This window comes from Streptomyces beigongshangae, assembly GCF_019710745.1.
In the GTDB taxonomy this organism is placed as follows: domain Bacteria; phylum Actinomycetota; class Actinomycetes; order Streptomycetales; family Streptomycetaceae; genus Streptomyces; species Streptomyces beigongshangae.
Genome location: NZ_JAHKJW010000017.1, coordinates 115,343 through 168,196 on the forward strand (window position 1 = coordinate 115,343; position 52,854 = coordinate 168,196).

General features: G+C 72.3%; 42 protein-coding genes and 1 tRNA gene. 30 read left to right on the plus strand and 13 right to left on the minus strand.

What is annotated here, in order from left to right:
- The first annotated feature begins 112 nt into the window (after window positions 1-112).
- From KM933_RS39340 to KM933_RS15715, 3 genes are all read left to right on the plus strand, one after another.
- Window positions 113-295 (plus strand): hypothetical protein, encoded by a 183-nt coding sequence (locus KM933_RS39340; RefSeq protein ID WP_260333595.1) that lies wholly within the window; start codon window positions 113-115, stop codon window positions 293-295.
- 3 nt (window positions 296-298) lie between these two features.
- On the plus strand, window positions 299-532 hold the full coding sequence (locus KM933_RS15710; RefSeq protein WP_173894630.1) for a hypothetical protein: 234 nt from the start codon (window positions 299-301) through the stop codon (window positions 530-532).
- A gap of 100 nt (window positions 533-632) precedes the next feature.
- A tRNA-Ala gene (locus KM933_RS15715) sits at window positions 633-705 on the plus strand.
- Window positions 706-848: 143 nt separating this feature from the next.
- On the opposite strand, the gene KM933_RS15720 is transcribed toward KM933_RS15715, so the two are convergent.
- Together KM933_RS15720 and KM933_RS15725 are read right to left on the minus strand one after the other, a co-directional pair.
- On the minus strand, window positions 849-2,462 hold the full coding sequence (locus tag KM933_RS15720) for an NADH-quinone oxidoreductase subunit NuoF family protein (protein WP_221352543.1): 1,614 nt from the start codon (window positions 2,460-2,462) through the stop codon (window positions 849-851).
- Entirely contained in the window at window positions 2,462-3,904 is a 1,443-nt protein-coding gene (locus KM933_RS15725) for a ferric reductase-like transmembrane domain-containing protein (protein ID WP_221352545.1), read from the minus strand. Before KM933_RS15725 ends, KM933_RS15720 begins: the two co-directional genes overlap by 1 nt.
- Window positions 3,905-4,330: 426 nt before the next feature.
- On the opposite strand from KM933_RS15725, the gene leuS reads away from it, so the two are divergent.
- From leuS to holA, 9 genes are all read left to right on the plus strand, one after another.
- Window positions 4,331-7,228 carry a leucine--tRNA ligase gene (gene leuS / locus KM933_RS15730; protein ID WP_221352547.1) on the plus strand — a complete coding sequence of 966 codons (2,898 nt, stop codon included), beginning with the start codon at window positions 4,331-4,333 and terminating at the stop codon, window positions 7,226-7,228.
- 209 nt (window positions 7,229-7,437) lie between these two features.
- Window positions 7,438-8,181: a hypothetical protein gene (locus KM933_RS15735; RefSeq protein WP_221352549.1), complete on the plus strand. Its 744-nt coding sequence runs from the start codon at window positions 7,438-7,440 to the stop codon at window positions 8,179-8,181.
- A 72-nt stretch (window positions 8,182-8,253) separates the two neighbouring features.
- Window positions 8,254-9,099 carry a DegV family protein gene (locus KM933_RS15740; RefSeq protein ID WP_221352551.1) on the plus strand — a complete coding sequence of 282 codons (846 nt, stop codon included), beginning with the start codon at window positions 8,254-8,256 and terminating at the stop codon, window positions 9,097-9,099.
- Window positions 9,100-9,433: 334 nt separating this feature from the next.
- Entirely contained in the window at window positions 9,434-10,363 is a 930-nt protein-coding gene (locus tag KM933_RS15745) for a ComEA family DNA-binding protein (protein WP_308013416.1), read from the plus strand.
- Window positions 10,360-12,954, plus strand: coding sequence for a ComEC/Rec2 family competence protein (locus KM933_RS15750; protein ID WP_221352555.1), 2,595 nt, complete (start codon window positions 10,360-10,362; stop codon window positions 12,952-12,954). Before KM933_RS15745 ends, KM933_RS15750 begins: the two co-directional genes overlap by 4 nt.
- A 4-nt stretch (window positions 12,955-12,958) precedes the next feature.
- Entirely contained in the window at window positions 12,959-13,786 is an 828-nt protein-coding gene (locus tag KM933_RS15755) for an arylamine N-acetyltransferase family protein (protein WP_221352557.1), read from the plus strand.
- Between the two features lie 219 nt (window positions 13,787-14,005).
- Window positions 14,006-14,884, plus strand: coding sequence for a YceI family protein (locus KM933_RS15760; protein WP_221352559.1), 879 nt, complete (start codon window positions 14,006-14,008; stop codon window positions 14,882-14,884).
- A gap of 68 nt (window positions 14,885-14,952) precedes the next feature.
- Entirely contained in the window at window positions 14,953-15,198 is a 246-nt protein-coding gene (locus tag KM933_RS15765) for a hypothetical protein (protein ID WP_221352561.1), read from the plus strand.
- 84 nt (window positions 15,199-15,282) lie between these two features.
- Window positions 15,283-16,269 (plus strand): DNA polymerase III subunit delta, encoded by a 987-nt coding sequence (gene holA, locus KM933_RS15770; protein ID WP_221352563.1) that lies wholly within the window; start codon window positions 15,283-15,285, stop codon window positions 16,267-16,269.
- A 336-nt stretch (window positions 16,270-16,605) separates the two neighbouring features.
- Here the strand turns inward: holA and rpsT are convergent, their stop codons facing one another.
- The gene (gene rpsT / locus KM933_RS15775; RefSeq protein ID WP_217458317.1) at window positions 16,606-16,872 is read right to left on the minus strand and encodes a 30S ribosomal protein S20; all 267 of its coding nucleotides are present in this window, start codon (window positions 16,870-16,872) and stop codon (window positions 16,606-16,608) included.
- Between the two features lie 279 nt (window positions 16,873-17,151).
- Between rpsT and lepA the strand changes: the two genes are divergently transcribed.
- Window positions 17,152-19,026, plus strand: coding sequence for a translation elongation factor 4 (lepA, locus tag KM933_RS15780; RefSeq protein ID WP_221352565.1), 1,875 nt, complete (start codon window positions 17,152-17,154; stop codon window positions 19,024-19,026).
- Window positions 19,027-19,276: 250 nt separating this feature from the next.
- Window positions 19,277-21,163 (plus strand): AMP-dependent synthetase/ligase, encoded by a 1,887-nt coding sequence (locus KM933_RS15785; RefSeq protein WP_221352567.1) that lies wholly within the window; start codon window positions 19,277-19,279, stop codon window positions 21,161-21,163.
- 33 nt (window positions 21,164-21,196) lie between these two features.
- Here KM933_RS15785 and KM933_RS15790 read toward each other — a convergent pair whose 3' ends face one another.
- On the minus strand, window positions 21,197-21,781 hold the full coding sequence (locus tag KM933_RS15790) for a response regulator (protein WP_221352569.1): 585 nt from the start codon (window positions 21,779-21,781) through the stop codon (window positions 21,197-21,199).
- Between the two features lie 18 nt (window positions 21,782-21,799).
- On the minus strand, window positions 21,800-26,008 hold the full coding sequence (locus KM933_RS15795) for a HAMP domain-containing protein (protein ID WP_430727322.1): 4,209 nt from the start codon (window positions 26,006-26,008) through the stop codon (window positions 21,800-21,802).
- Window positions 26,009-26,273: 265 nt separating this feature from the next.
- Between KM933_RS15795 and KM933_RS15800 the strand changes: the two genes are divergently transcribed.
- Together KM933_RS15800 and hemW are read left to right on the plus strand one after the other, a co-directional pair.
- Window positions 26,274-28,415, plus strand: a complete 2,142-nt coding sequence (locus KM933_RS15800) for a SpoIIE family protein phosphatase (RefSeq protein WP_260333599.1) — start codon at window positions 26,274-26,276, stop codon at window positions 28,413-28,415.
- A gap of 89 nt (window positions 28,416-28,504) precedes the next feature.
- Window positions 28,505-29,737: a radical SAM family heme chaperone HemW gene (gene hemW, locus KM933_RS15805; protein ID WP_221352573.1), complete on the plus strand. Its 1,233-nt coding sequence runs from the start codon at window positions 28,505-28,507 to the stop codon at window positions 29,735-29,737.
- Between the two features lie 58 nt (window positions 29,738-29,795).
- Here hemW and KM933_RS15810 read toward each other — a convergent pair whose 3' ends face one another.
- Window positions 29,796-30,599 carry a DUF3097 domain-containing protein gene (locus tag KM933_RS15810; protein WP_221352575.1) on the minus strand — a complete coding sequence of 268 codons (804 nt, stop codon included), beginning with the start codon at window positions 30,597-30,599 and terminating at the stop codon, window positions 29,796-29,798.
- A gap of 133 nt (window positions 30,600-30,732) precedes the next feature.
- Window positions 30,733-31,515: an MBL fold metallo-hydrolase gene (locus KM933_RS15815; RefSeq protein WP_221352578.1), complete on the minus strand. Its 783-nt coding sequence runs from the start codon at window positions 31,513-31,515 to the stop codon at window positions 30,733-30,735.
- Window positions 31,516-31,752: 237 nt separating this feature from the next.
- Between KM933_RS15815 and hrcA the strand changes: the two genes are divergently transcribed.
- The 14 genes from hrcA (at window position 31,753) to KM933_RS15885 (ending at window position 47,114) form a co-directional block, all read left to right on the plus strand.
- Window positions 31,753-32,769, plus strand: a complete 1,017-nt coding sequence (gene hrcA, locus KM933_RS15820; protein WP_221352632.1) for a heat-inducible transcriptional repressor HrcA — start codon at window positions 31,753-31,755, stop codon at window positions 32,767-32,769.
- A complete protein-coding gene (gene dnaJ / locus KM933_RS15825; protein WP_221352580.1) occupies window positions 32,770-33,909 on the plus strand; it encodes a molecular chaperone DnaJ in 1,140 nt (379 codons plus the stop codon). It begins immediately after the preceding gene.
- A 120-nt stretch (window positions 33,910-34,029) separates the two neighbouring features.
- Window positions 34,030-35,115, plus strand: a complete 1,086-nt coding sequence (locus KM933_RS15830; RefSeq protein ID WP_221352581.1) for a nitronate monooxygenase — start codon at window positions 34,030-34,032, stop codon at window positions 35,113-35,115.
- Window positions 35,112-35,858, plus strand: coding sequence for a 16S rRNA (uracil(1498)-N(3))-methyltransferase (locus KM933_RS15835; protein ID WP_221352583.1), 747 nt, complete (start codon window positions 35,112-35,114; stop codon window positions 35,856-35,858). Before KM933_RS15830 ends, KM933_RS15835 begins: the two co-directional genes overlap by 4 nt.
- A 201-nt stretch (window positions 35,859-36,059) precedes the next feature.
- Complete coding sequence (locus KM933_RS15840) at window positions 36,060-36,608, plus strand: hypothetical protein (RefSeq protein ID WP_260333600.1); 549 nt, start codon at window positions 36,060-36,062, stop codon at window positions 36,606-36,608.
- A gap of 103 nt (window positions 36,609-36,711) precedes the next feature.
- On the plus strand, window positions 36,712-39,969 hold the full coding sequence (locus KM933_RS15845) for a S41 family peptidase (RefSeq protein ID WP_221352588.1): 3,258 nt from the start codon (window positions 36,712-36,714) through the stop codon (window positions 39,967-39,969).
- A gap of 151 nt (window positions 39,970-40,120) precedes the next feature.
- The gene (locus KM933_RS15850) at window positions 40,121-40,474 is read left to right on the plus strand and encodes a histidine triad nucleotide-binding protein (RefSeq protein ID WP_221352590.1); all 354 of its coding nucleotides are present in this window, start codon (window positions 40,121-40,123) and stop codon (window positions 40,472-40,474) included.
- Window positions 40,475-40,480: 6 nt separating this feature from the next.
- Entirely contained in the window at window positions 40,481-41,395 is a 915-nt protein-coding gene (locus KM933_RS15855; RefSeq protein WP_221352592.1) for a ribonuclease Z, read from the plus strand.
- 20 nt (window positions 41,396-41,415) lie between these two features.
- Window positions 41,416-42,417, plus strand: a complete 1,002-nt coding sequence (locus KM933_RS15860; protein WP_221352594.1) for an adenosine deaminase — start codon at window positions 41,416-41,418, stop codon at window positions 42,415-42,417.
- Between the two features lie 122 nt (window positions 42,418-42,539).
- Entirely contained in the window at window positions 42,540-43,649 is a 1,110-nt protein-coding gene (locus KM933_RS15865; RefSeq protein ID WP_221352596.1) for a carbohydrate kinase family protein, read from the plus strand.
- 203 nt (window positions 43,650-43,852) lie between these two features.
- Entirely contained in the window at window positions 43,853-44,911 is a 1,059-nt protein-coding gene (locus KM933_RS15870) for a PhoH family protein (protein ID WP_221352598.1), read from the plus strand.
- 12 nt (window positions 44,912-44,923) lie between these two features.
- Window positions 44,924-45,421, plus strand: coding sequence for an rRNA maturation RNase YbeY (gene ybeY, locus KM933_RS15875; protein WP_221352600.1), 498 nt, complete (start codon window positions 44,924-44,926; stop codon window positions 45,419-45,421).
- The gene (locus tag KM933_RS15880; RefSeq protein WP_221352602.1) at window positions 45,418-46,728 is read left to right on the plus strand and encodes a hemolysin family protein; all 1,311 of its coding nucleotides are present in this window, start codon (window positions 45,418-45,420) and stop codon (window positions 46,726-46,728) included. The genes ybeY and KM933_RS15880 overlap by 4 nt, the downstream gene beginning before the upstream one ends.
- Entirely contained in the window at window positions 46,725-47,114 is a 390-nt protein-coding gene (locus KM933_RS15885; RefSeq protein WP_221352604.1) for an MmcQ/YjbR family DNA-binding protein, read from the plus strand. The genes KM933_RS15880 and KM933_RS15885 overlap by 4 nt, the downstream gene beginning before the upstream one ends.
- A gap of 19 nt (window positions 47,115-47,133) precedes the next feature.
- Here KM933_RS15885 and KM933_RS15890 read toward each other — a convergent pair whose 3' ends face one another.
- The 6 genes from KM933_RS15890 to KM933_RS15915 form a co-directional block, all read right to left on the minus strand.
- Window positions 47,134-47,946: an inositol monophosphatase family protein gene (locus tag KM933_RS15890; RefSeq protein ID WP_221352606.1), complete on the minus strand. Its 813-nt coding sequence runs from the start codon at window positions 47,944-47,946 to the stop codon at window positions 47,134-47,136.
- On the minus strand, window positions 47,943-49,307 hold the full coding sequence (locus tag KM933_RS15895) for a hypothetical protein (protein ID WP_221352608.1): 1,365 nt from the start codon (window positions 49,305-49,307) through the stop codon (window positions 47,943-47,945). Before KM933_RS15895 ends, KM933_RS15890 begins: the two co-directional genes overlap by 4 nt.
- A gap of 65 nt (window positions 49,308-49,372) precedes the next feature.
- Complete coding sequence (locus KM933_RS15900; protein ID WP_221352610.1) at window positions 49,373-50,122, minus strand: HAD family hydrolase; 750 nt, start codon at window positions 50,120-50,122, stop codon at window positions 49,373-49,375.
- Entirely contained in the window at window positions 50,079-51,575 is a 1,497-nt protein-coding gene (locus KM933_RS15905) for a mannitol dehydrogenase family protein (protein WP_221352612.1), read from the minus strand. Before KM933_RS15905 ends, KM933_RS15900 begins: the two co-directional genes overlap by 44 nt.
- Before the next feature lie 265 nt (window positions 51,576-51,840).
- Window positions 51,841-52,215 carry a hypothetical protein gene (locus tag KM933_RS15910; RefSeq protein WP_308013417.1) on the minus strand — a complete coding sequence of 125 codons (375 nt, stop codon included), beginning with the start codon at window positions 52,213-52,215 and terminating at the stop codon, window positions 51,841-51,843.
- On the minus strand, window positions 52,212-52,854 hold a 643-nt coding region (locus tag KM933_RS15915; RefSeq protein ID WP_221352614.1), incomplete at its 5' end, for a cytochrome c oxidase subunit I. The genes KM933_RS15915 and KM933_RS15910, both read right to left, overlap by 4 nt.

Below are 52,854 nucleotides of genomic sequence, written 5' to 3' on the forward strand. Positions count from 1 at the left end.
CGCCACGGGGTCCGTGTCCACACTGGTACGAAGGCGTCGCTGACCGTATTGCTCCGACCGTGGCAGAATCAAACGGCCGGAAGGGGGCGCGACCCGACGGGAGGGAGTGGCGATGCCTGCGAGCATCCTCGGGGAGGTCGGCGACCTTCCCGGATCCGCGGTGACACGGGGCCCGTTCACCCGTCCCGATCACCTCGACCACCCTTCCCGCGGTTCGGCCCACGTCACCCAAGTCCTCGGGGACAGCGGAGGAGTTTCCTACGTGTGCACGGCCTGCGGCCACAGCTGGAGCTGATCGATGGGTGCACACAGGCGCAAGTGCGATTGGTGCGGCAGTGGTACGCCCATCGTCCGCGACATGGAGCCGGTCAACCACGAGTACCAGTACTGGTGCGAGGAATGCGCACGGGCGCTGATCATAAAAGGCGACCCCATCGAGACCTACCGCGAGCTGGAGGGGGAGCCGATCTACGGCCGGCTCCTCGACGAGCACTGCACGCTGAAGCGCTTCTACTCGTTCGCCACGGCCTGAGCGCGGTGCCGTCGGCGGCGACCGGAAACGATTTGGTGGAGCGCCGGGGGGACCGGTAATGTTGGCGTCGCCGCCGGGGAGACCCGGTGGGACACCGCAAGGGGCTATAGCTCAGTTGGTAGAGCGCCTGCATGGCATGCAGGAGGTCAGGAGTTCAATTCTCCTTAGCTCCACAGCAGTCGAAAGAGCGGGCCATCCGGTCAGGATGGCCCGCTCTTTACTTGTACCTCCTGTGTACCTCCTGAGCCCTCGTCGACGCCCCGACGCCCCGACGTCCTGGCGGCCCGGAAGCCCGGGCCGCCGGGGCGCCGGCGGATCAGCGTCCGCGTCCCAGCGCGCGACGGCCGCCCTCGCGCACGGCGGGCAGGTTCTGCCGGGGGGCCGCCGCGCGGGTGTCCTCCTCCAGGCGCAGGGCGAGCGCGGGACAGCGGCGTACGGCCCGCAGCGCCTTCGCCTCCGCGTACCGGGGCACCGGCGCCTGGGCGACGGTCGGGAAGCCGTCCCCGCCCAGTTGGAAGACCTCCGGGAGGATGTCCGCGCACAGACCGTGCCCGCGGCACAGCGTCCAGTCCACGTAGATCTTCTGACGGCTGGCACCCTGCTCCTGCTCGGGCCGGCCGCCGGGGATGCCGGTCGGCTGCTGACCGCCCTCGAAGAGCGGCAGCACACCCTCCACGGGCCGTCCGCAGCCGTTGCCCAGGACGTGCGCGGCCAGGTCGTCCGTGAACGCCTTGATGGTCGACTCCAGGAACATCGCGGAGCCGTCCGGGTGCGAGCACGCGCCGCGCCGCTTCACGGCGTTGGCGACCTGCTTGAGCGCCTCCAGGGCGGCCGGGCCGCCGCCGTTGAGGATGTCCTCCATGCCGCGGGCCGCGGCCGGCAGTCCCAGGTAGCAGGGACCGCACTGCCCGGCGCTCTCCTCGGCCAGCCACTGGGCCACCCGCAGCGACTCGCCCAGCGGGCAGGTGTTCATGCTGATCGGCAGGATCGCGCCGGCGCCGAGCGCACCACCCACCGCGTCCAGGGAGTTGCGCGAGACGATCGCCTCGTTGACCGTCGCGGAGTCCAGCCACTTGCCGTGGTAGCCGCCGGTCAGCACGCCCTGCGGCACCGGCGGAGCACCGGCCAGCTGCAGGATGTAGCGCAGCGGCACACCGGTCGGGGCCTCGATCACCATGGGGCGGGCGACCGCACCGGAGACGGTGAGCATGACCGTGCCGGGCTCGTCGTACAGACCGGTGTTGCCGTAGCGTTCGGCGCCGATGCGGGCACCGATCGCCAGCTGGGCGAACGTCTCCGCGTTCGAGAGCAGGGTGGGGGCGCCGCCGACACCGTTCTGCGACGCGCTGGTCTTGCGGCCGGGCGGGATCGCGGGGCCGCCGTCGATGGAGCGGACCAGAGAGGCGGCCGCCCCGGTCACCATCCGCACGGGGTTGCGCTGCACCCGGGCGCGGATGGTCGCTCCGCGCCGGTTGGTCAGGCCGCGCTCGGCGAGCGCCGCCTCCATCGACCGCTGGGTGGACTCGCGGGTCACGCCGATGACCAGGGTGCGGGCGCCCAGGGCCTCCGCGACCAGCAGGGCGCCGTCCAGGATCAGGTGCGGGGCACGGTTGATCATCACCGTGTCCTTGCGGCAGGCGGGCTCGTCCTCGCTGCCGTTGACGACGACCACGGGCCGTACGCCCCGGCGGATCGCCGCCTCGGCGACCGACCGCAGCTTCTTGTGGAACGGGAAGCCCGCGCCGCCGCGGCCCTTCAGGTTGATCCGTTCGGAGAGCTGCGCGAGCTGCTCGCCGCCCATGGGCTCGAGAGGTCCGTGCACCTTCAGGTGCATGGGCAGGTCGAGTCTCTCGACGAGGTCGAAGCCGGAGGTGAGCTGGGGAAGACCCACCACGCGGACTTCGGGGACGTCGGGAAGGGCCTCGTTCACTAAAAGCCTCCGGAAGGGGCGTTCCAGGGTTCGCCGTTGCGCGGTGCCTCGTAGGAACCGGGCAGCGTTTCAGTGGCGGGACCGCTGTTGTACGTGTCGTTCGGGTTGTACGTACCGAAGGGGTCGTTCGTCTCACCGGTGTTGTACACATCACTTCCGCCGTACGGGGCGCCCGCGGGGGGAGGGGTGTCGTACGAGACGGCCTGGAAGGTTCCGGTGTCGGAGACGGGCTGGAAGGTCCCGGTGTCGTAGTTCGGCGTCTGCGCGGGGCGCGGCGGGGCCTCGTAGAGCGGCGGCGACGGGGACGGCCAGCGGGGGCCGCCGTCGACGCGCGGCACCGCCTCCGTGGGCTGCATGTCCAGCGGGACCTGCATGGGCCGGGTCGGGTCGACGTCCAGCGGGTCCTGCGCGCGCGGGCTGGCCGTGGCCCGGTAGGCGGCCGCGAAGCCGCCGGTGTCGGTGAGCGACCCGGTGTCGGTGAAGGAGCCCGTACCCGTGAGGGATCCCGTACCCGTGAGGGATCCCGTACCCGCGAAGGAGCCCGTACCGGCGAGGGACCCCGTACCGGCGAGGGACCCCGTACCGGCGAGGGATCCCGTACCGGCGAAGGAGCCCGTGTCCTGCCGGTCGGAGCCTCGTGCGAGGTCGGGGAAGCCGGGCCGGCCGCCGCCCTTGCCGCCACCCCTGCCGCCGCCCTGCGTGGCTTCGGCGGCGCGGCGCCCGGGCGGCTCCTCGCGGAACGACCTGGTGGTGCCGCCGTTGTCGAGCAGGGCCAGGACGCGCCTGGAGAACTTGCGCTTGAACGACAGCGGAGCCGTCCGCAGGCCCAGGGCGGCGATGACGGCGACCAGGGCGAGGCTGTAGAGGATCACGAAGACCGGCTTCGCCTCGCGGCCCGCGAAGAGGCCGTGGATCAGGGCCGAGCACCAGGCGGGGTAGGCCAGCATGTGCACCGCGCGCCAGCGGGCGGCGACCTGCACGGGGGACGCGAACGCGCTGCGCAGGGCGCCGGTGAGGGCGGTGAAGACCATCAGGAGGCCGGCCAGGGTGCCGAACCCGATGAGTCCGGCCGTGCCGCTGACGCCGAGGCCGAAGGGGACGACGGCCGCGATCGCCGAGGTGTGGTCGAGCGCGAGCTTGACCGAGACGTGCAGCAGCAGGAAGCCGACCGAACTCACCGCGGTCGTCCGGTGCACGGCCTGGGCGATCAGGCGCTGACGGGTGTTGAGGAAGACCCGGTCGGTGGCGACGAGCCCCCAGAGCACCGAGAGGGTGAGGGCGACCAGCGACAGGACGCCCGCACCGAAGTTGAGGAAGTCCCTGAGTCCGTCACCTCCGAACACGACGACGAGGGGTATGAGCAGCAGGACGGCAGCCATCGCCCCGCCCTGGACCGAGCGGCTCGGCCGGGTGAGCGTGCTGTTGTTGCGGCGAGAGTTCATGGGGGCAACTCCGAACAGTTCGGGAAAGCGGTCCCGCTGCCGCACTCTAGGTCCAGCCATACCGAGGAGTACGAGGTTTGAGTTATATCGCTGTTATCAAAGGGCGGTGCGGGAACTGTGATGTCCCTTAGCGGCCCTTACGCGAAGTAACCTTCGGCCTCCGTCCGGCTTTCGCCGACCGAGTGCGGGAGCGAGCGGGAGCGGCACTCAGTGCCGGAGCGTAGCCGAAAGCGCGTCGCGGGCCGCTCGGCCGCTGCGGTATCGTGGCGCTATGCGTGCCGTACGCCTTCTGCTTAGCGAGCCGCGCTGATCACTCCCGGTCGCCGGAGAACCGCGACCGGTATCAGCGCGGCGTCCCCTCCTGTGCGAGGGGTTTTTTCATTTCCCGAGCCGCTGGCAGAGACGATCGATGGAGCTTTGAGGATCATGAGCGAGACGAACACCGCTGCCGCCTCCGAGGTGGCCGCGCCGCACCGCTACACCGCCGCCATGGCCGAGCAGATCGAGGCACGCTGGCAGGACGCCTGGGACGCCGACGGCACCTATGCGGCGCCCAACCCGACGGGTGACCTGGCCGGGGACCCCGAGCTGGCCGCCCGGCCCAAGAAGTTCATCATGGACATGTTCCCGTACCCGTCCGGTGCGGGCCTGCACGTCGGCCACCCGCTGGGCTACATCGCCACCGATGTGTACGCCCGCTACCAGCGCATGACCGGCCACAACGTCCTGCACACCCTGGGCTTCGACGCCTTCGGCCTGCCCGCCGAGCAGTACGCCGTGCAGACCGGCACGCACCCGCGGGTGTCCACCGAGGCCAACATCGCCAACATGAAGTCCCAGCTGCGCCGTCTGGGCCTGGGCCACGACAGGCGCCGGTCCTTCGCGACGATCGACCCGGACTACTACAAGTGGACCCAGTGGATCTTCCTGCAGATCTTCGACTCCTGGTACGACCAGGAGGCCGGCCGGGCCCGCCCGATCGCCGAGCTGGTGGCGCTGTTCGAGAGCGGTGAGCGCCCGGTGCCCGGCGGGCGCCCCTGGAGTGAGCTGTCCCACACCGAGCGCGCCGACGTCCTGGGCGACTTCCGCCTGGCGTACGCCTCCGAGGCGCCCGTCAACTGGTGCCCTGGCCTGGGCACCGTCCTGGCGAACGAGGAGGTGACCGCGGACGGCCGCTCCGAGCGCGGCAACTTCCCCGTCTTCAAGGCCAAGCTGCGCCAGTGGAACATGCGGATCACCGCGTACGCGGACCGCCTGCTGGACGACCTGGACGGCCTGGACTGGCCCGAGGCCATCAAGCTGCAGCAGCGCAACTGGATCGGCCGCTCCGAGGGCGCCCGCGTCGACTTCCCGGTGGCGGACGGCGAGGCGATCGCGGTCTTCACCACGCGCCCCGACACCCTGTTCGGCGCGACCTACATGGTGCTGGCCCCCGAGCACCCGCTGGTCGGGAAGTTCACCCCGGCCGCCTGGCCCGAGGGCACCCACGACGTCTGGACCGGTGGCCACGCCACGCCGTCCGAGGCCGTCGCCGCCTACCGCGCCCAGGCCGCCTCGAAGTCGGACGTCGAGCGCCAGGCCGAGGCCAAGGACAAGACGGGCGTCTTCATCGGCGCGTACGCGACCAACCCGGTCAACGGCGAACAGGTCCCCGTCTTCATCGCCGACTACGTCCTGATGGGCTACGGCACCGGCGCGATCATGGCGGTCCCTGCGGGCGACCAGCGCGACTTCGAGTTCGCGCGCGCCTTCGAGCTGCCGATCCGCTGCGTGGTCGAACCCACCGACGACCGCGGCACCGACACGTCCACGTGGGAGAACGCCTTCGCGTCGTACGACGCGAAGATCATCAACTCCTCGAACGACGCCGTCTCGCTGGACGGCCTGGGCGTCCCCGAGGCCAAGGCGCGCATCACCGAGTGGCTGGAGCGCGAGGGCTTCGGCCACGGCACCGTCAATTTCCGGCTGCGCGACTGGCTGTTCAGCCGCCAGCGCTACTGGGGCGAGCCCTTCCCGATCGTCTACGACGAGGACGGCGTCGCCCACCCGCTGCCCGAGTCGATGCTGCCACTGGAGCTGCCGGAGGTCGAGGACTACTCGCCGCGCACCTTCGACCCGGACGACGCGAACACGTCCCCCGAGACCCCGCTGTCCCGCAACGAGGACTGGGTGAACGTCACGCTGGACCTGGGCGACGGCCGCGGCCCGCGCGCGTACCGCCGCGAGACCAACACCATGCCCAACTGGGCGGGCTCCTGCTGGTACGAGCTGCGCTACCTGGACCCGCACAACTCCGCGAAGCTGGTCGACCCGGAGGTCGAGCAGTACTGGATGGGCCCGCGCGAGGGGCAGCCGCACGGCGGCGTCGACCTGTACGTCGGCGGCGCCGAACACGCCGTGCTGCACCTGCTGTACGCGCGCTTCTGGTCCAAGGTGCTGTTCGACCTGGGCCACGTCTCCTCGGCGGAGCCGTTCCACAAGCTGTTCAACCAGGGCATGATCCAGGCGTACGTGTACCGCGACAGCCGCGGCATCGCCGTACCGGCCGCCGAGGTGGAGGAGCGCGACGGCGCCTACTACCACCAGGGCGAGAAGGTCTCCCGGCTGCTGGGCAAGATGGGCAAGTCCCTGAAGAACGCGGTCACCCCGGACGAGATCTGCGCCGAGTACGGGGCGGACACCCTGCGCCTGTACGAGATGGCGATGGGCCCCCTGGACGTGTCGCGGCCGTGGGACACGCGCGCGGTGGTGGGCCAGTTCCGGCTGCTGCAGCGGCTGTGGCGCAACGTGATCGACGAGACCACGGGCGAGGTCACCGTCGTCGACGTCGCGGACCCCGAGGGCGGTGACATCGACGTGGACACGCTGCGGGCCCTGCACAAGGCGATCGACGGTGTGCGCCAGGACCTGGAGGGCCTGCGCTTCAACACCGCCATCGCCAAGGTCACCGAGCTGAACAACCACCTGACCAAGACGGGCCGTCCGGTCCCGCGGACGGTGGCCGAGTCGCTGGTGCTGATGGTCGCGCCGCTGGCCCCGCACATCGCCGAGGAGCTGTGGCGCAGGCTGGGCCACACCGACTCGGTCGTCCACCGGGACTTCCCGGTCGCCGACCCGGCGTACGTCGTGGACGAGGCCGTGACCTGCGTCGTGCAGATCAAGGGCAAGGTCAAGGCGCGTCTGGAGGTCTCCCCGTCGATCTCGGACGAGGAGCTGGAGAAGGTGGCGCTGGCCGACGACAAGGTGGTCGCGGCGCTGGGCGGGTCGGCCGTCCGCAAGGTGATCGTGCGGGCGCCGAAGCTGGTGAACATCGTTCCGGCGTAGGTGCAGGTGCAGGTGCAGGTGCAGGTGCAGGCGCAGATGTAGGCGTAGGCGAGGCGACGGCGACCGGGTCGGGGTAGTCCCCTACGGGCAGGTTGGGGGTTCCGCAGGAACCCTCGGCCTGCCTTTTCCGTTTACCGTGAAAGAGCCGGCAGGCACTGGACGCAGTCCCGATGCCGCAGCCCCGATGCCGCAGCACCGAGAGGACCTTCATGGAAGCCGTGGTCGCGATCGTCGCGCTGATCTTCGTGCTGTTCGTGGCACTGGGCGTGTATGCCACGGTGAAGGCGGTCGGAGCCGCCAAGCGGGGCGTGGACCGTACCGTCACGCAGGCCCGCCGCACGGTGGAGGACCAGACCCTCAGGGCGAAGACCTTCGCCCAGCCGGGAGCCCAGGGTCAGCTCGCCCAGTTGCGCCTCTCCCTGCGCACGTCGATGCGGGCCACCCAGGACGCGCTGCAGGCGGGCGTGGCCGACGACGAGTCCCTCAAGGAGTCCCTGGCGCTCTTCGACCGGCTCAGCGCCCACGGCCGGGAGCTGGACGCCGAGTTGAAGCGGCTGGAGCGCGAACCGGACAGGGCGCGTCTCGCCGAGCGGCTGCCTGCGCTGCGCGAGCGCACCGAGCAGATAACGAAATCGGCCGACGCGCTGCGCTGGGCGGCGCGTGACCGCGCCCAGCGTTTCGGGAGCGACGACCTGGACTCCCTGAGCACACAGATCGACATGGAGGCGGGCGCGCTGCGGCACTGGACGACGGAGCCGTCCCCCACGCCGACGGCGCAGCCCCCGGCCGGGCGGACCGCCGAGTCCTCGACCGGGCGGACCGCCGAGCCTTCGACCGGGCGGACGGCTGGGTCGCGCAGGGCCGAGGAGCCCGCCCGGCCCGCGATCGACGCGCCCGTGCAGCGGTCCGCCTACCCTTGGGAGAAGAAGCCCCGCCCCGAGAGCACGACTTGATCCCACCGGTCCGGCAGCGGGCGTCGAGGGCCGGGCTGCCGTCCACGACCCCTGACAGGTAACCTCCAGCTCATGTCCCGCCATGTCGCGATCGTCACCGATTCAACGGCCTACCTGCCGCCGCGGACGATGGAGCGCCACGGCATCACCGCGGTCCCCCTGACCGTGGTCCTCGGCGACCGGGCGCTTGAGGAGGGCACCGAGATCTCGGCCCGCTCCCTGGCCCAGGCCCTGCAGAAGCGCCGGTCCGTCACGACCTCGCGGCCCAGCCCCGAGGTCTTCGCCGAGACCTACCGCCGCGTCGCCGAGTCGGGCGCCACCGGCATCGTCTCGCTGCACCTGTCCGCGGAGTTCTCCGGCACGTACGACGCGGCGGTCCTCGCCGCCCGTGAGGCGCCGGTACCCGTGCGCGTGGTGGACACCGGCATGGTCGCGATGGCCCTCGGCTTCTGCGCGCTGGCGGCCGCCGAGTGCGCCGAGGCGGGCGGCACGGCCGACGACGCGGTCACGGCGGCGGAGAAGCGGGCCGCGGGCACGTACGCGTACTTCTACGTCGACACCCTCGACTATCTCCGCCGGGGCGGCCGGATCGGGGCGGCACAGGCGCTCTTCGGTTCGGCGCTGGCCGTCAAACCGCTGCTGCAACTGGAGGGCGGGCGCATCGAACCCCTGGAGAAGGTGCGCACGGCCACCAGGGCCATCGCCCGCCTGGAGGAGATCACGGCAGACCGGGCCGGGAGCGCGCAGGTCGACATCGCCGTGCACCACCTCGCCGCCCCCGAACGCGCCTCGGCGCTCGCGGACCGGCTGCGGGAACGGGTCCCGGGACTGGCCGACCTGCACGTGAGCGAGGTCGGAGCGGTGATCGGGGCGCACACGGGGCCGGGCCTGCTGGCGGCGGTCGTCTCTCCTCGGTGAGGAGTTCCCGCGCGCCGGCCCCGCAGGGGTGACGGGGTTATCCACAACGGGACGGTTTTCCCCGGAAACCAAGCAAGATCATCGGGGATCGGGGGTGATGCCCGATCCTCATGGCATGGCACTTCGATCACCTTCACCTTCACCTTCACCTTCGTCTTCGTCTTCGTCCTCACCTTCATTCACGCCTTCTCGTTCGCGGAGGACGACGGTGACCAGCGGCCCCGGCCGCGGTCCGGTCTCCGACGGTCGTATGCGGCACCGTCGTCAGCTCCATCGGGGCAGGCCACGGCAGCGGGGCCCGGGCAGGGGCGGCAGCCGCGGCCGGGAAGCGTTGGTGCAGACACAGGCGCAGGCGCTGCGTCTGCGCGCGGAGACGCTCTTCGGCGGCGCAGGAGACGAACGGGCCGGGCCGCGGCCCGAGCCGGCGAACCCTGATACCGGCCTCGCGGCCGAGGCCGAGGATGCTGCGGCGAAGGGAAAGGCCGGCGGCGCCGAGGCCGCATGGCGGGAGCGGGCCGGGCTCGCCGTACGGGAGCGGATGCCCCTGTGGCTGCAGACCAGGTGCGGGCTGGAGCGGCGGAGCGTGACCGCGCTCGCTGTGGTGCTGGCCGTCGCGGTGGTCCTCGCGGCCCAGCATTTCTGGTCGGGGCGGATTCAGCCGGTGCGGGCCCCGGAGACCGTGCAGGCCGCGTCTCCCTACGGGGAGGGCGACGGGGAGAAGGGCTACAAGGGTTACGGGGAGAAGCCCGGAGGCGGGCAGGGGCCGGCGTCCGGTGGCTCAGCCGCCGCGCAGGTCCCGGTGGGCGCGGTCGGCACCGCGATCGTGGTGGACGTCAGCGGCAAGGTGCACGAGCCCGGTGTCCATCGGCTGCCGGCCGGCTCCCGGGTCGCCGACGCGCTGAAGGCGGCGGGCGGGGTACGACCGGGCGCGGACACCGGAGGTCTCAACCGCGCACGGTTCCTGGTGGACGGCGAGCAGGTGGTGGTCGGCGCCCCGCCGGCGGTGGCGGGGCCCGGCGCCACCGGCACCTCCGGTGGCGCGGGCCCCGGTGGAACCGCTCCCGCCGTCACCGCTCCGGTGGCCCTCAGCACCGCCACGCTGGAACAGCTGGACACGCTGCCCGGCGTGGGACCCGTCCTTGCGCAGCACATCATGGACTACCGCGCCCAGCACGGCGGTTTCCGTTCGGTGGACGAGCTCCGCGAGGTGAACGGCATCGGGGACCGCCGCTTCGCCGACCTGCAGAAGCTCGTACGGCCATGAGGACCGGTGAGGTCACGAGGACCGGTGAGGCCACGAGGGATCGGGGACGCCGCCGGCCGGCCGTGCACGCGGGCTCCGGCAATCCGCTGGGTACCGCGCACCCCCGCCAGGAGGGCCCGGCGGATCTGCGACTGGTCCCACCCGCGCTGGCGGCGTGGGCGACAGCGGCGGTGGCGCTGGACGCTTCGCCGGGCGGCTGGATCGCGGGCGTGGCGGGAGTGTGCGCGACCGCGGCAGGCTGGCTTCTGCTCACGGGCCGCGACCGCGATCCGGACGCCGGAAGCCAGGAGACCGACGAGGACCGGGAAGCCGATTCCCCGCGACGCGCCCGGCGTGCCTGGTCCAGGACCTCCGCCGCGGCCGTACTGCTGAGTGTCGCGGCCACGACCGCCTCCGCCGGGCTGCACGGTGCGGACCTGCGCAGAGGCCCGATCCCGGGGCTCGCGGGCCGGTACGCCCAGGTGACCACCGAGGTGGAGGTCACCTCGGACCCACGGCTCACCCGCCCCCGCGTCAGGGGGAACCGCGCCGCCCCTCCCGCGGTCCTGATCGACGCCCGGGTCCGGAAGGTGGAGCGACCGGACGGGACGGTGCTGCGGACCCGTACGCCGGTGCTGCTGATCGTGGACGCCGGCCCGGGGGCGGACCGGGAGCGGACGGGCTCACCCTGGCTCTCCCTCCTGCCGTCCACCGGACTGCGCGTGACGGCACGGGCCGTACCCGCGTCGGGAGGCGACCGCTTCGCCGCGGTGCTCCGCGTCCGCGGCAACGGCCCGCCGAAGGTGGTCGGGCGGCCGTCCGGCACACAGCGGTTCGCCGGAGAGCTGCGGGGCAGGCTGCGCGCGGCGACCGACGGACTGGAGCCGGACGCGCGAGCGCTGCTGCCGGGGCTGGTGGTCGGGGACACCTCACGGATCACACCGGAACTGGACGAGGCGTTCAGGGCGACCGACCTCACCCACATCCTGGCGGTCAGCGGCGCCAACTTCATGATCGTGCTCGCTCTGCTCATCGGACCGCCGGGCCGGGCCCAGCGGATCGAACGCCGCGGGCTGGCGCCCAGACTGGGCCTTCCGCTGCGGACGACCGCCCTGTGCGGGGGCGCCCTCACGCTCGGCTTCGTGATCGTGTGCCGGCCGGACCCGAGCGTGCTGCGCGCCGCGACCTGTGGCTCGATCGCGCTGCTGGCCATCGCCACCGGGCGCCGCAGATCGCTGATCCCGGCACTGGCCACGGCGGTGCTCGTGCTGGTGCTGTACGACCCCTGGCTGGCCCGGAGTTACGGCTTCCTGCTCTCCGTGCTCGCCACCGGTGCGCTGCTCACCCTGGCCCCGCGCTGGAGTGCGGGGCTGCGCGGGCGCGGGGTGCCGGGGCGGCCGGCCGAAGCCCTGGCGGCGGCCGGGGCCGCGCAGGCGGTCTGCGCACCGGTCGTCGCCGTCCTCTCGGCGCGGGTCAGCCTGGTGGCGGTGCCGTGCAATCTGCTCGTGGAGTTCGCGGTGGCGCCGGCCACGGTGCTGGGCTTTGCGACGCTGGCCACGGCACCCTGGGCCATGCCGGTCGCGAAGCTGCTCGCCCGGTGCGCGGGCTGGCCCGCCGGCTGGATCGCGGACATCGCCCGGGCGGGCGCGGCCCTGCCCGGCGGGGGAGTGGACTGGCCCGGGAGCTGGACCGGGGCGCTGCTGCTCGTCTGCGCGGTCACCGCCGTCGTGTTCGTCGGACGCAGACTCCTGCGGCATCCCTGGCTGAGCGGTGTGTGCGGAGTGCTGCTCCTGCTCGTGATGGTGCAGCCACCGCCGCTCACCCGGGTGATCACGGGCTGGCCGGCGCCCGGCTGGCGGTTCGCGATGTGCGATGTCGGACAGGGCGACGCGACGGTGCTGGCGGCGGGCGACGGCAGCGGGGTGGTGGTCGACGCGGGACCGGATCCGATGCTGGTCGACCGGTGTCTGCGTGCGCTCGGCATCACCCGGGTCCCCCTCGTCGTGCTGACCCACTTCCACGCGGACCATGTGACAGGGCTGCCGGGAGTGCTGCGCGGACGTTCGGTGGGCGCGATCGAGACGACGGGCTTCGAGGAACCATTCGACCAGGCGGAGTTCGTCCACCGGCAGGCGGCGGCCTCGGGAGTTCCGGTGACGCGGGCGGTGGCGGGGGAGCGGCGCCGTACGGGCGGACTCGACTGGCAGGTGCTGTGGCCGCCGCCGAGCCCGGTCCCGGGACCCGAGGGCCCGAACGACGCGAGCGTCACCCTGCTCGTCCGGTCGGCCGGGCTGACGATGCTGATGCTCGGGGACCTCGAACCGCCCGGCCAGCGGCAGTTGCTGAGATCACCGGCCGGGGCGGGTCTGGAGGCCGTGGACGTGCTCAAGGTCGCGCACCACGGCTCGGCCTACCAGGACCCGGACCTCGTACGCCGGGCGGCGCCGCGTCTCGCACTGATCAGTTGCGGTGCCGACAACCCTTACGGGCATCCGGCTCCGAGTACGGTGACGGCACTGGAAGCAGGGGGCGCGCGGGTGCTGCGCACTGACGTGGACGGGGCGGTAACCGTGGGAGGAGGCGACGATCGCCTGCTGATCACGCGAGACTGAAGGCATGAAACCCGCACAGGTCGACGCCTACCTCCGCAGGATCGGCGTCACCCACCCCGCCTGGCCCACCGCCGACGTACTCCGTGAACTCCAGCTCCGCCACCTGCTGACCGTCCCGTTCGAGAACCTGTCGATCCACCTCGGTGAGGAGATCGCGCTGGACGAGGGGCCGCTCCTGGACAAGCTGGTGGGGGCCCGCAGGGGAGGCTTCTGCTACGAACTGAACGGCGCGTTCGGCGCGCTGCTCAAGGCGCTCGGCTTCGACGTGACACTGCTCGCGGGACGGGCGTACGGGGAGGAGGGGCGGCTCGGTATCCCGTACGACCACCTGGCGCTGCGGGTCCGGACGGTGGACGGGGGCGACTGGCTCGCCGATGTCGGGTTCGGGTCCCACAGCCACTACCCGCTGGCCTTCGGGGAGAGAGGCGAGCAGGTGGACCCGGCGGGTACGTTCCGGGTGATCGTGGCCGGGGCGGATCCGGCCGGGGTGCGGGGCAGCGCCGGGGAGTTCGGGGATCTGGAAGTGGTGCGGGACGGCGTGTCGCGCTACCGGCTGGAGACGCGGCCGCGCGTGCTCGGGGACTTCATGGCCGGGTCGTGGTGGCACAGCACCTCGCCGGCCTCGCACTTCACGCAGTCACTGGTCTGCTCGCGGGTCACCGAGGACGGCGGACGGATCACGCTCAGCGGGCGCACCCTCACGGTCACGGATCCCGGCGGCGCGAAGGAGGTGACCGAGCTGGCCTCGGACGAGGAGGCGCTGGAGGTGTACCGGAAGCGGTTCGGGATCGTGCTGGACCGCGTCCCGGTCGTCCGGAAGGACGATGCCTGAGGAGCGCGGGGCCCGTGGACCCATGCACCCGCGGACCTGACGACTTGACGGAGGGGGATAAACGGAGCGGCCAATTCGGGCTACTCGTGCGCAGTACCAGCACATAGGCTGGTTTCCCTCGATGTGGGCGCCTGTTGCCTCGAAAGTCGCATCGGTGGTCGAATACCTCACCAACAACGAGTGCTTTCACAGAGCGTGCTGACGCGAAGGTGGTCGCAGATGGTCGGCAGTTGGTTGGGAAACCGTACGAACCGGGCACTGGCGGGCAACCTCGCCGCGGTGCGGATGCCGGCCGGTGCCGGAGTGCTCGGTTGCCGGGTACTGGACCCGACCGGCCGGCCGGTGCCGGACGCCGAGTTCGTCGTCACGGACGCCGCGGGGCGCAAGGTGGTCGGCGGGGGGCTGGATCCGTTCGGGTCGTTCCTGGTGACGCTCCCCGCCGGTGAGTACCGCCTCGCGGTGTCGGCCGATGGGTACGCCCCGTACCGGGCGAACGTCACGGTGCCCGACAACGAGGTGGCCGCGCTCGGCGACATGACGCTGAATCCCGCACCGCCCCCCGCGTTACCGGCGCCGGGGGACTGGGAGATAGAGCCGACCCACTCCTCGATCGGCTTCACGGCGCGGCACATCGGGCTGGCGAAGGTGCGGGGCCGGTTCAACACCTTCGCGGGGATAGTGCGGATGGCCGAGGACATGGAGCAGTCCGCCATGCACGTGGTGATCGACGCGGCGTCGATCGACACCAACGCCGGAATGCGGGACGGCCATCTGAAATCCGCGGACTTCCTGGACGTGGACCGCTTCCCGACGGTGGAGTTCTACAGCGACCGGTTCACGCACCGGGGCGGCAGCCGGTGGGGGGTCACCGGGGCGCTGTCGTTGCACGGGGTGACACGGACGGTCACGCTCGACACGGAGTACCTGGGGGTCGGCAACGGCGCGGCGGGCGAGCTGCGGGCGGCCTGCCGGGCCACCACCGAGTTGCGGCGCGACGACTTCACGGTGAGCTGGCAGTCGATGCTCGCGCGGGGCATCGCCATGGTGGGGACGAGCATCACGGTCGACCTGGACATCCAGATCGTGCCCAAGGGCTGATCCGGACTGCCGACGGGTGTCCCCCTCGCGTGGTGCGGAGCGCTGTCGCGGTGCCGGAAAATGGCGGTGTGAGCGATGTGAGACATGTACTGGTGCTGCCCGACCGCGATGCCGCGCAGGAGGCCGCGGAGGCGCTGGCGGAGAGATTCGCCCTCGACGAGGAGCCGCAGTTCGTACGGGACGCCCTCGCCGGTGAGGACGACGCCGAGGACGCCCAGTGGCTGCTGGTGCTGCGGGACGAGGGCGGGCGGCTCGACCCCCGCGAGCTGGACGAGTTCGCGGGGGAGTGGGACGGCTGGCGCGAGGAGCCGTAGGGGGAGGGTGCGGGGGCCGCGGGGGAACTGCGGGGAGCCGTGGGCGCGGACTCGTTGTCGGTGGTGCGTGGGATGCTGGGCGCGATGGCCAGGAACTCTGCACACGACAATCCGCTCGCCCCCGTCACGATCGCCGTGGGACAGGAGGACCTCCTGCTCGACCGTGCCGTGCGGGAGGTGGTGACCGCCGCACGCGCCGCCGACGCGGACACCGACGTACGGGACCTCACGTCGGACCAGCTCCAGCCGGGCACGCTCGCCGAGCTGACGAGCCCGTCGCTCTTCGCCGAGCGCAAGGTCGTCGTGGTGCGTGGCGCGCAGGACCTGTCGGCCGACACGATCAAGGACGTGAAGGCGTACCTGGGCGCTCCGGCCGAGGAGATCACGCTCGTGCTGCTGCACGCGGGGGCGGCCAAGGGCAAGGGCCTGCTCGACGCCGCGCGCAAGGCGGGGGCGCGGGAGGTCGCCTGCCCCAGGATGACGAAGCCGGCGGACCGGCTGGCGTTCGTGCGGAGCGAGTTCCGCACGCTCGGGCGGTCGGCGACGCCGGAGGCGTGCCAGGCGCTCGTCGACTCGATCGGCAGCGACCTGCGGGAGCTGGCCTCCGCGGTGACCCAGCTCGCCGCGGACATCGAGGGGACCATCGACGAGGCCGTCGTCGGGCGGTACTACACCGGCCGGGCCGAGGCATCCAGCTTCACCGTGGCCGACCGGGCCGTCGAGGGGAAGGCCGCCGAGGCGCTGGAGGCCCTGCGGTGGTCCCTGTCGACCGGGGTCGCCCCTGTCATGATCACGAGCGCGCTGGCGCAGGGGGTGCGGGCCATCGGGAAGCTGTCCTCGGCGAGGGGCGGGCGCCCCGCCGACCTGGCCAGGGAGCTGGGGATGCCGCCGTGGAAGATCGACCGGGTCCGGCAGCAGATGCGGGGGTGGACCCCCGACGGGGTCTCCGCCGCCCTGCGGGCGGTCGCGGAGGCCGACGCGGGGGTGAAGGGGGGCGGTGACGATCCCGAGTACGCGCTGGAGAAGGCCGTCGTCGCCGTCGCCCGCGCGGCGCGCTCCGGGCGGGGCTAGCACCGGTTCCTCCCGGACCCCCATGGTTCCTCCCGGACCTCCATGGTTCCTCCGGGGCCCCCATCGACCTGAGCGGCCCCGTCCCCGCACGCCGGACGGGCTGGGAGGCAAGTGCCGGACCGGGGCGGGAGGACAGCCGAAAGCCCCGGTGGCCGCCCTGGGAAAGGGTCGGCCGCCGGGGCCCGGTTCATGCTGGAGACCCGTACCCGCGTGGCGAACGCAGGCCGCGTACGAGTCGGTGTGCCGGTCGGGAGCGGAGAGAGAGGGCCCGCTCGGGTCCTTCCGGCGATTCGATCAAGTGAGTGCCGGGCCGGAGGCCCCGCGCTCGGCAGAGGTTCAGCCCTTGAGGGTCGCGACCTTCGAAGCAAGCGCCGACTTCTTGTTGGCGGCCTGGTTCTTGTGGATGACGCCCTTCGAGACGGCCTTGTCCAGCTTCCGCGACGCCTCGCGCGCGGCAACCGTGGCCTTCTCGACGTCACCCGCGGCAGCGGCCTCGCGGGCCTTGCGGATCGCGGTCTTCAGGGAGGACTTGACGGCCTTGTTGCGCAGCCGGGCCTTCTCGTTGGTCTTGATCCGCTTGATCTGGGACTTGATGTTCGCCACGAATGAGCCTTCTCAGGTTCAGGAGCACAGGACGACAGGTCCCGTGCGCCGGTGATTTTTCTTGGTGATTCCGCGTGAGCGGTGTAATGCGGTGTACTGCCGTGTAATGCCGTGCAACTCCGTGTGTCCCCTGCGGAGAGGGCATGAGACACAGCTGTCCACGGTAGCAGTCACCCCGCGGGCGGCCCAAACCGGTCGCACGCCGCCGCCCGTGGGACCATGGAGCCTACGTATCGATCCGACCCGAGGCGACAGGCGCCTCAAGAGACAGGACCCTGCGTGCCCGCGATCCCTAACCACGTGCCCGAGCCGAGCCGTACCGCCCCGGCGCTGATCCGCAACTTCTGCATCATCGCGCACATCGACCACGGCAAGTCCACGCTCGCCGACCGGATGCTCCAGCTGACCGGGGTGGTCGAGCAGCGGCAGATGCGTGCTCAGTACCTCGACCGCATGGACATCGAGCGCGAGCGCGGCATCACGATCAAGTCCCAGGCGGTGCGTCTGCCCTGGGCCCCGACCACCGGGGACAGCAAGGGCGAGACCCACATCCTCAACATGATCGACACCCCCGGGCACGTCGACTTCACGTACGAGGTGTCGCGGTCGCTCGCCGCCTGCGAGGGCACGGTCCTCCTCGTCGACGCCGCCCAGGGCATCGAGGCGCAGACCCTCGCCAACCTCTACCTGGCGATGGAGAACGACCTCACCATCGTCCCGGTGCTCAACAAGATCGACCTGCCGGCCGCGCAGCCCGAGAAGTTCTCCGAGGAGCTGGCCAACCTCATCGGCTGCCAGCCCGAGGACGTGCTCAAGGTCTCGGCGAAGACCGGCGTCGGCGTGGACGCGCTCCTGGACCGGGTGGTCCGTGACGTCCCGGCCCCGGTCGGTGTGGCGGACGCCCCCGCGCGCGCGATGATCTTCGACTCGGTCTACGACTCCTACCGCGGTGTGGTCACGTACGTCCGTGTCATCGACGGACAGCTCAACAAGCGCGAGCGCATCAGGATGATGTCGACCGGCGCCACGCACGAGCTCCTGGAGATCGGTGTCTCGTCCCCCGAGATGACCCCGGCCGACGGCATCGGCGTCGGCGAGGTGGGCTACATCATCACCGGCGTGAAGGACGTCCGCCAGTCCAAGGTCGGTGACACGATCACCAGCAAGGAGAAGGGCGCCACCGAGGCCCTCGGCGGGTACAAGGACCCGAAGCCGATGGTCTTCTCCGGCCTCTATCCGCTGGACGGCTCGGACTACCCCGACCTGCGCGAGGCGCTGGACAAGCTCCAGCTCAACGACGCCGCGCTGGTCTACGAGCCCGAGACCTCCGCGGCCCTCGGCTTCGGCTTCCGCGTCGGCTTCCTCGGCCTGCTGCACCTCGACGTCATCCGTGAGCGCCTGGAGCGCGAGTTCAACCTCGAACTCATCGCCACCGCGCCGAACGTGGTCTACCGCGTGATCATGGAGGACGGGAAGGAGCACACGGTCACCAACCCGAGCGAGTTCCCCGAGGGCAAGATCGACAAGGTCTTCGAGCCGGTCGTCCGGGCCACGATCCTCGCCCCCAGCGAGTTCATCGGCTCGATCATGGAGCTCTGCCAGACCCGCCGCGGCACCCTCCTCGGCATGGACTACCTCTCCGAGGACCGCGTCGAGATCCGCTACACGCTGCCCCTCGCCGAGATCGTCTTCGACTTCTTCGACAACCTGAAGTCCAAGACCCGCGGCTACGCCTCCCTGGACTACGAGCCCACCGGCGAGCAGGACGCGCAGCTGGTGAAGGTCGACATCCTCCTGCACGGCGACCGCGTCGACGCGTTCTCCGCGGTCACGCACCGGGACGCGGCGTACGCGTACGGGGTGCGGCTGGTGGCCAAGCTGCGCGAGCTGATCCCGCGCCAGGCCTTCGAGATCCCCGTGCAGGCGGCCATCGGCTCGCGGGTGATCGCCCGCGAGACCATCCGCGCCATCCGCAAGGACGTCCTCGCCAAGTGCTACGGCGGTGACATCTCCCGCAAGCGGAAGCTGCTGGAGAAGCAGAAGGAGGGCAAGAAGCGGATGAAGATGGTGGGCTCCGTGGAGGTTCCGCAGGAGGCGTTCATCGCCGTGCTGTCCAGCGACGACAACGCCGGGGCGGGCAAGGCGAAGAAGTAACCTTCAGTAACCGTCGGGCCAGGCCCGGGAAGAGGGCCCGTCGTGCCGGTGCGCGGCGGGCCCTCGGCGTCCACGGAACGCCCCGATGCGCCCACGCTCCGTGCGAAGTGACAGGCCGCCGCCCCTTACGCGCCGGGCGGGCGGGCTCTACTCTGATCACCACTCGACGTTACTCGCGAGTTAAACAACGACCGCAGCCAACCGCAACGAGAGCCGGTCACACGCGCTGTCGCGGGCCCCGGAGGATGTCGTGAGCGACACACAGACCCTGATCGAGAACCGTCCGCCGTCCGTGGCGGCCCTCTTCCTGGAGCGGGTGGCGGTCACCCCGGACGCGGAGGCGTACCGCTATCCGGTTCCGGCCCCCTCGGGCGTGGGGCCCGACGAGTGGAAGTCGCTGAGCTGGAGCCAGGCGGCCGACCGGGTCTACGCGATCGCGGCAGGACTGATCGAACTCGGTGTGCGGCCGGAGCAGCGCGTCGCGCTCGCCTCCTCCACCCGTGTCGAGTGGATCCTCGCGGACCTCGCCATCATGTGCGCCGGTGCGGCGACCACCACCGTCTACCCGTCGACCAAGTCCGACGAGTCGGCCTTCATCCTCTCCGACTCCGGGAGCAGGGTGCTGATCGCGGAGGACGCGGAGCAGCTCGCCAAGGCCCGCGAGAAGCGCGCCGAGCTGCCCGAGCTCACCCATGTGGTGGTCATCGACTCCACCGGTGTGGAGTTCTCCGACGAGGAGGGCGACTGGGTGATCGGCCTCGCCGAGCTGGAGCAGCGGGGCGCCGCGTACCTGGAGAAGAACGCCGACCTGATCAGGGAGAAGGTCGCGGCGATCACCAGGGACCAGCTCGCGACCCTCATCTACACCTCCGGCACCACGGGCCGTCCCAAGGGTGTCCGGCTGCCGCACGACAACTGGTCGTACATGGCGAAGGCCATCGCCGCGACCGGTCTGGTCGGCCGCGACGACATCCAGTACCTGTGGCTGCCGCTCGCGCACGTCTTCGGCAAGGTGCTCACGTCCGGGCAGATCGAGGTCGGGCACGTCACCGCCGTCGACGGCCGCGTGGACAAGATCATCGAGAATCTGCCGGTCGTGCGGCCGACGTACATGGCGGCCGTGCCGCGCATCTTCGAGAAGGTCTACAACGGGGTCGCGGCGAAGGCCCGCGCGGGCGGCGGCGCCAAGTACAAGATCTTCCAGTGGGCGGCCGGGGTCGGCCGCGAGTACGCGAGGACCACGCAGGACAACTTCCGCCGTACCGGTGTGGCCTCCGCGCCCTTCGCCCTCTCCGCCAAGCACAAGGTCGCGGACACGCTCGTCTTCGGCAAGATCCGGGAGGCGTTCGGCGGCAACCTGCGCGCCTGCGTCTCCGGCAGCGCCGCGCTCGCGCCCGACATCGGGTTCTTCTTCGCGGGCGCCGGCATCCACGTCCTGGAGGGGTACGGACTCACCGAGTCGTCCGCGGCCTCCTTCGTGAACCCCGGTGAGGCGTACCGCACGGGCACGGTCGGCAAGCCGCTGCCCGGCACGGAGGTGCGCATCGCGGACGACGGCGAGATCCTGCTGCGCGGCCCCGGCATCATGGAGGGCTACCACGGGCTCCCCGACAAGACCGCCGAGGTCCTGGAGTCCGACGGCTGGTTCCACACCGGCGACATCGGTGAGCTGTCCCCGGACGGCTACCTGCGCATCACCGACCGCAAGAAGGACCTCATCAAGACGTCGGGCGGCAAGTACATCGCGCCCGCCGAGGTCGAGGGGCAGTTCAAGGCGGTCTGCCCGTACGTCTCCAACATCCTGGTGCACGGCGCCGACCGGAACTTCTGCACGGCGCTCATCGCCCTCGACGAGCCGTCGATCCTCGGCTGGGCCGCGGACAACGGCCTGGAGGGCAGGTCGTACGCCGAGGTCGTCGCCGACCCCGCGACGGTCAAACTGATCGACGGCTACGTCAGGACCCTCAACGAGGGCCTCCAGCGCTGGCAGACCATCAAGAAGTTCCAGATCCTGCCGCGCGACCTCGACATCGAGCACGGCGAGCTGACCCCGAGCCTCAAGCTCAAGCGCCCGGTCGTGGAACGCCAGTACGGCCATCTGATCGACGAGATGTACGCGGGCACGCGCGAGGCGTAGCCGCCGGAGCCGGAGCCGGAGCCGGGGCCGGGGTCACAGACCTCGCCCCCGGCGCATCTCGCGCAACAGGTCCTCCATGTGGCGTACATGGCGGCGCAGTTCGGTCAGGTCGGCGGGACCGCCGTTCGACAACCGGGCCTCGATCGCGCCCAGCCGGTCGGTGAGTTCGTCGAACTGCGTCTGCTCGCGGGCGAGCATCCGCTCCAGCTGCCGGTTCTTGCGGTGCAGATCGAGGAAGACGGTGACCTTGGCGCGCAGCACCCACGGGTCGAACGGCTTGGTGAGGTAGTCGGCGGCTCCGGTGGCGTACCCCCGGAACGCATAGCCCGCGTCGGAGTCCGTACCGGTCAGGAAGATGATCGGCACGTCCTTGGTCTGGTCGAGCCGCTTGATGTTCGCGGCGGTCTCGAACCCGTCCATGCCCGGCATCCGGATGTCGAGCAGGACGACCGCGAACCGCTGCCGCAGCAGCGCCTTCATCGCCTCCTCGCCCGAACGGGCACGTACGAGCGGTTCGTTGAGGGACCCCAGGACGGCCTCCAGCGCGACCAGGTTGTCCTCCATGTCGTCCACGAGGAGGATGCTGGCGCGCTCGTCGGTCGATGCCTCAGTACTCATGGTGATCGATTGCCTGCCTCATTCGTTCGGCGGTGGGTCGGCGGGCTCCTCCGAAGCGCCGGCTCCCGCGATGACGGTCGCGGCGGGGCTCTCCCGCTCCGCCGCGTCCTGCTTCCCCACGCCCCGCCCCGCCGCGTCCTGCTGTCCGGCGTCCGGTCCCTCGGGGTCCAGGAGGGCACAGACGACGCTCAGCAGCTGATCGACGTCCACCGGTTTGGGTACGTAGTCGTTCGCGCCGCGCGCGATGGACTTCTCGCGGTCGCCCGGCATCGCCTTGGCGGTGAGGGCGACGATGGGCAGTCCGGCCCAGCGCGCGGTGCGGCGGATGACGGAGATGGTTTCATAACCGTCCATCTCCGGCATCATGATGTCCATCAGGACGAGGTGCACATCGGGGTTGCGCTCCAGCGCCTCGATGCCCTCGCGGCCGTTCTCCGCGTACAGGACGGGCATGCCGACCCGGCCCAGTACGTGGGTCAGCGCGAAGACGTTGCGGATGTCGTCGTCGACGATCAGCACCCGCCGCCCGGGCAGGACCTGGCCCGCCCGGCCCGTCTTCCACTCCTCCAGCCTGGTGGGCGCGGGCCAGCTGTCGTCCTGGCCGCCGTGGATGCCGAAGGAACCGGCGGACAGCTCCTCGGGCCCGGACAGGGACATGGGCAGGTCCCGGTCCTCGACGCCCGGCGCCGTCGGGTGCCCGGGGCTGACGACGGGCACGTACAGGGTGAAGGTGGAACCCTTGCCGGGCACGCTCTCGGCGATGATGCGGCCGCCCAGCAGGCCCGCGATCTCCCTGCTGATGGACAGACCGAGGCCCGTGCCGCCGTACTTGCGGTTCGTCGTGCCGTCGGCCTGCTGGAACGCCTCGAAGATGACCGGGAGTTTCTCCGGGGCGATGCCGATGCCGGTGTCGGACACCCTGAACGCGATCACGTCGTCGCTGCCGTCCCGGGTGTAGTGGGGCTCGGGGTCCTGGAGGCGGCTGACGTGCAGCTCGACCCGGCCCGACGAGGTGAACTTGATCGCGTTGGAGAGCAGGTTGCGCAGGATCTGCTGGAGCCGCTGCTCGTCCGAGAACATCTCGCGCGGTACGTCCTCGCCGACCGTCACCTCGAAGGCGAGCCCCCGGTCGATGGTGAGCGGGCGGAACGTGGCGTGCACGTAGTCCAGCAGCTTGATCAGCGGCAGCTTCTTGGGGCGTACGTCCATCCGGCCGGCCTCGATCTTCGAGAGGTCGAGGATGTCGTTGATGAGCTGGAGCAGGTCGGAGCCCGACCGGTGGATCGTCGTGGCGAACTGCACCTCCTGGTCGGAGAGGTGCCCGTCCGGGTTGTCGGAGAGCAGCCGGGCGAGGATCAGCAGCGAGTTGAGCGGGGTGCGCAGCTCGTGCGACATGTTCGCCAGGAACTCCGACTTGTACTGCGAGGAGGTGGCGAGGAGCGCCGCCTTCTCCTCCAGCGCGGCGTTCGAGCGCTGCAGCTCCGCCTGCTGCGACTGCAGTTCGTCGGAGCGGTCCTGGAGCTGGACGGCGAGGCGCTGGGACTCGCCGAGCAGCGACTCCGTACGGGAGTTGGCGATGATGGTGTTGATCGCGACACCGATGGTGTTCACGAACTGGTCGAAGAACGCCAGGTGGACGTCGGAGAAGCGGGAGAACGAGGCGAGCTCGATCACGCCGAGCAGCTTGTCCTCGAAGGGGATCGGGATGATGACGACGCTGGTGGGGGACGCCTCGCCCAGACCGCTGTTGATCTTGATGTAGTCCGGTGGGGCCTCCTCCACCAGGATCCGCTTCTTCTCGCGCGCCGCCTGCCGCACGAGCCCGTGCACCGGCATGCTGACGGTGTCGACCGTCGCGCTCTGCGCCGCCCCGTAGCCCGCGATGAAGGCGAGCCCCTTGGTGGGCAGGGCGGTCTGCAGGGTCGTCTTGTCCTCCTCCGGGTCGGCCAGGAAGAAGGCCCCGTACTGCGCGTTCACCAGCGGGGTCAGCTCGCGCAGGATCAGGTCGGCGACCTCCATCAGGTCCCGGTGGCCCTGCATCAGGGCGGCCAGGCGGGCCAGGTTCGACTCCAGCCAGTCCTTGGCGCGGGTGGTCTCGCGGAGGTTGGCCACCATCAGGTTGATGTTGTCCTTGAGCTCGGCGACCTCGCCCTGGGTCTCCACCGTGATGGAGCGGGACATGTCGCCCTGGGCCACCGCGGACGCCACCTCGGCGATCGCGCGGACCTGGGTGGTGAGGTTGGACGCCAGCTCGTTCACGTTCGTCGTCAGGCGCTTCCAGGTGCCGTACACGCCCTCGACCCGCGCCTGGCCGCCCAGCTGCCCCTCGGAGCCCACCTCGCGGGCCACGCGGGTGACCTCGGAGGAGAACGACGACAGCGTGTCCACCATGGTGTTGATGGTGGTCTTGAGCTCCAGGATCTCGCCGCGCGCGTCGACGTCGATCTTCTTCGACAGGTCGCCCTGGGCCACCGCGGTGGCGACCTGGGCGATGTTGCGGACCTGCGAGGTGAGGTTGTCCGCCATGTAGTTGACGTTGTCGGTGAGGTCCCGCCACACGCCGGAGACACCGAGGACCTGGGCGCGCCCACCGAGCCTCCCGTCGGTGCCGACCTCGCGGGCCACCCTCGTCACCTCGTCGGCGAAGGCGCGCAACTGCTCCACCATCGTGTTGACGGTGTCCTTGAGCTCCAGGATCTCGCCGCGCGCGTCGACGGTGATCTTCTTGGAAAGGTTGCCGTTGGCCACGGCCGTGGTCACCTGGGCGATGTTGCGCACCTGCGAGGTGAGGTTCAGCGCCATGAAGTTGACGTTGTCGGTGAGGTCCTTCCAGACGCCGGACACGCCTCGCACCTGGGCCTGACCGCCGAGGTTGCCCTCGGTGCCGACCTCGCGGGCGACGCGGGTGACCTCGTCGGCGAAGGCGGAGAGCTGGTCGACCATCGTGTTGATCGTCGACTTCAGCTCCAGGATCTCGCCCTTCGCCTCGACGGTGATCTTCTTGCCGAGGTCGCCCTGGGCCACGGCGGTGGACACGAGGGCGATGTTGCGCACCTGCGAGGTGAGGTTGTCCGCCATGAAGTTGACGTTGTCGGTGAGGTCCTTCCAGACGCCGGACACGCCCCGTACCTGGGCCCGGCCGCCCAGCTCGCCCATCGTGCCGACCTCGCGGGCGACGCGGGTGACCTCGTCGGCGAAGGCGCAGAGCTGGTCGACCATCGTGTTGACGGTCAGCTTCAGTTCGAGCAGCTCGCCGGTCGCCTCGACCGTCACCGTGCGGGTCAGGTCGCCCCGCGCCACCGCCGTGGTCACCAGGGCGATGTCGCGGACCTGNCGCGCGCCGACGGTGATCTTCTGGCTCAGGTCCCCGTTGGCCACGGCCGTGGTCACCTGGGCGATGTTGCGCACCTGCGAGGTGAGGTTCGACGCCATGAAGTTGACGTTGTCGGTGAGGTCCTTCCAGACGCCGGACACGCCCCGTACCTGGGCCCGGCCGCCCAGCTCGCCCATCGTGCCGACCTCGCGGGCGACGCGGGTGACCTCGTCGGCGAAGGCGCAGAGCTGGTCGACCATCGTGTTGACGGTCAGCTTCAGTTCGAGCAGCTCGCCGGTCGCCTCGACCGTCACCGTGCGGGTCAGGTCGCCCCGCGCCACCGCCGTGGTCACCAGGGCGATGTCGCGGACCTGGGCGGTCAGCCGGGACGCCATCGTGTTGACGGCCTCGGTCACGTCCCGCCAGCTCCCCGACAGACCCGTCACCTTGGCCCGGCCGCCGAGGCGCCCCTCGGTGCCGACCTCCCGCGCCACCCTCGTCACCTCACCCGTGAAGAGGGACAGCTGGTCGACCATCTTGTTGACGGCACGCCCCAGGCGGCGCAGATCGCCGCGGAGCTGACGGTTCCCGTCGTGCAGGTCGACGCGCTGGGTCAGGTCCCCGCCCGCTACGGCGTCGAGGACGCGTGCCGCGTTGGCGGCCGGTGCCACCAGGGCGTCCAGCATTTGGTTCACGTCGTCGACGCACGTCGTCCAGGAGCCCTGGCCGGGGCTCGCGGTGAGCCGCTCGTCCAGCCGGCCGTGACGCACGATCTCCCGGCGGACCCGCTGGGCCTCCGTGTTGAAGTGCAGGCTCCGGTCCAGGATCTGGTTGAACACGGCCCCCAGCTCGGCCGCTATGCCGTGTCCCGTCTCGGGCACCCTGCTGAAGTCGCCGTCCCGGGCGGACGTCATGGCGGCGAGGAGGGGCCGTAGATCCGAGACCCGGATGTGCCCGTCCTCCAGCACATCCATAGCACTGTTCTCACTCATGGTGGCCCACTTCGGTAACTCGTTGCTTATGGGCGTGGTCAGTCTGTCACTGTGGGGACATCGCCTGAGGCGTATTCGTCCGAACTGCTCAGGGAGCCGCACAGTGGGGGCCATTTCGACGCAACGAGAGTCCGAGTCCCGTGCTCCCGAGCCCACGGTACGCCCGCACAGGGTGGCGCGTACCTCGTTGCCGGGTAACCCCTTCGCGCCGGGCACGGCTCGCAGGTTCGTCCGCTCGGTACTCGCCCAGTGGGCCGAACTCGCGTCGCACGAAGAGGAGTTGATCACCGACCGGCTCGTCGGTGACGCGCTCGTGGTCGTCAGCGAACTCGTGACGAACGCCGTGGTGCACGCCGGCACGGACGTGGAGCTGCTGTGCCGGTTCGACCACTGCGCGGACGACTGCCCGGCGGCGGCCCCCGGCAGTACGGACGGCACGCGGCCGGGCCCGGAGGGCACCGGCTCTGCTTCCCCGCAAGGACCGGGTCCCGCGCGGGGGCCCGGTCCCGCGGAGGGCTCCGGTCCCGGGCAGGGGGCGTCCGGTCCAGGGAAGAGGTCGTCCGGTCCCGTGCCGGGGTCGTCCGGTCCCGTGCCGGGATCCGGCGTCGTGGAGGGGCCCTGCGCCGCGGCCCGGCCCGGTGCCGTGCGGGCCTTCGTCATAGAGGTCTCCGACCACCACCCCGAGCGCGCCGTGCGCGACGACGGCGCCGACCGGCCGCACGACCCCGTCGAGTACGGCCGCGGCCTGCGGCTCGTCTCCGCGCTCTCCGACGCCTGGGGCATCACCTACCGCACGGGCACCAAGACCGTATGGGCGCGGCTGCCCGTCGAGGGCGCCCCGGCCGTCGTCGGGGGGACGGAGTCCACGGCGGCCACGGAGCCCACCGAGATCACCGGGGCCACGGGGAGCACGGGGACCGCGGGAAGCACGGCGGCCGGGGAGGCGTACGAGGGCGAGCACGCCCTGCTGCGGGGGCAGCGGGCCGCCGAGATCCTCGCCCCCGCCCCCCGGCACACCGTGCGGGACCAGGACTGGCTCAACCGCGGGGCCCTCTCCTTCCTCGCCGAGGCGTCCGACCTGCTCGCCGGGCAGCTCGACGAGGACCTCGTCGCGGCGCTCACCGGACAGCTGCTCGTGCCGCGTCTGGCCGACTGGTGCGCGGTGTGGCTGGAGGACGAGGCACCGGGCCGCCACGACGGGGGTGTCGTCGGCGGGCCCCGGCTCGCCCGGGTCTGGCACGGCAGCGAGAACCGGATGGAGGAGCTGCGCCGGTTCCTGGAGAAGGACCCGCCCGAGGTGCCCGAGTCGGCGCGGTCGAGGCCCGTCCCCGTGCCCTGGCCCGGCGAGGCGCTGGGCCCGCGGGCGCAGGACGGGTCGGCCCTCGCGTACCGGCTGGTCGCGGGCGGCAGGCCGCTGGGCACCCTGGTCATCGGGCGCGCCGGGCAGACCCACTTCCCCGACGAGATCACCGGTCTCGTCGAGGACCTCAGCCGCCGGGTCGCGCTCGCCATCGGGGCGGCCCGCCAGTACGCGCGCCAGGCCACCATCAGCCGGGTCCTGCAGCGCGGACTGCTGCCCGGCGCGGTCGCCGAGATCCCCGGGGTGCGCAGCGCGCTCGTCTACGAGCCGTGCGACAAGGGCGGACCCAGCGGGGACTTCTACGACCTCTTCCCGGCCGGGGACGGGCGCTGGTGCTTCGCCCTCGGCGACGTCCAGGGCAAGGGACCGGAGGCGGCCGTGATCATCGGCCTCGCCCGGCCCTGGCTGCGGCTGCTGGCCCGCGAGGGCTACGCGGTGCCCGAGGTCCTCGACCGGCTCAACAAGCTGCTCCTCGACGACGCCACCGAGACCGCGGACGCGGCGGCCCGCGCCCTGGTGGCCGACGGCGGCGCGGGACTCGCCGACCAGGGGCCGCAGAGCCGCTTCCTCTCCCTCCTCTACGGGGAGCTCGTGCCGGTCGAGGGCGGGGTGCGCTGCACCATGGCCTCCGCCGGGCACCCGCTGCCGCTGCTCCTGGACGCGGACGGGAAGGTCGGCGAGGTGGCGACGCCCCAGTCCCTCCTCGGCGTCTTCGAGGACGCCGAGTACGGCTGCGGGACCTTCGAGCTGCGGCCCGGCGACAGCATCCTGTGCGTCACCGACGGCGCGACGGAGCGGCGCAACGGCCACCGGCAGTTCGACGACGAGGACGGACTCGCGGCCGCGCTCGCCGGATGCGCCGGGCTGAGTGCCGAGCTGATCGCCGAGCGGATCAGACGGCTGGTGCACGAGTTCGGCCGCAAACCGCCGGACGACGACCTGGCGCTGCTGGTGCTCCAGGCGGAATAGGCGGAGCAGGAGCAGCAGAAGAAGAAGCAGCAGGAGCAGCAGGAGCAGGGGGGAGCGGGCACAGCCGGGTGTACGGGACAATGGAGGACATGCCTTCCGCACTTCCCGACGGCGAGCCCGTCCCCGACGACGGGGCGCTGCCCGCGCACGCCCTCACCGGCGCGGCCGACCGTCCGCTCGGGTTCTACCTGCACGTCCCGTACTGCGCGACACGCTGCGGCTACTGCGACTTCAACACGTACACGGCGACGGAGCTGCGCGGCACGGGGGGTGTACTGGCCTCCCGCGACAACTACGCGGCGACCCTGACCGACGAGGTCCGCCTCGCCCGCAAGGTCCTCGGCGACGACCCGCGGCCCGTCCGCACGGTCTTCGTCGGCGGCGGTACGCCCACCCTGCTCCCCGCCGCCGACCTCGTACGGATGCTGGAGGCGATCCGGGCGGAGTTCGGGCTCGCGGACGACGCGGAGATCACGACGGAGGCGAACCCGGAGTCGGTGGACCCGGCGTACCTGGCCACGCTCCGGGCCGGCGGCTTCAACCGGATCTCCTTCGGCATGCAGAGCGCGCGCGAGCACGTGCTCCGGGTGCTGGACCGCACGCACACCCCCGGCCGGCCCGAGGCGTGCGTCGCGGAGGCCCGCGCGGCCGGCTTCGACCATGTGAACCTCGACCTCATCTACGGCACGCCGGGGGAGAGCGACGACGACTGGCGGGCCTCGCTCGACGCGGCGATCGGCGCCGGGCCCGACCACGTGTCGGCGTACGCGCTGATCGTGGAGGAGGGGACGCAGCTCGCACGGCGCATCCGGCGCGGCGAGGTGCCGATGACCGACGACGACGTCCACGCGGACCGGTACCTGATGGCCGAGGACCGGCTGTCGCAGGCGGGCTTCTCCTGGTACGAGGTGTCCAACTGGGCCACCTCGGAGGCGGGCCGCTGCCTCCACAACGAGCTGTACTGGCGCGGGGCCGACTGGTGGGGCGCCGGGCCCGGCGCCCACAGCCACGTCGGCGGGGTGCGGTGGTGGAACGTCAAGCACCCGGGGGCGTACGCGGGGGCGCTGGCGGCGGGGCGGTCGCCCGGGGCCGGGCGGGAGCTGCTGTCGGACGAGGACCGGCGGGTGGAGCGGATCCTGCTGGAGCTGCGGCTGGTGGAGGGCTGCCCGCTGTCGCTGCTGCGGCCGGAGGGGCTGGCCGCCTCGCGCCGGGCGCTGGCGGACGGGCTGCTCGCGGCCGAGCCCTACGCGGCCGGGAGCGCGGTGCTGACCCTGCGGGGGCGGTTGCTGGCGGACGCGGTGGTCCGCGACCTGGTGGACTGAGCCCTTCCCCCGCCCCGGGGGCGGGGAAAGGGTCCCCGGGGCGGGGAAAGGGCAGGCGTCACTGCGGGGCCGTGACGAAATCGATCAGTTCCTCCACGCGGCCCAGGAGAGCCGGCTCCAGGTCCCGGTACGAGTGGACCGAGCCGAGGATCCGCTCCCACGCCGCCCCGGTGTTTTCCGGCCACCCCAGCGCCCGGCACACCCCCGTCTTCCAGTCCTGCCCCCGCGGCACCCGCGGCCAGCCCGGGATGCCCACGGACGCAGGCTTCACCGCTTCCCAGACGTCGATGTACGGGTGGCCCACGACCAGCGCGTACTCGCTCGTCACCGCCTCCGCGATCCGCGACTCCTTCGTGCCGGGGACCAGGTGGTCCACCAGCACCCCCAGCCGCGCGTCCGGTCCGGGCCCGAACTCCTCGACGACGGCGGGCAGGTCGTCGACGCCCTCCAGGTACTCGACGACGACGCCCTCGATGCGCAGGTCGTCGCCCCAGACCCGCTCGACCAGCTCGGCGTCGTGGCGGCCCTCCACGTAGATGCGTCCCGCGCGGGCCACCCGGGCCCGCGCCCCGGGCACGGCGACCGAGCCGGACGCCGTACGCGTGGGGCGCGCCGGCGCGGCGGACGGACGTACGAGCGTGACCACGCGCCCCTCCAGCAGGAACCCGCGCGGCTCCAGCGGGAACACCCGGTGCCTGCCGAAGCGGTCCTCCAGCGTGACCGTCCCCGCCTCGCAGCGGATCACCGCCCCGCAGAACCCGGTCCCGGGTTCCTCGACCACGAGTCCCGGCTCCGCCGCGACCTCGGGCACGGGCTTGGGCTTCTTCCACGGAGGAGTCAGATCCGCTGAGTACTGGCGCATTCGGATGACGATAGGAGAAGTTCCGGCCAAGTGTGCCGAGACCCCCCACGACACGCCGGGACGCCGGACGCGGCGGGCACCGGCAGACACAGCGGCAGGTACCGGCAGGCACCGCGGCAGGCACAGGACGGGCTCAGGACACCCCGAAGCGCCGCGCCAGCGCGTCCCGTTGCGCCCTCACGAACGCCGCGTCCACCACCGCCCCGTGCCCCGGCACGTACCGCGCGTCCTCGCCGCCGAGGGCCAGCAGCCGGTCCAGCGCCGCGGGCCACCGGGCGGGTACGGCGTCGGGGCCGGCCTGGGGCTCGCCGGACTCCTCGACGAGGTCGCCGCAGAAGACGACGTCCGGCGCTCCGGCCGTGGTCACCAGGACCGCCAGGTCGTGGCCCGAGTGGCCGGGACCCACGTTCGCCAGCCGGACCCGGGTGCCCCCGCCCAGGTCGAGCGTCCGCCCGCCGGCGACGAGGTGCCGCGGCCGGACCAGCAGGTCCACCGCCTCGGCCGCCTCGTCCGGATCGGCGCCGTTGCGCACGGCGTCCGCGCGCAGCTCCTCCCGCCCCCGGTCGAGGACCCGTTCGACGCCCACCGCGCCGAACACCTCGACCCCCGCGAACGCCGCCGCCCCGAAGACGTGGTCGAAGTGCGGATGGGTGAGCGCGAGATGGGTCACCCGCCCGACTCCGCCCCGCTGCCCGCTCCCGGCCCCCCGCCCGCCCCCGAGCACCCGTCGCGCCCGTGCGCGCAGCCACGCGCCCTCCCGTACGCTCGAACCCGCGTCGACCATGAGCGCCGCGTCCTCGCCCACCACGAGGCCCGCCGTGCAGTCCCAGACCGGCAGCCGGCAGCGCCCCGCGCGCGGGGACAGCTCCTCCCAGCCGGGCCCGTCGCGCCCGGCCCCTTCCCAAGTCACCTTCATGCACCGACGCTAGCGGCAGGTCCGCCCGCATGTTCCCGGCGGAGCGGGACAGCCTTGTACACGTCGCCGTGGCCGGTGTGTCCGTCGTCACGGCGATACGGACCGCCCTTGCCCGGCCCGTACCGACCGGCCGTACACTTGGCCGGGGATGCTGGCACTCGTGCGCGCTGAGTGCCAGGCGACAGGCACCGAGGACGACCGATCGACCGCGTGGAAGACCAGACGGAGGTGTGCGCGATGCTCAGTGAACGCAGGCTCGAAGTGCTGCGCGCCATCGTCCAGGACTACGTGGGCACGGAGGAGCCGGTCGGCTCGAAGGCGCTGACCGAGCGCCACCGGCTGGGTGTCTCCCCGGCCACGGTCCGCAACGACATGGCGGTCCTGGAGGACGAGGGGTACATCGCCCAGCCGCACACCAGTGCCGGGCGCATCCCCACGGACAAGGGCTACCGCCTCTTCGTCGACAAGCTCGCGGGCGTCAAGCCGATGACCGCGCCGGAGCGGCGGGCGATCCACCACTTCCTGGACGGCGCCGTCGACCTCGACGACGTCGTGGGGCGGACCGTGCGGCTGCTCGCGCAGCTCACCCGGCAGGTGGCCGTCGTCCAGTACCCCTCGCTCACCCGCTCGACCGTGCGGCACGTGGAGCTGCTGTCGCTGGCCCCGGCCCGCGTCATGCTCGTGCTGATCACGGACACCGGCCGCGTCGAACAGCGCATGGTGGACTGCCCGGCACCCTTCGGGGAGGCCTCGCTGGCCGATCTGCGCGCGCGGCTCAACAGCCGGATCACGGGACGCCGTTTCGCGGACGTCCCGCAACTGGTGCAGGATCTCCCCGACGCCTTCGAGGCGGAGGACCGGGGGACGGTCACGACGGTGCTCTCCACCCTCCTGGAGACACTCGTCGAGGAGACCGAGGAGCGGCTGATGATCGGCGGTACCGCCAACCTGACGCGCTTCGGACATGATTTCCCCCTCACCATCCGTCCGGTGCTCGAAGCGCTGGAGGAGCAGGTCGTGCTCCTCAAGCTGCTGGGTGAGGTAAACGATTCGGGCATGGCCGTACGGATCGGTCACGAGAACGCCCATGAGGGACTCAACTCCACGTCCGTGGTCTCGGTCGGCTACGGTTCGGGCGGCGAAGCAGTCGCCAAACTCGGCGTCGTAGGACCGACGCGCATGGATTACCCCGGAACGATGGGAGCGGTACGAGCGGTGGCACGGTACGTAGGACAGATCCTGGCGGAGTCGTAGGTGGCCACGGACTACTACGCCGTACTCGGCGTGCGCCGCGACGCGTCCCAGGACGAGATCAAGAAGGCATTCCGGCGGCTCGCCCGCGAGCTGCACCCGGACGTCAACCCCGATCCGAAGACGCAGGAGCGCTTCAAGGAGATCAACGCCGCGTACGAGGTGTTGTCGGACCCGCAGAAGAAGCAGGTCTACGACCTCGGCGGCGACCCGCTGTCCCAGGCGGGCGGCGGGGGCGCGGGCGGCTTCGGCGCGGGCGGCTTCGGGAACTTCTCGGACATCATGGACGCGTTCTTCGGTACGGCGTCGCAGCGGGGCCCGCGGTCCCGTACGCGGCGCGGCCAGGACGCGATGATCCGGCTGGAGGTCGAGCTCGACGAGGCGGCCTTCGGCACGACGAAGGACATCCAGGTCGACACGGCCGTCGTCTGCACCACCTGCAGCGGTGAGGGCGCCGCGCCGGGCACCTCCGCGCAGACCTGCGACATGTGCCGCGGCCGCGGCGAGGTGTCCCAGGTCACGCGGTCCTTCCTGGGCCAGGTCATGACCTCCCGCCCGTGCCCGCAGTGCCAGGGCTTCGGCACGGTCGTCCCGACACCGTGCCCCGAGTGCGCGGGCGACGGACGGGTGCGCTCGCGCCGGACCCTGACGGTGAAGATCCCGGCCGGTGTCGACAACGGCACCCGGATCCAGCTCGCGGGCGAGGGCGAGGTCGGCCCCGGCGGCGGCCCCGCCGGCGACCTGTACGTCGAGATCCACGAACTGCCGCACAACATGTTCCAGCGGCGCGGCGACGACCTGCACTGCACGGTCACCATCCCGATGACCGCGGCGGCGCTGGGCACGAAGGTCCCGCTGGAGACGCTCGACGGGCTCGAAGAGGTCGACATCCGTCCCGGTACGCAGTCCGGGCAGTCGATCCCGCTGCACACGCGCGGCGTCACCCACCTGCGGGGCGGCGGACGCGGCGACCTCATCGTCCACGTCGAGGTGATGACGCCGACGAAGCTCGACCCCGAGCAGGAGCGGGTGCTGCGGGAGCTGGCCCAGCTGCGCGGCGAGGAGCGGCCCACCGGGCAGTTCCAGCCCGGCCAGCAGGGGCTCTTCTCCCGGCTCAAGGACGCGTTCAACGGCCGTACCTGAGCGGTGTCCGCCGGGCCCGGCGCAGGTCGTCCGGGCACGGGCCGCAGGACGTCTCCTGCGGCCCGGGCCCGGCGGAAGGCCGGATTCGGACTTGCACGGAGGACGTGACAACATGCCGTCATGTCCTCCGCGCTGACCGATCTCTTCCCCCTCCCGATCGTGCAGGCCCCGATGGCGGGCGGCGTCTCCGTGCCGCGGCTCGCCGCCGCCGTGTCCGAGGCCGGGGGGCTCGGCTTCCTCGCCGCCGGGTACAAGACGGCCGACGGCATGTACCAGGACATCAAGGAGCTGCGCTCGATCACGGGCCGGCCGTTCGGCGTGAACCTGTTCATGCCGCAGCCCGAGACCGCGGACCGGGCCGCCGTCGAGGTCTACGCCCACCAGCTCGCCGGTGAGTCCAGCTGGTACGAGACCGAGCTGGGCGACCCGGACAGCGGACGCGACGACGGCTACGAGGTCAAGCTCGCCGTCCTCCTCGACAACCCGGTGCCGGTCGTCTCCTTCCACTTCGGCTGCCCCACGCGCGACGTCCTGGACTCCCTCAGCCAGGTGGGCACCCTGACCCTGGTCACCGCGACCACCCCCGAGGAGGCGCAGGCCGTGCAGTGGGCGGGCGCCGACGCGGTGATCGTGCAGGGGGTCGAGGCCGGCGGCCACCAGGGCACCCACCGCGACCACCCGGAGACCGACGGCTCCGGCATCGGGCTGCTGTCGCTCGTCGCGCAGGTCCGCGAGACCGTGCGGATACCGATCGTCGCGGCCGGCGGCATCATGCGCGGCAGCCAGATCGCCGCCGCGCTCGCCGCCGGCGCGAGCGCCGCCCAGCTGGGCACGGCCTTCCTCGCCACCCCGGAGTCCGGCGCCAGCGCCCTGCACAAGGAGGCGCTGACCGATCCCCTCTTCGTCCGTACGCAGCTGACGCGGGCGTTCTCCGGCCGGCCCGCGCGGGGACTGATGAACCGCTTCATGCGCGAGCACGGGCCGTACGCGCCCGCCGCCTACCCCGAGGTCCACCACCTCACCTCCGGACTGCGCAAGGCCGCCGCCAAGGCGGGGGACGCGCAGGGGATGGCGCTCTGGGCGGGGCAGGGACACCGGCTCGCCCGGGAACTGCCCGCGGGGCAGCTGGTGGAGGTGCTGGCGGCCGAACTCGACGCCGCCCGGACAGCGTTGTCGTCCGGGCCGGACGGGGGCACGGCCCGGTGACCGCCCCCGTCTTCGTGGTGGACGCGGTGCCCGGCGGGCCCGAGTTCGTGCTCGACGGACCCGAGGGGCGGCACGCGGTGTCCGTGAAGCGGCTGCGGCCCGGCGAGGTCGTGGTCCTCACCGACGGGCTCGGCCGCTGGGCCGACGGCGTCGTCAAGGCGGCCGAGGGCAAGGACCGGCTCGTCGTGACGGACCTCCACGGGGTGCGCGAGGAGCCCGAGCCGGCGCCGCGCATCACCGTCGTGCAGGCCCTGCCCAAGGGCGACCGCGGGGAACTCGCCGTCGAGACCATGTCGGAGACCGGCGTCGACGGGATCGTCCCCTGGGCGGCGTCCCGCTGCGTCACGCAGTGGAGGGGCGAGCGCGGGCTGAAGGCGCTCGCGAAGTGGCGGGCCACCGCGCGTGAGGCCGGCAAGCAGTCGCGCCGGGTGCGGTTCGCACGGGTCGCGGACGCGATGACGACCAGGCAGGTTGCCGCGTTTCTCGCCACGGCCGACTTCGCGGCGGTCCTGCACGAGGACCGGGAGTATCCCGGCGAGCCGCTCGCGACGGTGGAACTGCCGGCGGCGGGGGAGATCGTGCTGGTCGTGGGGCCGGAGGGGGGCGTCTCCCCGGAGGAGCTGGAGATGTTCACCGGGGCCGGGGCGCGGGTGTGCCGGCTGGGGCGCAGTGTGCTGCGCACGTCGACGGCGGGGACTGCGGCGGGGGCGCTGCTGCTGGGCCGCACGGGGCGCTGGTCCTGAGACCGGGGCCGCTTCCGGGGCCCCGGCCCCCGCTGCCGGTACGCCTGTGTGCTTCGGCCGCGGGTCCGGCGGGGGCCGGTCGCGCAGTTCCCCGCGCCCCCTGGCGTGGGCTGCGCCCCGATGTCCGGGGGCGCGGGAGCGTGGCCGCATGCGGTCTACCGCCCGGCGGCGCGCAGTGGCACCCTGCCGTGCATGGGGGCAATGAGGCGTATTCGGCATCGCGGGCCGGTCCTGGCCGTCACCGCCGTCGCGGCCGTGTTCGCGCTGGTCGCGTGCGAGCCGGGGGACGGCATCAACACCGCGGCCGTGGCGATCACCACCGACCAGACGGGCACCCGCGAGCTGGAGAGACGGGGCGTGGACGTGCAGTGGCTCACCTGCACGGCCTCGTACGGCGACAACGGCGACAACGGCGACGACGGGAAGAGCACGGGGGCCTCGCCCAGCGTGCGCAGCGTGGCGGACGTCGACTGCGTGGGCGAGACCGGGGACGGGCAGGACATCAGCATCAAGGGCGAGGTGACGCAGGAGATCAACGGCACCTGCGTACGGGGCGACCTCACCGCCACGGTGGACGGCAAGGAGCGGTTCCGCCTGAACGTTCTCGGCAACTGCCGGGCCGGTACGCCCACGCCGCCCGTCGGCCACCGGACGACCCCGCCGCCCGCGGACCCCGGCGCGACCGTCACCGTCACCAGGACCGTGACCCGGTACCCGCACCCCGGGTGCTCCTGCTACGAGGGAAAGTGACCGGCACGACAGGACGACGGACAGCACGACGGACAGCACGGCGGACCGGACGAACTGATCGAAATCTCTGGTCGCGGACGGAACGGCTGCATAGGGTGATCGGGTGACACAGCCCGCGTATCTCCGGTACCCGCACCTGCACGGCGAGTTGCTCGCCTTCACCGCCGAGGACGACGTCTGGGTCGCGCCGCTCGACGGCGGCCGCGCCTGGCGGGTCAGCGCCGACAACGTGCCGGTGAACCATCCGCGGATCTCCCCGGACGGAACGGCCGTCGCCTGGACGTCGACCCGCGACGGCGCCCCCGAGGTGCAGGTCGCCCCGGTCGACGGGGGCGCCGCGAAGCGCCTGACGTACTGGGGCAACTGGAAGACCCAGGTGCGCGGCTGGACCCCCGACGGGCGGGTGCTCGCGCTCAGCGCGCAGGGCCGGGCGAGCCTGCGCCGCACCTGGGCCCACGCCGTCCCGCTCGACGGCGGACCCGCCACCACCCTCCCGTACGGGCCCGTCGGCGATGTGGCCCGGGGCGGCCCCGGGACCGTGCTGCTGTCCGCGCCCATGGGCCGCGAGGCCGCCTGGTGGAAGCGCTACCGGGGCGGCACCGCGGGCAAGCTGTGGATCGACCGCGACCGCGACCGCGACGGGGAGACCGGGGACACCGGGGAAGCCGGGGAGTTCGTACGGCTGCACGCCGACCTGGACGGGAACCTGGAGTACCCCTCGTGGGTGGGGGACCGGGTCGTCTTCCTGTCCGACCACGAGGGCGTGGGGGCCGTGTACTCCTCCCTCGCCGACGGGTCCGGCCTGCGGCGGCACACGGGGATCGAGGGCTTCTACGCCCGGCACGCCTCCACCGACGGGACCCGCGTCGTGTACGCGTCCGCCGGTGAGCTGTGGATCCTCGACGACCTCGACGGGGCCGAGCCGCGCCGGCTCGACGTCCGGCTCGGCGGGCAGCGCGTCGACCTGCAGCCGCATCCGGTGAACGCGTCGCGCTGGTTCGGCGCCGCCGCCCCCGACCACACCGGGCGCGGCAGCGCGGTCTCCGTGCGCGGAGCCGTCCACTGGGTCACCCACCGCTCCGGTCCCGCCCGCGCGCTCGCCGCCGAACAGGGCGTACGGGCCAGGCTGCCCCGCACCTTCCGCGCCGACGGCGAGGAGCACGTGGTGTGGGTGACGGACGCCGAGGGCGACGACGCGCTGGAGTTCGCCCCGGCGACGGGCGCGGCACCGGGAGCGACCCCGCGCCGGCTCGCCGCCGGACAGCTGGGACGCGTCCTCGGGCTCGCCGTGACGCCCGACGGCAGCCGGGCCGCGGTCGCCTCGCACGACGGGCGCGTCCTGCTCGTCGAGCGGGAGACCGGCGAGGTCCGGGAGGTGGACCGCAGCGAGGACGGCGAGGTCTCCGGGCTCGTCTTCTCCCCCGACTCGGCCTGGCTGGCCTGGTCGCACCCCGGCCCGCGCCCGCTGCGCCAGCTCAAGCTCGCCAACACCGCGGACCTGTCGGTGACCGAGGCGACACCGCTGCGGTTCCGCGACTACGCGCCCGCGTTCACGCTCGACGGGAAGCACCTCGCGTTCCTGTCCGCCCGGTCCTTCGACCCCGTCTACGACGAGCACGTCTTCGACCTGGCCTTCGTCGGCGGCTCGCGGCCGCACCTCATCACCCTGGCCGCGACCACCCCCTCGCCCTTCGGGCCGCAGCGGCACGGCCGGCCGTTCGAGGCGCCGGACGGCCCGAGGGCCGAGACGCCCGACAGCGAGGGCTCCCCGGCCACCCGCATCGACCTCGACGGGCTGGGTGACCGCATCGTCCCGTTCCCCGTCGAGGCCGCCCGCTACACGGGGCTGAAGGCCGCCAAGGACGGCCTGCTGTGGCTGCGGCACCCGGTGCGGGGCGTCCTCGGCTCGTCCCGGGCCACCCCCGGCGACCCGGACCCCAAGACCGACCTGGAGCGCTACGACCTCGTCCAGCAGCGCATCGACCACCTCGCCGCGGACGCCGACGCCTTCACGGTCACCGGCGACGGCAAGCGGATCCTGCTGTGGACCGACGGCAAGCTCAAGGTCGTACCGAGCGACCGCCGCGCCTCGAACGACGACGAGAGCGACACCAACATCACCGTCGACCTGTCGCGCATCCGCCAGAGCGTCGACCCGGCCGCCGAGTGGCGGCAGATGTACGACGAGACCGGCCGCCTCATGCGCGACAACTTCTGGCGCCCCGACCTGGGCGGCGTCGACTGGGACGGCGTACTGGACCGCTACCGGCCCCTCCTCGACCGGATCGCCACCCACGACGACCTGGTCGACCTCCTCTGGGAGGTGCAGGGCGAACTCGGCACCTCGCACGCGTACGTCACACCGCGCGGCGGGTTCGGCCACGGGGACCGGCAGGGACTGCTCGGCGCCGACATCTCCCGGCACGAGGACGGCCCCCGGGGGGCGGCCCGGTGGCGGATCGACCGCATCCTGCCGTCCGAGACCTCCGACCCCGACGCGCGGTCGCCGCTGGCCGCGCCCGGTGTCGCGGTGCGCGCCGGGGACGCCGTCGTGGCCGTCTCCGGACGGCCCGTCGACCCGGTGACGGGCCCCGGGCCGCTGCTCGTCGGCACCGCGGGCAAGCCCGTCGAGCTGACCGTCTCCCCGGCGGGCGGCGGTGATCCGCGGCACGCGGTGGTCGTGCCGATCTCCGACGAGGAGCCGCTGCGCTACCACGCCTGGGTCGCCGACCGTCGTGCCTACGTGCACGAGAAGTCCGGCGGGCGGCTCGGCTACCTGCACGTGCCCGACATGCAGGCGCCCGGGTGGGCGCAGATCCACCGGGACCTGCGGATCGAGGTGGCGCGGGAGGGCCTCGTCGTGGACGTCCGCGAGAACCGCGGCGGGCACACCTCGCAACTGGTCGTCGAGAAGCTCGCCCGGCGGATCGTCGGCTGGGACCTGGCCCGCGGGATGCGGCCCACGAGCTATCCGGAGGACGCGCCGCGGGGAACCGTGGTCGCGGTCGCCAACGAGTTCTCGGGGTCCGACGGCGACATCGTGAACGCGGCGATCAAGGCGCTCGGGATCGGGCCGGTCGTCGGGACCCGTACGTGGGGCGGCGTCGTCGGGATCGACAGCCGCTACCGGCTGGTCGACGGGACGCTGGTCACGCAGCCCAAGTACGCGTTCTGGCTGGAGGGGTACGAGTGGGGCGTGGAGAACCACGGCGTCGATCCGGACGTCGAGGTCGTCCAGGCGCCCCAGGACCACGCCGCCGGGCGGGACGTCCAGCTCGACGCGGCGATCCGTATCGCGCTGGAGCGGCTGGAGGAGAGTCCGGCGCGGGCTGCGCCGCCTTTGCCGGGGGCGGACGGGTAGTTCGTCGGGTGCGGGTGCGTTGAGGGCTGTTCGCGCAGTTCCGCGCGCCCCTGAAAGACAAAAGACGGGGGCGCCGCCCGTACCGGCGCTGTCGAAGAGGTGCTCGGTACCATTCCCGGGCATCGATCATTCAGCCTGAGGAGGCCGAGCTATGGCAGGGGAACCGCAGGACGAGTGCCTGTTCTGCAAGATCGTCGGGGGGAAGATCCCGGCGACCGTCGTCCGGGAGACGGAGACGACCCTCGCCTTCCGGGACATCAACCCGCAGGCGCCCACCCATGTCCTGGTGATCCCCAAGGTGCACCACCCGGACGCCGCCTCCCTCGCCGCCGCCGAGCCCGCGATCCTCGCCGACGTCGTGCGCGAGGCCGGGGAGGTCGCCGCCGTGGAGAAGCTCGACAGCCACCGCCTCGTCTTCAACACCGGCAGCGGGGCCGGCCAGACGGTCTTCCACGTGCACGCCCACGTGCTGGGCGGCCGCGGTCTGCAGTGGCCCCCGGGATAGCCGCACGTGTCCGTACGTGAACTGGTGGTCCTCGGCACCGCCAGCCAGGTCCCCACCCGGCACCGCAACCACAACGGCTACCTGCTGCGCTGGGACGGCGAGGGCATCCTCTTCGACCCCGGCGAGGGCACGCAGCGGCAGATGCTGCGTGCCGGGGTCGCCGCGCACGACCTGCACCGGATCTGTGTCACGCACTTCCACGGCGACCACTCGCTGGGTCTCGCCGGGGTGATCCAGCGGATCAACCTCGACCGGGTGCCGCACCCGGTCAGCGCGCACTACCCGCGCTCGGGGCAGAGGTTCTTCGACCGGCTGCGGTACGCGACCGCCTACCGGGAGACGGTCGCGCTCACCGAGGCCCCGGTGGACGCCGACGGCGTCCTCGCGTCCACGGCGTCGTACGTGCTGGAGGCGCGCAGGCTCTCCCACCCCGTCGAGTCGTACGGCTACCGGCTCGTCGAGCCCGACGGGCGGCGGATGCTGCCCGAGCGGCTGGCCGCGCACGGGATCAGGGGCGCGGACGTGGGGCGCGTCCAGCGGGAGGGGGCGCTCGGGGACGTCGTGCTCGACGACGTCAGCGAGGTGCGGCGCGGCCAGCGGTTCGCGTTCGTCATGGACACCCGGCTGTGCGACGGGGTGTACGCGCTCGCCGAGGGCTGCGACCTGCTCGTCATCGAGTCGACGTTCCTGGACGAGGACGTACGGCTCGCCGCCGACCACGGGCACCTCACCGCGGGGCAGGCGGCGGCGGTGGCGCGGGACGCGGGCGTACGGCACCTGGTGCTCACGCACTTCAGCCAGCGGTACTCCGGACCTGAGGGACCCGAGGAGTTCGAGCGGCAGGCGCGGGCCGCCGGGTTCGGGGGCGAGCTGACCGTGGCGCACGACCTGCTGAGGGTGCCGGTTCCGAAGCGACGGTGAAACCGCCGTACCATTCTTCGATGCCCCTCCCCAAAGCTGAACTGCACCTGCACATCGAAGGCACACTGGAGCCGGAGCTTGCCTTCGAGCTGGCCGCCCGCAACGGTGTCACGCTGCCGTACGCCGACACGGAGGAGCTCCGCACGGCGTACGAGTTCTCGGATCTGCAGTCGTTCCTGGACCTGTACTACGGGCTCATGGCCGTGCTGCGGACCGAGGAGGACTTCGCCGCCCTCGCCGACGCGTACCTCGCCCGCGCCGCCGCGCAGGGCGTGCGGCACGCGGAGATCTTCTTCGATCCGCAGGCGCACCTCGCGCGGGGCGTCCGCATGGGCACCGTGGTGGAGGGGCTCGGGCGGGCGCTGGACCGCGCCGAGACCGTGCACGGCGTTTCCACGCAGCTGATCATGTGCTTCCTGCGGGACGAGTCCGCCGGGTCCGCGATGGAGGCCCTGGAGGCCGCGCGGCCGTACCTGGCGCCGTTCGGCCCGATCACCGGTGTCGGGCTCGACTCCGCCGAGGTGGGGCACCCGCCGGCGAAGTTCCGCGAGGTGTACGAGGCCGCCGCCGCGCTCGGCCTGCGACGGGTCGCGCACGCCGGCGAGGAGGGCCCGCCCGCGTACATCACCGAGGCGCTCGACGTGCTCGGGGCCGAGCGGATCGACCACGGGCTGCGCTGCCTGGAGGACCCGGAGGTGGTGGCGCGGCTGGTGCGGGACCGGGTGCCGCTGACCCTGTGCCCCCTGTCCAACGTGCGGCTGCGCGCCGTCGGCACCCTGGCGGAGCACCCGCTGCCCGCGATGCTCGACGCGGGCCTGCTGTGCACGGTCAACTCCGACGACCCCGCCTACTTCGGCGGGTACGCCGAGGACACCTTCGACGCCGTGCGCGCCGCGCTGGGGCTCTCCCCGGAGCAACTGCGCGAGCTGGCCCGGAACTCGTTCACCGCGGCGTTCCTCGACCACGACGAGGAGCGGCGGTCCCGGTACCTCGCCGAGGTGGAGGCGTACGAGTTCCCGTAGCCGGGGAACTGCGCGACCGGCCACGACGCACCCGCACGTCCCACGGACACGACACCACGCGAACTCCGGCGGAGCGCCTGGTGCACACTGGCCTGAATCCGCACCACTCAGGGGAGCCCACCGTGACCGCGTCCAACGGGAAGGGACCGTACCGACAGGCCCAGTTCGACCCGCTCGCCGGGCTGCGCCGCCCCGACGACCCGCCCTGGGACGTCTATCTCACCGGCACCGTCTTCCTCGACATCATCTTCACCGGACTCGACTCCGCGCCGGTCCGCGGCACCGAGTCCTGGGCCCGCGGCATGGGGTCGAGCCCCGGCGGCGTCGCGAACATGGCGACCGCGCTGGCCCGGCTGGGCCTGCGGACGTCCCTGGCGGCGGCGTTCGGGGACGACCACTACGGGGAGTACTGCTGGGACGCCCTGGAGCAGGGCGAGCACATCGACCTCTCCACGTCCCGCACCGCGCCCGGCTGGCACTCCCCGGTGACCGTCTCGATGGCGTACGAGGGCGAGCGCACCATGGTGAGCCACGGCCACGAGCCGCCCCCGGAGGAGCCCGCCCCCGACTGCCCGCCCCGCGCGCGGGCCGCCGTCGCCTCGCTGACCCCGGGCACGCGTGCGCCCTGGATCGCCGAGGCCGCGCGCCGGGGCACCCGGATCTTCGCCGACGTCGGCTGGGACGACACGGGCCGCTGGGACCTCGCCGGCCTCTCCGACCTGCGGTACTGCGAGGCGTTCCTGCCGAACGCCGAGGAGGCCGTGCGGTACACGGGCGCCCCGTGCCCCCGCGCCGCCGCGCACGCGCTCACCGAGCACGTGCCGCTCGCCGTCGTCACGCTCGGTGCCGAGGGCGCGTACGCGGTGGACCGCCGGACCGGCGAGACCGCGGAGGTTCCGGCCATCGAGGTCGAGGCGATGGACCCGACCGGCGCCGGGGACGTCTTCGTCGCCGGATTCGTGACGGGCACGCTGGCCGGCTGGCCGCTCGCCGACCGGCTGGCCTTCGCGGGCCTCACCGCGGCCCTGTCCGTCCAGGAGTTCGGCGGGTCGCTGTCCGCCCCCGGCTGGTCGGAGATCGCCGCGTGGTGGCGCCGGGTGCAGTCCTACGACGACCAGGACCCCGCGGCGCTCGGCCGGTACGCCTTCCTGGAACCCCTGCTGCCGGAGACCACGCGGACCTGGCCGCTGAGACGGGCCGTACCGACGATCGGGTTCCGCAGCCCCGTGTAGTTTCCCGAGCCCCGTGCAGTTTCCCGCGGGTCCGCATGGAACGCGGACGGCAGGTCATACGCGAGGTGACCCCCGGGGCTGCGGGGGCGACGGAAAAGTCCTACGGCGTTGTCGGCGGGCCGACGTATTCTTGGAGGCACAAGGCTGCCGTACCGGCAAGCGTGCCTCACCGAGGAGGATGAGCAGGCCTTCAGAGCCGGCCCATGACGCAGACACCCACAGCTCACAACCCCGCGCAGGGGCAGTCACGAGCGCAGTTCACCGTCCCCGCCAAGCACCCCATGGTGACCGTGCTGGGATCGGGGGACGCCCTTCTGCGCGTGATCGAGAAGGCTTTCCCGGCGGCCGACATCCATGTCCGGGGCAATGAGATCAGCGCCGTCGGCGACGCCCGTGACGTGGCACTCGTCCAGCGCCTGTTCGACGAGATGATGCTGGTGCTCCGCACCGGACAGCCGATGACGGAGGACGCGGTGGAACGCTCGATCGCCATGCTGCGGGCGAGTGAGAACGGGGAGGGCGACGGCGCGGAGACCCCCGCCGAGGTCCTCACACAGAACATCCTGTCCTCGCGCGGCCGCACGATCCGACCCAAGACGCTCAACCAGAAGCGGTACGTCGACGCCATCGACAAGCACACCATCGTCTTCGGCATCGGCCCCGCGGGCACGGGCAAGACCTACCTCGCCATGGCCAAGGCCGTGCAGGCCCTGCAGTCCAAGCAGGTCAACCGCATCATCCTGACCCGTCCCGCGGTGGAGGCCGGCGAGCGCCTGGGCTTCCTGCCCGGCACGCTCTACGAGAAGATCGACCCGTACCTGCGCCCGCTGTACGACGCGCTGCACGACATGCTCGACCCGGACTCGATCCCGCGGCTGATGGCGGCGGGAACGATCGAGGTGGCGCCGCTGGCCTACATGCGCGGACGCACGCTCAACGACGCCTTCATCATCCTGGACGAGGCGCAGAACACGAGCGCCGAGCAGATGAAGATGTTCCTCACCCGCCTCGGCTTCGACTCGAAGATCGTGATCACCGGTGACGTGACGCAGGTCGACCTGCCGAGCGGCACGAAGTCCGGTCTGCGGCAGGTCCAGGACATCCTGGAGGGCCTCGACGACGTGCACTTCTCCCGTCTCAACTCCCAGGACGTCGTACGGCACAAGCTGGTCGGCCGTATCGTCGACGCGTACGAGAAGTACGACAGCCAGAACGGCACGGAGAACGGCACCCACAAGGGCGCCCGTACCAAACGGAAGTAGACCAGCGCGACCATGTCGATCGACGTCAACAACGAGTCCGGAACCGAGGTCGACGAGCAGGCGATCCTCGACATCGCCCGCTACGCCCTCGCGAGGATGCGCATCCACCCGCTCTCCGAACTGTCGGTGATCGTCGTGGACACCGACGCCATGGAGCAGCTGCACATCCAGTGGATGGACCTGCCGGGCCCCACCGATGTCATGTCGTTCCCGATGGACGAGCTGCGGCCGCCCACCAAGGACGACGACGAGCCGCCCCAGGGGCTGCTCGGCGACATCGTGCTCTGCCCGGAGGTCGCCGAGCAGCAGGGCAAGGACGCCGAGACGCAGCACTCCATGGACGAGGAGCTCCAGCTCCTCACCGTCCACGGGGTGCTGCACTTGCTCGGCTACGACCACGAGGAAGCCGACGAGAAGGCCGAGATGTTCGGCCTCCAGGCGGCCATCGTGGACGGCTGGCGTGCGGAGAAGGGCCTCACCGGTCCCTCCCCCGCTCCGACCGTCTCATGAGCCTCCAACTGGTCCTGGGCGCCGTCGCCCTCGTCGTGGTCGCCTGGCTGGCCGCCTGCGCGGAGGCCGGTCTCGCGCGCGTCTCCAGCTTCCGCGCCGAGGAGGCGGTCCGCTCCGGCCGCCGCGGCAGCGCGAAGCTCGCCCAGGTGGCCGCCGACCCGACCCGCTACCTGAACGTGGCGCTGCTGGTGCGTGTCGCCTGCGAGATGGCGTCCGCCGCCCTGGTGACGTACGCCTGCCTGAAGGAGTTCGCCGCGACCTGGGAGGCGCTGGCCGTCGCCATCGGGGTGATGGTCCTCGTCTCGTACGTCGCGGTCGGTGTCTCGCCGCGCACCATCGGCCGCCAGCACCCGCTGAGCACGGCCACGGCCGCCGCGTACGTGCTGCTGCCGCTGGCCAGGATCATGGGGCCGGTCCCGGCCCTGCTCATCCTCATCGGCAACGCCCTCACGCCCGGCAAGGGCTTCCGGCGCGGCCCCTTCGCCTCCGAGGCCGAGCTGCGGGCGATGGTCGACCTCGCCGAGAAGGAGTCGCTCATCGAGGACGACGAGCGCCGCATGGTGCACTCCGTCTTCGAACTGGGCGACACCCTGGTCCGCGAGGTCATGGTCCCGCGCACGGACCTGGTGGTCATCGAGCGGTTCAAGACCATCCGGCAGGCGCTGACCCTGGCCCTGCGGTCCGGTTTCTCGCGCGTCCCGGTCACCGGGGAGAGCGAGGACGACATCGTCGGGATCGTGTACCTGAAGGACCTGGCCAGGAAGACGCACATCAGCCGGGACGCGGAGAGCGAGCTGGTGTCGACGGCGATGCGGCCCGCCGCGTTCGTCCCGGACACGAAGAACGCGGGCGACCTGCTGCGCGAGATGCAGCAGGACCGCAACCACGTCGCCGTCGTCATCGACGAGTACGGCGGCACGGCCGGCATCGTCACCATCGAGGACATCCTGGAGGAGATCGTCGGCGAGATCACCGACGAGTACGACCGCGAGCTGCCGCCCGTGGAGGACCTCGGCGAGGACCGCTACCGGGTGACCGCGCGGCTGGACATCGGTGACCTCGGCGAGCTGTACGGGTTCGAGGCGTACGACGACGAGGACGTCGAGACGGTCGGTGGGCTGCTCGCGAAGGCGCTGGGCCGCGTGCCCATCGCCGGGGCCTCCTCGGTGGTCGAGCTGCCCGACGGGCGCGAGCTGCGGCTGACGGCCGAGACGTCGGCCGGCCGCCGGAACAAGATCGTCACGGTGCTGGTCGAGCCGGTGGAGCCCGTCGCGCCGGACGGCTCCGAGGAGGAGAAGCCGGAGTGACCCCGCGGGAGCTGCGCGCGCTCTGCCTGTCCTTCGGGGACAGCGTGGAGGAGTTCCCCTTCGACCCGCGGACCTCGGTCTTCAAGGTGCTGGGGAAGGTGTTCGCGCTCAGTGCCCTGGAGGCCGACCCCCTCACGGTCAACCTGAAGTGCGACCCCGAGGACGCGGTGCGGCTGCGCGCCCGGCACGAGGGCCTGATCGTGCCCGGCTGGCACATGAACAAGCGGCACTGGAACACGGTGACGGTCGCCACCGCGGACGGCGCGCCGGGCGGGGCCGGCGGCGCACTCCCGGACCGGCTGGTCCGGGAGCTCGTCGAGGACTCGTACGACCTGGTGGTGGCCGGACTGCCGAGGGCCGCGCGGCTGCGCCTCGACCGCCCCTGAGCCCGGCGGGGCCGGGGTTTCAGGAAGGGGTCGGATACACGCCGGCCAGCAGGGCCCGCAGCGGCTCCCACAGCGCCGGCGGGGCCGCCAGGACGTCGCCGCTGCGGGGCCAGGTGTCCGCCACGGGGCCGCTCAGGTCCCCGACCGTGCCGCCGGCCCGCTGGACCAGCAGCACCCCCGCCGCGCAGTCCCACGGCTGGAGCCCGGGTGCCCACAGGGCGTCCACCCGGCCGGTGGCGACCTGGGCGAGGGCCGCCGCGGCGCTGCCCCCACGGCGCAGGTCGCGTACGCGGGGGAGCAGGGCGTCGACCATGGAACCGGCCCGGGGCCGCTGCACGGGACGGCCGAGGTTGAGCTCCACCAGGGCGCGCACGAGGTCGTCCTGGCGCAGGGCGGGCACCGGCGTTCCGTCCGCCGTGGTGCGGGCGTCCGCGCGGGCCTCGGTGAGCAGGTCCGGCGCGGGCTCGATGACCACCCCGGCGAGCAGCCGTCCGCCGTCCGCGTCCGCCGCCGCCACACTGACCGCCCAGTCGGGACGCCCGTAGAGGTAGTTGGTGGTCCCGTCGATCGGATCGACGATCCACCGCACCCCGCCGCCGCTGCCCGCACTGGTCCCGTGCTCCTCGCCCAGCACCGGGTCGTACGGCCGGTGCTGCGCGAGAACGGCGCGGATGGCGTGCTCGGTGTCCCGGTCCGCCTGGCTGACCAGGTCGTCGGGGGCCGCCTTCTCCTCGACGCGCAACCGGTGGGCGCGCTCGCGCCAGGACAGGGCGGTGCGGGCACCGGCCCGGGCGGCGTCGCGGGCGAGGTCCAGCAGGTCGGCGGGGGTCACCGGGGGTCACCGGGGTCCTTCCTCACCGCGTCCCAGGTGGCCCGTCCCAGCACCGTACGGGCGAGGAGGACGAGCCCGGAGACCACCAGGGAGCGCAGGAGCCGGGGCCCCGCGCCGATCGTGTGCAGGCAACGGCTGCTGAAGACGAGGTACGAGGCCATCAGCGACAGCCACGGCAGCACGGCCGCCAGGGGGCGCGGTTGCGCGAACAGGACCGACACCAGCAGGTGCGCGGTGGCGCCGGCGGCCACGGCCGTGGGACGCCGGTGTGCGAAGAGGACCACCGCCCAGGTGGTGAGCGCGCCCAGCACCACCGCGAGGAGGGCGTGTGCCACGGAGGCCCGTGCGGTGGCGAGCAGGGACCCGGTCAGCGCCGCCGAGGTGCCGCCGGCCAGGAGCGCCACGTTCCACGGGGCGGTCGGCGGGGTCCGCAGCCGCAGCGGCGTCCAGTCGCCCGGCGGGCCCCCGATGATGCCGCGGGGCAGCCAGCGCACCAGCGCCAGGAGGTGCTCGCGGGCCTGGTCGGCCCGTGCGGTCCAGGTCAGCCGGCCGTGGTCGGAGGTGGCGAACGCCAGGCTCTCCAGAGCCCACCGGCTGGTGACGAACGCGACCCCGAAGGCCCACAGGGTCCCGGCGGCGGCGACCGCCAGGACGGGCCGCCGGGACACGTCGACGGCGAGTGCCAGCCCCGTCATGCCGCGTACGGCGTAGCCGGCGCCCACGACGATCCACAGGGCGGCCACGTCCGGCCGGACGGACGACGACAGGGCGGCCGCGTCCGGCCGGGCGGACGGTGCGGTGGCCGCGACCCGGCCCGTGCACCTCGCGCGCAGCGCCTCGTAGACGGCGGCCACGCCGAAGACCGCCACGCCGGCCGCGGTGAGGACGCCGCCGAGGTGCAGGGCGGGCAGGGCCAGGGCGAGCACCGCGGTGAGCACCAGGCGGCCCACCGCGACGGCGCCACTGGCGGTGACGTGCGCCCGTGCCCGGGCCAGTGGCCCCGGCAGCCTGCCGCGGTCGCGCCGGGAGGGGTGGCGCTGGTCGGCGGCGAAGCCGCGTATGTCGTTCCACTGGTAGCGGGCCGGGTAGAGGAGCAGCTCCAGGGCCGCCCAGACGATCAGGGCCCTGATCACCGTCCGTCCCGTCGGTTCGGCCCCGCAGACCACGGCGAGGAGGAAGACGAAGGGCATGAGCAGCCCCTTGACGGCGTCCTTGGGCCGCGGCATCACCAGGTACCCGGCCAGGGAACGGGACCGGGACGCGTGCGGCGGCGCGGCGGAGCCGCTCCGGTCCGCGTGCTCGGGCGGGAGGGCCCGCCGCCCGCCGCGCGGGGAGGGCGCGTCGGCCGGCATCGGCGGCATCGGAGGCACCGGAGGCACTGGCGGCATCGGCGGCACCGTGCCGTCCCGGGCCGGCACCCCGGCCGTCACGCGGTCACCCGCACCGTCTCGGCGGCCAGGTCGGAGGCGAACTCCGCCCAGCTCCGCCGCACCCAGGCGGCCCCGGCCGCCCTCAGGTCCGCGCTCCGCCCGGCGCGCTCGTCCGCGGGGACGAACTGCACGAGGCCGGCGGTGGTGATGCCCGCGGTCACCGCGGACGCCGTGCCGGCGGCGGAATCCTCCAGGGCGAGCGCCTCGTGCGGCGCGACGCCGAGCCGCGCGAGGGCGAACCGGTACACGGCCGGGTCCGGCTTGCTCGTCGGCACCGGCAGGCTGTCCTCCGCGCTGAACCGGCACCCGGGCGGCAGCAGCCGGTCCAGGCCGCTCGCGGTGAAGCACGCGGCGAGCCGGGTCAGGGCACTGGAGCTGACCACGGCCAGGCGGTGGTGGCGGCGCAGCGCCGCCACGGCCGCCACGACCTCGGGCCGGGGCCCCAGCGCCCGGGCCAGAGCGGCCGTCACCTCGTTCCTCTCCCGCTCCACCCAGACCTCCAGCAGGTCGGGGTCCAGCCGGACGCCCTGGCGCCGGGCCAGTTCCCGGGCCGTGCCGCGGAAGGTGCCGCCCGTGGTGGCACGCCGCAGGGGCCCGGGGGAGAAGTCCCCCCGCAGGCCGAAGCGGCGGGCGAAGTCCCGGGTGACCACCGCGGAGGCGGCGAAGGCGGGTTCCTCGGACGGGAACAGGGTGCCGTCCGCGTCAAGCAACAGCGTTGTGACGTGGGTGAGGTCGGGGATGCTCATGAGTCTCCTGCGGTCGACGGGGCACAGGTCGCACGGTGGATCGGGGCAGCGGGGCCAGCGCGGCGCGCAGGCTCTCGCGGCTGCCGAAGGTGTCGGCGAGGAAGTGGCCGATGCGGGCCACGCTCGCGGTGTCGGCGGCCAGCCCGCCGAACACTTCGGTGACGGCCAGCAGGGGGCCCGGGTCGGCGCCGCCCCGCAGGGCGCACTCCCGCAGCTCCTGCGCGCGGGCGTCCTGCAGGTCGATCGGCGCGCCGTCGAGGTCCACGGCGCGCAGGTAGCGCATCCAGGCGGCGACGGCGAGGGCCAGCCGTCTGCGGGGCCGGTCCCGGGCGCCCGCGGCGTGCAGGGAGGGCAGCAGGTAGTCGGGCACCTTCGTGGAGCCCCGGCGGCACAGCCGCGCCAGCGGGTCGCCGATATGGGGGTTGCGCAGCCGCTCCAGCACGGTGTCGCAGTAGGTCGTCAGGTCCATGCCGGGGACGTCCGCCGGCAGCAGGGGCGCGATCTCCTCGCGCATCAGCCGCTCGACGAACTCGGCGACGGCCGGGTCCGCCATGGCCTGGTCCGTGGTGCGGTGACCGGCCAGGTGCCCGAGGTAGCCCAGCGCGCAGTGGACACCGTTGAGGAGCCGGCTCTTGATGAGTTTGTAGGGGGCGACGTCGGTCACGAAGAGCGCGCCCACCCGGTCCAGCGGGGGCCGGTCGTTGCAGAAGTCGTCCTCGATCACCCACTGGGTGAACGGTTCGGTGATCACCGGCCAGCGGTCGCCCACCCGGAAGTCCTCCTCGACCTCGTCCCGGTCCTCGGGGGTGGTCGCGGGGGTGATGCGGTCGACCATGCTGCCGGGGAAGGACACCCGCTCCTCGATCCACCCGGCCAGCGCGGGGTCGCGCCGGACGGCCAGGGCCATGACCGCCTCGCGGGTGGCGGCGGCGCTGTCGGGCAGGTTGTCGCACGACAGGACGGTGAACGGGGCGTACCGGGCGCGCCGGCGCACGTCCAGGGCGTCGACCAGGACGCCGAACACACAGGTGCGCGCCTGTTCGGCGTTGTCGGGCAGGGCGTAGCCGTCGGCGGTGATCGTCAGCGTCACCAGTCGTACGCGCGGATCGGCCAGGCGCGCCTTCACGGCCTCGCGGTCCTCGGCCAGCAGGAGGTACTCGACCATGCTGCCGATGACCTTGGCCACGCTGTCGTCGCTGCCGCGCTCGACGACGGTGAAGAGATTGTCCTGCGCTTCCAGGACTTCTCGCATCTCGGGCCGCCGCATTCCGACACCGATCATTCCCCACCGGGTGAATCCCAGTTCTGCGAGCTGGTCGAAGTAGACCGCCTGGTGGGCGCGGCAGAATCCACCGACTCCGAAATGCACGACGGCCGGTTCGAGCCGGTCCCGATTGTAACCGGGTTTTTTCAAATGGCTGCTGCACGGATTGTCGAGGCTGCTGTTGTTCAACGCTGGGACCGCCGGAAGCGACTTCGACATGGCCATCCTCTGACTGCTCGGTGTTCCGTCATCTCGGGGAAAAAAGAATCAGGAAGTACCGCCGGGGGTGGCGGGGCTTTGTCGAGTTGCCATGGGAATTAGTTCTGAAACATTCCGAAACGGTCCATCTGCGTGAATACGCAACGACCGGCCGGAGCAATGCCGGCCGGTCGGGAATGGTAAGGCGATTACGGTGGATCCGCAGTCGGAGGAATTCCGTGGAGGTGGAGGCGGGTCACCGGGTGAGCGCGTACACGCTCGTTCCCGCCATACAGGCGGCCGTGAGCAGCGAGGCGCACGCGGCATGCCGCTTCAGGAGGGTCCTGCGCAGTGCGGCGTAACGTGCCTCGTACTCCCCCCGCAGCCGGTGGGCCCGGTCGGCGGTCCGCTGCAGTGCCTGCTTGGTCAGCCCGAGCCGCTGTTCGACGTAGTGCCGTGTCACGTCCTCGGCCTGGGCCGTGGTGAGCCAGGGCAGCCGGGAGCACAGCGTCGTGGCCTCCTGCCGCGCCTGGTCCCGTTCGGCCTGGAGGAGCAGGTAACCCTCGACCTCGTTCGCCAGTTCGGCGGCGCCCGGCCGGGCCGGCGGCTCCGGGGAACGGGCGGGGATCACCGCGGTTCGCCCTTGTGGCTCTCGGCGTCCACCGCGTCGCGCCTGCCGTCGTTCTCCTGGTACTCCTCCAGCGCCAGTTGCGGGTGGTGGAGGTCGAAGGCGGGGGATTCGGAGCGGATCCTGGGCAGGGTGGTGAAGTTGTGGCGGGGCGGGGGGCAGGAGGTGGCCCATTCCAGGGAGCGGCCGTAGCCCCAGGGGTCGTCGACCTCGATCTTCTTGCCGTACTTGGCGGTCTTCCACACGTTGTAGAGGAAGGGCAGGGTGGACAGGCCCAGCAGGAAGGCGCCGATGGAGGAGACGGTGTTCAGGGCGGTGAAGCCGTCGGCGGCCAGGTAGTCGGAGTAGCGGCGGGGCATGCCTTCCGCGCCCAGCCAGTGCTGGACGAGGAAGGTGGCGTGGAAGCCCACGAACAGCGTCCAGAAGTGCATCTTCTCCAGCCGCTCGTCGAGCATCGTGCCCGTCATCTTCGGCCACCAGAAACTGAAGCCGCCGAACATCGCGAAGACCACCGTGCCGAAGACCACGTAGTGGAAGTGGGCCACGACGAAATAGGTGTCGGTCACGTGGAAGTCCAGCGGGGGCGAGGCGAGCAGGACGCCGGTGAGGCCGCCGAAGAGGAAGGTGACCAGGAAGCCGGCC

What these genes read in the sequence shown, in the direction of transcription:
- KM933_RS39340 (WP_260333595.1), top strand. Translation starts at nt 113, where the DNA reads ATGCCTGCGAGCATCCTCGGGGAGGTCGGCGACCTTCCCGGATCCGCG.
- KM933_RS15710 (WP_173894630.1), top strand. Translation starts at nt 299, where the DNA reads ATGGGTGCACACAGGCGCAAGTGCGATTGGTGCGGCAGTGGTACGCCC.
- KM933_RS15725 (WP_221352545.1), bottom strand. Translation starts at nt 3,904, where the DNA reads ATGAACTCTCGCCGCAACAACAGCACGCTCACCCGGCCGAGCCGCTCG.
- leuS (WP_221352547.1), top strand. Translation starts at nt 4,331, where the DNA reads ATGAGCGAGACGAACACCGCTGCCGCCTCCGAGGTGGCCGCGCCGCAC.
- KM933_RS15735 (WP_221352549.1), top strand. Translation starts at nt 7,438, where the DNA reads ATGGAAGCCGTGGTCGCGATCGTCGCGCTGATCTTCGTGCTGTTCGTG.
- KM933_RS15740 (WP_221352551.1), top strand. Translation starts at nt 8,254, where the DNA reads ATGTCCCGCCATGTCGCGATCGTCACCGATTCAACGGCCTACCTGCCG.
- KM933_RS15750 (WP_221352555.1), top strand. Translation starts at nt 10,360, where the DNA reads ATGAGGACCGGTGAGGTCACGAGGACCGGTGAGGCCACGAGGGATCGG.
- KM933_RS15755 (WP_221352557.1), top strand. Translation starts at nt 12,959, where the DNA reads ATGAAACCCGCACAGGTCGACGCCTACCTCCGCAGGATCGGCGTCACC.
- KM933_RS15760 (WP_221352559.1), top strand. Translation starts at nt 14,006, where the DNA reads ATGGTCGGCAGTTGGTTGGGAAACCGTACGAACCGGGCACTGGCGGGC.
- holA (WP_221352563.1), top strand. Translation starts at nt 15,283, where the DNA reads ATGGCCAGGAACTCTGCACACGACAATCCGCTCGCCCCCGTCACGATC.
- KM933_RS15790 (WP_221352569.1), bottom strand. Translation starts at nt 21,781, where the DNA reads ATGAGTACTGAGGCATCGACCGACGAGCGCGCCAGCATCCTCCTCGTG.
- hemW (WP_221352573.1), top strand. Translation starts at nt 28,505, where the DNA reads ATGCCTTCCGCACTTCCCGACGGCGAGCCCGTCCCCGACGACGGGGCG.
- KM933_RS15810 (WP_221352575.1), bottom strand. Translation starts at nt 30,599, where the DNA reads ATGCGCCAGTACTCAGCGGATCTGACTCCTCCGTGGAAGAAGCCCAAG.
- KM933_RS15815 (WP_221352578.1), bottom strand. Translation starts at nt 31,515, where the DNA reads ATGAAGGTGACTTGGGAAGGGGCCGGGCGCGACGGGCCCGGCTGGGAG.
- hrcA (WP_221352632.1), top strand. Translation starts at nt 31,753, where the DNA reads ATGCTCAGTGAACGCAGGCTCGAAGTGCTGCGCGCCATCGTCCAGGAC.
- KM933_RS15830 (WP_221352581.1), top strand. Translation starts at nt 34,030, where the DNA reads ATGTCCTCCGCGCTGACCGATCTCTTCCCCCTCCCGATCGTGCAGGCC.
- KM933_RS15840 (WP_260333600.1), top strand. Translation starts at nt 36,060, where the DNA reads ATGAGGCGTATTCGGCATCGCGGGCCGGTCCTGGCCGTCACCGCCGTC.
- KM933_RS15850 (WP_221352590.1), top strand. Translation starts at nt 40,121, where the DNA reads ATGGCAGGGGAACCGCAGGACGAGTGCCTGTTCTGCAAGATCGTCGGG.
- KM933_RS15860 (WP_221352594.1), top strand. Translation starts at nt 41,416, where the DNA reads ATGCCCCTCCCCAAAGCTGAACTGCACCTGCACATCGAAGGCACACTG.
- KM933_RS15870 (WP_221352598.1), top strand. Translation starts at nt 43,853, where the DNA reads ATGACGCAGACACCCACAGCTCACAACCCCGCGCAGGGGCAGTCACGA.
- ybeY (WP_221352600.1), top strand. Translation starts at nt 44,924, where the DNA reads ATGTCGATCGACGTCAACAACGAGTCCGGAACCGAGGTCGACGAGCAG.
- KM933_RS15880 (WP_221352602.1), top strand. Translation starts at nt 45,418, where the DNA reads ATGAGCCTCCAACTGGTCCTGGGCGCCGTCGCCCTCGTCGTGGTCGCC.
- KM933_RS15895 (WP_221352608.1), bottom strand. Translation starts at nt 49,307, where the DNA reads ATGCCGCCGATGCCGGCCGACGCGCCCTCCCCGCGCGGCGGGCGGCGG.
- KM933_RS15900 (WP_221352610.1), bottom strand. Translation starts at nt 50,122, where the DNA reads ATGAGCATCCCCGACCTCACCCACGTCACAACGCTGTTGCTTGACGCG.